The sequence below is a fragment of the Cytobacillus sp. Hz8 genome, from assembly GCF_042263505.1.
GTDB lineage: Bacteria > Bacillota > Bacilli > Bacillales > Cytobacillaceae > Bacillus_BE.
Genome location: NZ_JBHKFI010000006.1, coordinates 115,344 through 173,014, shown reverse-complemented (window position 1 = coordinate 173,014; position 57,671 = coordinate 115,344). Strand labels below are relative to the sequence as shown.

Sequence of the window (57,671 nt, the reverse complement as noted above, 5' to 3'; positions counted from 1 at the left end):
TACTTAAAGGATCATGCTCCCAAGCAATATGTTCATTTGCAGCAAAAAATGGGGATTAGCGATGAAGAGACTTTAGAATGGGAAAATGCCGCACGTGATATGTATTTGCCTTATAATGAAGAATATGGCATTAATCCTCAAGATGATTCATTTCTGCAAAAAGCAGTATGGGATTTTGAACATACGAGAGAGGATCAATACCCACTTTTGCTCCATTATCATCCGCTAACTTTGTACCGTTATCAAGTTTGCAAACAAGCGGATACCGTATTGGCTCATTTTCTTCTGGAGGATGAACAGAATTTAGAAGTGATGAAGCGATCATTTGATTATTATGAGAAAATCACCACTCATGATTCCTCCCTTTCTTCTTGCATTTTTAGCATCATGGCTTGTAAGTGTGGATATTATGAAAAGGCTTATCATTATTTTATTGAGACGGCAAGGTTAGATTTAGATAATACTCATGGAAACACGAAGGATGGCCTTCATATGGCAAATATGGGCGGAGCATGGATGGCAATTGTATTCGGTTTTGCAGGACTTCGAATAAAAGAAACAGGAATATCGTTTCAACCTTCTATCCCTGAAAAATGGGAGACTTACTCATTTCCAATTCAGTTCGATGATTCTCTTGTTCAGGTAACCATTAAAAAGGATCGCATCTCATTTAATCTTGAAGAAGGGGATTTTTTAGCGATTAAAGTGTATGAAGCAGACTATCTTCTAAGGAAAAATCAAACGACTGAAATTTTGCTGAGAAAATAAAAGATAAAAAGGATAAACCTTAAGCTTAGGTCTATCCTTTTTTGATGGGAAGATGGGAAGATGGAAGTATGCATTAATATAGCTGGAATACGTGGTGTTTTTTGTAAAAAGAACTTTATTGTTTTTATATATTAGAAAAAATGAATAAGATATATATTATTGTGAAATAATTACTTTTTTGGTGAAATAGTACTTCTTGAAATATGGAAATAATGTCCAAATATGGTTATTGGGGGGAACTAATGTTTCTGTTACGGCTAGGTTGAAAAGGATTGGATATAAGTAGGAGGGGAAGCTGATTATGTCTCTAATAATTTTTTTAGCAAAATCAGTGATTCGACAATATAGGTTCCCTTATTTAACATCAAACAATTAGCTCGTTTTCCTTGTGAAACATCTGTTAATTCTGACCTTGCGGGAAATCCTTTTTTTGTTAAATTTTCCAAAACACCCGTTGCCCAAATGGTTGGAACATGTGCAGCTTGGCAGATGGAGATAATTTCATCCTGTACGAATGCGAGATTTTCAAAACCAACTTCCACAGCTAAATCTCCTCTTGCAATCATAATACCAAAAGCTTCAAATGTTAATCCTTCTAATAGAATTCTTCCAAGTTGATGAACCGCATCTTTTGTTTCAATTTTGGCCACCACTGCAATATGGGGACAAGAGTGTCTTTTTAGTTCTGATTTTAGTTGAATTAAGTCAAGTGGGGAATGGACAAAAGAAATTCCCAATAGATCTGCATGCTTGGTTACAAAGGCGAGATCGCTAATATCTTTTTCCGTCAGAGCCGGAAGATTTAAGCTAAGGAGGGAATCCGGCAAATTTATCCCTTTTCCTTCTTTAACCTTTGCTGCTTTGGAGAAGGGGGTGAGTATTTTAACTTCAATATAATCTTGAGTGATATTTTCTACTCTTCCATATATTTTCCCATCATCGATGAAAATGCGATCATGAATTCGAACATTGGTAAAAGCCTTTGCTAATGTGACTGGGACCCCTGCTGGTGCATCTTCGGTTGCAGGGTGGCCTAAATGGTCCTCAGATAAATAAAGACGCAATAAATCATCCTTTATCAAAGTGAAAAAATTCGATTTGTGTGAATTAGGAAAAGTGCTGTCATTCCCCATTTTTCCAATACGTATTTTTGGCCCTGCTAGGTCCATATAAATTTTACATTTCCGTCCAATATATAATTCCTTTTTCATTAACACTTGCTCTGAATGACGAACGATTTCAATCATTTTTTTCCATATCTTTTCATTCCCATGGGCACAGTTGATTCTTGCAATATCCATTCCTTGGAGTAAAAGTGCATCGATGATCTGCCTTTTTTCAAGCATTTGTTCATCAAGGGTAACCATGATCGTAGGCCTTAGACAATCATCTTTACTTCTGAATAACGTTTCTGCGTTCTTGCATAGTTGGATTTTCGCTTCTAGGGGTGAGGGGATAGAAAGTAGTTTTGGATCAAGAATATTCACACCAAGATAGGTTAATATTTGTCTCAATGTGAAAAGAATATGGGCATTTGCTGCGTTTAAGTTAGAAAATCCGATCTCATGGAGTTGGTTTCCTAATTTATCGGTCATCTTTTTCCTCAAAGTTAGGAATGCGAGTAGATTATGCCTGCTCAATGTTTTCAAATCGAACGGGTACTCTTTAATTAAATGCTCGCATTTCATGACTGTTTGCTGATAGCCGTTCAAAAGATTGTACATGAGATCCTGTTGAGAAAACGAGGGGGTCAACATTCTTCAAAACACATCCTTCAACCATTTCTTCCATAAAATTTATTCAATTGAGAGCATTATGTGACTGATAAAGAGATCGAGTTGAAAAAAGAATACAACCATTATTTGGCTGTATTCAATCATTCATTCTTTCCCTTGCTTCCATATAAAAGATTTGGATGAATTTCTTAATATTGACACGAGCATGATCAAAGTTGTTTTTGACCGGATTTTGAAGCTCAAGCATTTTTAAACGGACTTGAGTGTAATCAAAATACTTCGCTGCGTATTCTTCAAATTTTGGATTCGTATAATCTGTTAATCCAAGTGAAGCAACATGCTCAAGTGCTTGATGAATCGCTCTACGAACCCGTTGTTCAGAAGATTTGCCCTCCCTTTTAAGATCTTCACAATGGCTATGGCGTTTGGAAACCCTTTCAAATAATTCTTTTAGAGGAGGGAAGTCCTTGTATCCCTTATATTCATCTTCATATAGAATATTAAGAATTTCAAGCAAATCTTTGTGACCGCTTTCAGCATGAATTCCAAATTCTAATAGTAGCTCCTTTCCACATGAAATGATATCCTTTTTTAGTTGTGGTTGCTTAGATACAGCGGCACCTTGCTGCTGATCTAAAAAATGAAGTGATTTATGTATTTCAGAAATGGACTTTTCCAGTAAAATTTTTTCGGTCACCTTTTTAATCACACTTTGAACCTCAATGCGATTGAGTGGCTTAGTTATATAGTATTCCACCCCTATAGAGTATGCCTCTCCAATCATATTTTTCGTTTCGACCTGTGAAATCATAATGATTTTTCCTTTATATGCAGGGCGGATTTCCTGAATCGTTTCCAACCCATCCCTTTCTGGCATAAGTAGGTCAATAAGAAGAATATCGGTCTGCAAATGGGTAAGAGTATCACCATCTACATCTGCCCCATCACCTGCTTCTCCGACTATCTGCCCAAGTTCATCATTCTCAATAATGTCTGTGAGCATTGCTCGAATCGATTGGTCATCATCAACAAGATAAAGATTCATTGTACATTATCCTTTCTCTACTAAACTATTAATTGGAAGATGAATTTGAAATTTCGTTTCATGTTGTAACAACGCCTGATCATCTAAGTGGATGGTCCCTTTTAAATCCTGAATTAGATTTTTGATATAGCTTAGACCAATTCCGTTAGAGGCATTTCCTTCAGAATCAAATTTTGTTGTAAACCCAGGTTCAAAAATGTATTCTTTTGCCCTAGGTGAGATTCCTGGACCATTATCGGTTACCTCAATTTCAATTAGTTCATTTCTTGTGTTTACATGGATATGAATCCAACCATGTTCTTTTATTGCTTCTACTGCATTGGCATATAAATTATTCAAAATGGATAACAGGATAAACGTATGGTAAGGTCTATGGCTGCCATTGATGTCTGTCTTGAAATGAATGGATTTTCCAAGTGAAGTTGAATAACTCTCATTGGCAGAAATGACTACCTGAATGATTTCTTCAATATCCATATAATCTAAAATATGGTCCTTGACAGTTAGTTTCGCTAATCCAGCGTGAATACGCTGATGGTCTTTTTTAATTTCATGAACTTGTCCCGCGATTTTTAAGGCAGTGGCGGCAAAGTCCTTAAGGGATTCTTTCTTTTTTAAATCGCGATATAGTTTGTAGCATACTTGCGTAAGTTCTTCTGTGTTTTTCATGGATTTCTTTAATTGAATCATCTCCACAAATAGATGAGAAATATGAACAAGCATTTGCTGATTCTGCAAGCGCTGTTTCTCCTCAGCTGTTTTCATCTCTCTTAGAATCATAATATTAAAGAATCCCAAGACAAAAAAGCTTCGAATAATCGCAATAACAGCAATAACAAAGTAAGTATAAACCGTTATGGGATCATTGGAGAAAAAATGCCTAAAGAGAATTTCAGCCGTGCTTGCTGAAATTTCCATTATAGTCCCCATAAAGCCTAATAATAGCGGTTTCTGATAGAGTTCATTCACTTTTAATAAATAAAAAAGTAGGGAAAAGGTGAGGTAATAGAAAAAGGCAGGAAAATGCATGATGAAAATTTCGTAAAGATCCGTATGGTGATTAAAAAGAAACTCCAAGCACATACGAAAAGCAACAACAGAGGTTCCAACAAGAAATCCGGCAGCACGTACATTGATTTTTCTAGACCATAAGAGAAAAAAGAAAAATACAGGTGTTCCAAGACTAACCCGTAAATCACCTTCCAATGGAAAAAACTTAAATTCTCCACCAATAGGGACAAAAATCATTATGGCTAAATAAATGAGTATTCGTTCTTTCATCATCGATGACTTCCTTTATCAACAGCGGATTAGAGGGTTGGCAAAGAGGAAGATGCCCTTTCTATAATCTTATTGTATAGCAAAATTTTAAAAAATAGATTTAGTATATTTGACAAAAATTTGTATAGGACATATAAAATTCAAATTCTTTTTTAGACTACATTTGTATTTTTTTGTAGATTTCTGTAGGGTGAGATTTACACTAAGTTTGGAATAAAAAACATCAAGAAAGCTTTCCAAAAAAAAGATCCTCCTCACAGGAAAGAGAGTATATTAACTCCTGTGAAAAGTTTCACAAAAAATATTTGAAGAAGGTGAAACCAAAAAAGGTATGAGGGTTTAATTTTTCGTTCTTTTCATTTCTACTATTTTAGAATGATGAATGATTGGAGGGAACCACAATGATGTTTTGGATTGAATTTATTATTCTACTACTGTGTATTTTCATTGGTGCAAGAATGGGTGGAGTAGGGTTAGGAGTCATGGGTGGGGTAGGTTTAGCTATTCTAGTTTTTGGATTTCATCTCCAGCCTACGTCAGCACCAATTGATGTTATGCTCATGATTTTGGCAGTTGTGACAGCAGCAGGAGCTCTGCAAGCATCTGGAGGAATGGATTACCTAGTCTATTTAGCAGAAAAAGCATTAAGAAAAAATCCAAAGCATATTACTTTTATTGCTCCGATAGTTACATACCTGTTTACTTTTTGTGCAGGAACAGGGCATGTTGCTTATTCTGTATTACCAGTTATTGCAGAGGTTTCTCGTGAATCTGGTGTTAGACCTGAACGGCCAATGTCTATTGCCGTTATCGCTTCGCAGCAAGCGATTACAGCAAGTCCAATTTCAGCCGCAACTGTTGCTTTACTAGCGTTCTTAACAGATTTTGATATTAGCTTACTTAACATACTTGAAATCTGTATTCCTTCAACCTTTATTGCTTGTATGATCGCAGCTTTTGTATCAAGCAAAACGGGAAAAGAGTTGAATCAGGATCCAGAATATTTAAAACGCCTCGAAGAAGGTTTAGCACCAATTAAAAAGGATAAGGTTGATTTTATTCCAACCAAAAATGCTAAGCTTTCCGTTATTTTATTTCTTATAGCAGCCCTTTTAGTTGTTGTCCTTGGTTCATTTGAAAAATTACGTCCAGGCTGGGATGTTGAAGGTGTATTCACAAGAATGACAATGCCAACTGCAATCGAAATTGTGATGTTGACATTCGCTGCGCTTATGATTATCTTCTGTAAACCAAATATTGAAAAAATAGTTTCAGGCAGTGTATTTAAAGCAGGTGCTACAGCCGTTGTTGCTATTTTCGGTATCGCATGGATGGGCGACACTTTCTTTAATGGAAATGCTAAATTAATCGATAATTCTATTTCTGATTTAGTTACAGCTGCTCCTTGGTTATTTGCGGTGGCTTTATTCGCATTATCAATTCTTTTATATAGCCAAGCTGCAACCGTTAATACTTTAATGCCATTAGGGATTGCCTTAAGTATTAATCCAGCCCTTCTTATTGCCATGTTCCCTGCGGTTAATGGATATTTCTTCATTCCAAACTATCCAACCGTTGTTGCTGCAATCAACTTTGATAGAACAGGTACAACAAGAATAGGAAAATATATTTTAAATCATAGCTTTATGATTCCAGGATTAATTGCAACAATTGGTGCAGTAGCCATTGGTATTTTGTTAAGTTCCATTATTCTTTAATGATTAGATCATAAATAGGGAGTGGACAGATATGAACAACTCAATCCGTATTGAAAAAGATTTTTTAGGTGAAAAGGAAGTTCCTGTTGATGCATATTATGGAGTGCAAACAATGCGAGCAATTGAAAACTTTCCAATTACCGGCTATCGCATTGACTCTAAGCTTATCAAGGCAATGGCGACTGTTAAAAAATCAGCCGCGATGGCAAACTGTGCAATCGGTCAATTAGATAAAAAAATTGCTGATGCCATTGAAAAAGCTTGTGATGAAGTTATTGAAGGTAAGCTTCATGAAGAGTTTATTGTAGATCCAATCCAAGGTGGAGCTGGTACTTCAATTAATATGAATACAAATGAGGTCATCGCAAACCGGGCCCTAGAAATCATTGGAGAAAAGAAGGGAAATTACAAAGTAATTAGTCCAAATTCTCATGTCAATATGGCACAATCCACGAATGACTCGTTCCCAACGGCTGTTCATCTCTCTGTTCTTGTTGGATTAGAAGAATTATTGAACACGATGGAAGAGTTGCATTCTGAATTTATGTGGAAATCCCATGAGTTCGATGATATTTTAAAAATGGGGCGGACACATTTGCAGGATGCCGTTCCAATTCGACTTGGACAAGAATTTGAAGCCTATGCTCGTGTGTTAAAGAGAGATATTAATCGGATCGAACAAACTCGTGAGCATCTATTTGAAGTTAATATGGGTGCGACGGCTGTTGGAACCGGGCTCAATGCAGACCCTGAATATATCGAAAAGGCTGATTTTTTCCTTGCCAAATTCAGTGGTTATCCAATTAAAGGATCAAGAGATTTAGTGGATGGTACGCAGAACACAGATTGCTATGTTGAAGTTTCCTCCGCTTTAAAGGTATGCATGCTGAATATGTCTAAGGTTGCCAATGATTTACGTCTAATGACTTCTGGACCGCGATGTGGTCTTGGAGAAATCAATCTTCCACCTCGTCAACCTGGATCTTCCATCATGCCAGGAAAAGTAAACCCAGTAATGGCGGAAGTCGTTAACCAAAGTGCTTTCCAAGTGGTTGGGAATGACTTAACGATTAGCATGGCCTCTGAAGCTGGTCAATTTGAATTAAATGTTATGGAACCAGTGCTTGTCTTCAATCTATTACAATCGATTCATATCATGAATAATGTATTTACTGTATTCCGTAAGTACTGCTTAAGCGGTATTACCGCAAATAAAGAAAGAATGCAAGCTTATGTAGATAATAGTGTTGGAGTTATTACAGCGATTAATCCTCATGTTGGTTATGAAACAGCCGCCTCCATTGCGAGGGAAGCGATCTTAACCAATAAACCTGTTCGTGAAATCGTGCTCGAAAGAGGAGTTTTAACGGAACAAGAATTAGACGCTATTTTAAATCCATTTGAAATGACTCATCCAGGTATCTCAGGTAAAGAATTACTTAAGGATAAAAAGAAAGATGGATCAAAGGAATTGGCTTCTGTATAAGAAGGAAGGTTCATTTGGAAGCTTTTTTCATAATTAGTCAATATCTTACGTGGTTGAAAGGATAAATTTAGCCAAGCGCAATGACAATCAATATGTTAAAAGCAATGAGGCATTGAAAACTAAACTAGTTTTCAATGCCTTTTTTCTAAATAAGATTTATTACAAAATCTTATAAAAAAATCAGATGAATGATGCAAGAATATTATAAATATGTAAGCAATTGTAAGAATAATTCGATTTGTTCAAAAATTATTCGAAAAAAATTAGTTTTTTCCGAATTTTTTCTACAAATTTATACATTGAAAGCGTTATTATATAAAAGAGGAAAAATTCAAACAATTGCGGGTGGTAAAAGTATGAAAACATATGTTGAAGATCGGATGATGACAAAAAGGAAATCGACAGATGATTTCTTGTCTCTGATTAAAGATGGGGAGGACATCATCATTCCATTAACCAATGGGGAACCAAAAATTCTTCTAGATGTACTTGAAGAAAATGCTTTTCGTTTCAAAGGGGTAAGGATTCACCAAATGTTAACCTTGAGAGATCGTGCATATATTCATGGTCAATATCGGGGATCCTTAGAGCATGTTTCTTATTTCTTGAGTGGGGCTACAAGAAAAGCTTTTTTACAAGGTCAATGCGAACTTGTTCCAAACCATTTTCATGAGGTGCCTAAGATCATGTTAGCAACGACGAAAGCATCACGTGTTGTTGCATGTGCTTCTCCGATGGATGAACATGGGTACTTTTCATTAGGAACACAAGCAGATTATGCAGCAAGCTTTATCGGCAAGGTACCTTTTTTCCTTGAAGTAAATAAGCAGATGCCAAGGACATTTGGTGCAAATCAAATTCATGTGAGTCAAGTTGAAGGATTTATTGAAACCGATTATCCATTAACAGAATCAGGTTCAGCAACAGTGACCGATGTTGATCGGAAAATCGCTGGATTTATTGCGGAACGAATTGATAACGGTTCCACACTTCAAGCTGGAATAGGTGCTATTCCAAATGCGGTTATAAGTCAGTTAGAAAATCATCAGCACCTTGGTGTTCATTCCGAGTTAATCTCTGATGGAATCGTTGATTTAGTGGAAATGGGCGTCATCGATGGGATGCTGAAGAATACCTATAAGGGAAAAATCGTTACAACCTTTGCTTTTGGCTCCCAACGGTTATATGATTTCATTAATAACAATGTTGGAGTTGAATTTTTACCAGTGGATATCGTAAATGATCCAAGGGAAATTGCCAAGGAAGACAAAATGATTTCTATCAATGCAACAACTGAAGTTGATTTCTTTGGTCAATGTGCTTCAGAAACAATTGGCGGAAAATATTATAGCTCTAGTGGGGGGCAATCAGATTTTGCAAGAGGAGCACTTTTTTCCAAGGAAGGAAAAGGGTTCATTTGTCTGCACTCAACAACCCGAGATGAAAGATTATCCAAAATTCAACCAAATCTTTCACCAGGTTCGGTTGTTACCACTTCGAAAAATGATGCAGATATGATCGTGACAGAATACGGTGTTGCCGAGCTTAGAGGAAAATGTATCGCAGATCGTGCAAAAGCTTTAATTGCAATTGCTCATCCAAAATTTAGGGAAGAATTATTATTTGAGGCTAAAAAGCAAGGTTTTATTATTTAATTAACAATAATAACGTTATGTAAACTTAATAAACTGAAATAAAGGAGTACGTAGGGGGTACTCCTTTATTTTCGAAAATTAATGCTGTTTATTAGGAAGCTGCCGCTCGGGATGGCCTTTTCCGTGTTTATTGTTTTTTTCTACTTTTTTCTTTTGATCGTGAAGTTTCTCTACAAACTCATGGGTATTCTCCATGAACGTGCCTCCTTGTTAAAATGCTTCGTTGTTATCTTTTCCATTATTTTCGAAAAAAATGCTTCCTTAAGTTTCAAAAGCTGGTAATTAAGAATTGTTAAATTTCTGCTTAAAATGACTAAGTGCAAGAAGGGGATAAATGTATTGATAACTGTGATAATGGATATAAAACCCGCCACCCATTCCTTGACCTACTGGATATGTTTCATCCCAATCCTTGCGATTCCAGTGTTCAAGGATATAGGCAATGCCTTTTTCAATTTCAGGTGTGTTTTCTTCGGAAGCAGCGATAAGGGCATCAAGGGCCCAAGCCGTTTGTGTAAGATGGCTTTTGCCTAAAGGAATATAAGTATTCTGGATATCACTTCGGCAGGATTCTCCCCAGCCGCCATCTTCATTTTGAACCGACTTTAACCATTGTACGGCTTTTTGCAGGGCAGGATGGTTAGAAACTCCAACTGCTTTCAATCCGGTTATAGCTGCCCAGGTTCCATAAAGGTAACAGATGCCCCAGCGGCCATACCAAGAGCCATCCTTTTCTTGATTGTTTAGGAGCCATTGTATTCCTCTTTTCATAGCAGCCGGCAGCTTCGAGATTTTTGTATAGTTTCCAAAAAATTCGAGTGTTCTCCCTGTTAAATCTGCACTGCTTGCATCGTTTAATAAGAATTTTCCTCCTTGAATTGGAATGAAGTTAGATAATTGTTTATCCACATTTTTCTCAAAGGAAGGCCAGCCTCCGTCTTTATTTTGCATCGAATATAACCATCTAATCGCTCGATTCCAACTAGACTGAATCTCTGGATTATTCTTTCTTATGGTTGAAATGGCTCTTAAAGAGGCAGTTGTATCATCGACATCAGGATTGAAGGTATTAATATCAGAAAAGCCCCAGCCACCAGGTTGTACATCAGGATTATGCAGCCTCCAGTCACCATATTTGGTATGCTGCCTTGATAATAAATAGTCGTTTGCTTTTTGTAACATGAGGTCTGTCTCTTTGACTCTTGCCTGTTGAAGAGCATAGCTAATCAAGGACGTATTCCAGACATCCGCGGTTGTGTATTGCACATGGGAATGACCATGAATATCCGCCCTCATAGCCTTTAAACCATTGACTGCTCGCATGATAACCGGGTCATTTTTGGGGTACCCCAGAGAAAGAAGGGCAAAAATCATTAAAAAGGTAGAGCTATAATAACTGTAAAATGTTCCATCTGCTTCAAGATGGTTTAGCATATATTGTTTCGTCCGTTTAATCGCCATCCTGTGAAGTACATGTGGCAGTCCTATTAACCCTTTTAACCCATTTTCAATGATTTGAAAGAATTCTTTTGCACTCCGTTCATGTCTCCAGCTAAAAAAGTCATCCCCCCTTGTGACAAATAAGTCGGAAAGATCGGGACTTCTCTCTGTTTTGATTTGATATTTGTTAGAGGTAAGAATCATGATTGGGGCGAGATTAGCCCTTCCATATACGGAAAAATCATAAAAATTAATGGGAAATGAGAGGGGAAGGAGAATAGTTTCAACAGGTATTGGGAAAAAAGGCGGCCACTTGTATTGACCAGTTAGAGCAAGCATAATTTTTGTAAATAAATGAGATTTTTCAATTCCTCCATGTTTAATAATAAATTGTTTAGCTTGTAGTAATCTTTCGTCTGTTTGCTGGATATACCCAGAATACAATAAAGCATAATACGCTTCAACAGTAGAGGTTATATTTCCCTCCCCTTCTTCGTCAGCAAAGAGCTTCCACGTACCATTATCTTTTTGACGGCTCCAAATTCTTTCGACTAATTCCTGTATAAACTCTTCATCATGAAATTCCAACGTCCTTAATAAAATGATCATGTAGGCATCTGTTGCGATTCCCGTTTCAAATGGATAATCCCAAGAACCATCTTCAGACTGGTCTTTCCGTAGTTTCGCTATTATTTGTTTCGTCACAAAATCCAGTAGATCCATTTTCCTCGCTCCCTCCTAATAAAGAATTCAGGTTACCTATTCATATTCTTTGAGGACGTGAACAGTTATGTTTTTCTTTAAAAAAAAATCCTCATTTCCAGAAAATTTAGTCACTATCCAGAAACAGTTGAAACAATCATCGCATCAATCTCCGCCACGATGGGACTCCCTGTCAAAGGCTGAGGAGAAACTACTTCAACAATTGCAAAAGGCTTGTCAACCATTCAATCAAAATAATGTGACAAGAACGAAAGCCTATCTGGATTTTTACCAACGCTTTCCTGAGATTCACTGGGCCTTTCTTGGACATATGGTATCCCGAAATGGCGGGTGGAATATGACGGATTTAAAAGGGGAGTTTTTATCCAGACTCATGAATGATGTCAATGCAAAAGATTTTTTTGCTTTTTTAGAACGTGGAAATTGGCTCATTTTTCAAGATGTTTTTCCGCAATTTTTGTTGTATGAAGAAAGTGTGAAGCGAAATCAGAATTTATTTTATTTAATCCCCTATTTAGGTGTATCCAAATTCATGGAGGTGATTTGGAATCATTTTTGGGAAACTAAAGATTGCTATATTTTGACAATGGCCTTAATTATTAATGAACAAAGTTATCTTGAGAAAAGAGTCATCCAAAATCCCAAATTTAAGGGACGAGTTTTAGAAACGATTCCATTTAAATTACAGGATTTGCTTACTTTTAACCAAATATTATTTCCATATCAAGAAAGTGAAGGGGTTCGACAAAATGCTAAGCTTCTCGGTTTATCACTTCACTATTTTAGTCATCTGCATGAGCGTATTATCCTGGGTAGAAGGTTATACCAGATCTTATATTCTGATAAAAAACAATTTTCTAAGGTGTATCTCTGGTCTGTTAATCACCCGCATACCGGCTCTCGAAAGGATTATTGGCCTGAGATTTTTCATGATATTAAAGAAAGGTCAGCTGGGTTGAATAGGACACTCCAATTGAAGGATTGTCAGTTGAAAAAAGGAGAGCCAAAAATCTATAGTCCACAGCTTATGCATTCCTGGAAAAATATCGTTCAACCAAATGCGGAAGAAGGAGATTGGTTTACAGATGTTTCGGTAGTTGAGTACTTAAAGAAAGGAGAGGAGGAGGTTAATGGAGATATTCAAAGAGAATACTGCAAAACATTGGAAACCCTTGAACTCGCCACCTTTGCGAAAAATGCCTTATTCTAGAAAGATTTCATACATTGTAGCGATCCTATTTTCAGCCTTACTTGGAACGTATTTAGATTTATATTTTGTAGGGAAGGGATATTATGAATTTCCTAATCGACTTTTTCCTGATATTTTCTCGATTCAAATTATCTTTCCATTGATTATACTGCCAATATTAGTTGGGTTCATTTTATTTATTTTAGAAAAAATGAAAAGGGTCATGCGATATAGTTTTCTTTTGTTCTTAAGTGGAATCATATCAGTTGTTGAGAGAATATCGGAAATTCTAGGATTATTTCAGCACGGACAAGAATGGAAGCATAGCAATTCCTTTTTAGGTTATTTCTTGTTTTTTGTGATAGTATGGAAGCTATATCAATGGATAAATGCTCGGTTGTAAGTTATTAATAAAAGTGAAAAGGCCCATTTAATAGACATAGAATTTTCATGTGAATGAACCAACAAGGTTTGTCTTATAGTAAATAAAACTGATACAATTAAATGGATCTCTTTTTTCTTTATACATAATTTTTATACCTTATTTTTTAGGAGTGTGAATTCATCTAGTGCGTTTTACAAAAGCAATCCCAAATATGTTTACGCTTGGGAATTTATATTGTGGCTTCTTATCCATTGGTTTTGCTGCAAACGGAGAGTATAACAATGCCGCTATTTTAGTCCTGATTGGTATGATGCTTGATAGCATGGATGGAAGATTAGCGAGAATGCTGAATGCTGACACGGCTTTAGGAAAAGAGTTGGATTCACTTGCTGACATCGTCACCTTTGGCATAGCCCCATCTTTTTTAGTTTATTTTACCTATTTTGATCAATTTGGCCTTTTAGGCATTATGGTGGCTGGTCTATTTCCTCTATTTGGTGCCTACCGTTTAGCAAGATTTAATATCGGTTCAACGAAATCATCCCTGCATTATTTTGTTGGTGTACCCATTACAGCTGCAGGGGGAATCTTGTCTGTATTGACATTGTTTGGAAATATTATTCCCAATATCATTACAACTGTTGTGTTTACAGCTCTTTGCTTTCTCATGGTTAGTAGATTGAAAATTCCAAGCTTTAAAGAAATTCCTCTTCCAAAGTACGGTACGATTGTCACGATTTTTCTTGGCTGTCTGTTATATATCATTTTCAGAGAATCGTATAAAGATTTTCCTTATTTAATTTATATTGCTGCACCGGTCTATATTGCCTATCTTGCTTACCGGTTTGTTAAGAGGAAAAATAGTAAAGAGGATGAGTAAAAAACAAGGTATTCGTGCTTAACGAATACCTTGTTTTTTGTGAATATTTTCCCGTCTATATTGGAATTGTTTCCATTGAAATAAAATAAAACAACCGATACAGAAGCCAAGAATCGCAATAAAGGCAGCTAAAGCTACGATAATCGTAAAAATATACCCCATCCAATTCCAACCAACTAAATATCCGATGAATCCAAGAGCCAGGCAACTGACGGCAATGAGTTGATTGAATTGCTGCTGTTCGTGGTCTTCCGGGATATAATGGGAAGGATCCTTTTTCAAAAACCATTTTGCTACCCGCATTACAGGATTAAAACCAAATAAAAGACCAAATAGACCGGAAAGTAATGGAATCAAAAGAAACCACTCCATTTTTGTGACCCAAGTTAAGAGGACGCTTAGAACAATCACCCATTGATTTGTTCGAACAAGTGGTCTTGGGATACTTTTAGGCACATTTTTCATTTTCTAATCCCTACTTTTCTTATTGGTATTATGAAGTTTTTAATCATTTTACCTTTTTTTGACGGAATTGTGAAGAGGTTTGCACTAAATTCATATTGTAAATTTTCTGAGGCAGGAGTGAAGAAAAGAAAAAAGTCTGCAAAAAGCAGACTCTAAATTGTTAAATATGAGTAAGAATCCATTCGAGGATATCTGAATATACTTCCTCCTTATTGATTTCATTTAACATTTCATGGCGACCTTCGGGATAAAACTTGTAAGAAATATCTTCAAGATTCATCGCTTGTAAGTGGTGAATGTTTTGTAAAACACCTTTTGTTTGCTTCCCAACGGGATCTTCTGTTCCCGAGAAAAAATAAATGGGTAAATCTTTTGGAATTTTGTCATCATCGTTATAAATCGAAAGCAATCCTTTTAAAAAATCTGCGAAAAACCCTGCCGTAAACACTGCTCCACATAGTGGATCCTGAATATATTTATTGACTTCTTTTTCATTTCGGGATAACCAATCAAAGGATGATCTAACCGGCATGAATGATTTATTATAGCTGCCAAAGGTAAGGTCATTCATACGGGTGCTTGATTTTCGTCTTCCGTGTTTTTTGGCCTCTCGGGAAGCAATTATGTAACCAACTTTTCCAATAAAACCAGGATGTCCACCTGTACCTGATAAAATTACTCCTTGTAGGCAATCTCCAAAAAGTTGAATATACCTTCTTGAAAGAAAGGACCCCATACTATGTCCGAATAAGAAAATCGGAGTATTGGGAAACTCCTTTTGAATGACCTCAGTTAATCGCTCCATATCTTCTACAATCGTTTCATAACCATTATTATCTGTGAAATAACCGATATCTTCTTCTCTTGTTGCTGTATGACCATGTCCCCGATGATCATTTCCATAGACAAAAAGTTCATGACTAACTAGAAATGAGGCAAAATCCTCGTATCGTCCAATATGTTCAGCCATTCCATGAGTGATTTGCACAATGGCTTTAGGTTTGGAAGTTGAAGTCCATTTCCTTGCATAAAGAGATTGCCCATCCTTACCGTTGAAATAAAATGAAGAAGAGGTTACCATCAAGATCATCCTTTCTTCTGACAAATTTTTAAGGCATTCATGAATATAAAAAAGGATACTAGCTGATTTTATTATAAATGATTCAAAGTAGGGGTAACAGATAAAGAAGCAATCTTTCGGGATTTTCAAAAATATTGTAAAAAATAATACGTATAACATGACATGTGGTTTTGAATACTATATAATATAGTTATTAGATGATAAATTAATAAATGATGAAATAGCGGGGATGATGTAGATGAAAATTATTTGTTTTGGGGATAGCTTAACTAGGGGAGTATCATTTGTTAAAGGAAGACTAAAAATTATTAAAGAAAACTACCCTAATTTTTTGCAGGAATTGTTTTCATCTAGTCCTGAAGAAACTCGCATAATCAATAAGGGTGTATTTAATGATAATTCCGATTCTCTAGTTCAAAGACTAGAAAAGGATGTTATCAAACAGCATCCAGATTATACCATAATCGAGATTGGGGGAAACGATTGTAATTTCATCTGGAAGAATGTTGCCGAAATGCCAGAAGAAAAACATCTTCCGATAGTTCCGCTTGAACGGTATATTGAAAATGTAAAAACAATCATCTCAAGACTTAAAGAAGAAGGGATTACTCCAGTAATATTAACACTTCCTCCACTTGATCCGGTCCGATATTATCAGTACTTAGTGAATTTATACGGAAAATCCATTAGTCATTGCATTAGTACCGTTGGTGGAATTGAGCATTGGCATGGTTTATACAATCGCGCATTAAATTCCTTTGTTGATGGGATGGATGCATTCAAAATAGATGTAAGAACAGCATTAAAAAAGGCAGGAGATTTATCCCAATTGATTAGCGATGATGGCATTCATTTAACCTCGAAGGGATATCAAGAATTAAGTCAATCGATTTTTAGAGAGCTCACAAAAATCCAAGGAAAAAATGAATGGCAATATTTTATGCAGGGTCGAACTCAGGAGAATTTAATTTGAAGGGGAATAAATGTGATTTTATTCGTAGAGAGAATTGAATTGGTTATGGAAATAGATTTGGTTTAAAATTGGGCTAAATCACATCTATTGGTTTGAGTTCACACATTATTTTGTATTCACAAATAACAGTTACTATTAAATTCGATAAAATAGTCCATCCTGTTTCTCGACTTGAACATAAATTAAGCAAAACAACGCTTGTTCAGCGTTGTTTTTTATTTTCCAGCAGCTTTTCGTAATGCATTCTTCACGTCAATTAACCCATGTCCAAAATTATCGTCTGTCCCTTTATCGCCAATATCAACTGCTGAGGTTTCAATGATATTCATGACCTGTTGGTTGCGTAACTTAGGATTAACAGAAAGGATAAGTCCTGCTAATCCAGCAACATGTGGTGAGGCCATAGAGGTACCGGATAGAGATGCATAGCGATTTTTGAAATAGGTGCTCGGAATTGATACACCAGGAGCAGTCACATCGATGTAATCCCCAAAATTCGAAAAATCAGCTAAATTCCCATCATCTGTGACAGCAGAAACACTTAGCACTTCTGGAAAAGCGGAGGGATAGCTAGGTTGGGATGTATGATCATTTCCTGCCGCTGAAACAAGGACAACATTTTTATCATACGCATACTGGACGGCCTCTTGTAATACAGCAGAAGGTTGATAATTGCCGAGACTCAAGTTAATGACATTGGCCCCGTGATCTGTTGCCCAAACGATCCCTTTCGCTATATCAAAAGAAGTCCCATAGCCCTTTTTGTTCATTACTTTAACAGGCATGATTTTATTATACCAAGTCACCCCAGCAGTTCCTTTTTGATTATTGGTTTCAGAGGCGATAATTCCCGCGACATGAGTCCCGTGTCCATTGTCATCAGCTGGATTATGATTCTTTTTTATAACATTATATCCTTTTAGTAGCCGCTTTTTTAAATCTGGATGATTCAAATCTACTCCTGTATCCACGATAGCAATCTTAATGCTCTTATTTCCGCGAGAAACATTCCATCCTGACTCCGTTTCAATAATGGGTAAATTCCACTGATACCTTTCTTGATAGAGAAGATCGTTTGGAAGTCCTAGTTTATTTTGTAAATATAAATAATGCGGCTCTGCAAATGAAACGCCTTCTAAAGCTTGAAAATAATGCAGCATTTCCTTGGTGGATAAAGAACGAGAACGAAAAATATAGGTTTGATTTAAGACATTAAGAAGTTCGCCGTTAATATCCTTGATATATTTTTGAATTTGCTGTTTGGATTGCCGCTGGTGAAATTTTACAATGGCTTCATGGTCCATATAATGACTTTTATCTTGTACATTATGATGAATAATCTCCACTTCAGGGTTTGTATTAAGGTTTTGCTTAATTTCTTCACCTTGCTCAATGGAATTGATGTGAAGAAGGTGAGGCTGATGATTTTGTCTAAGTTTTTGAATATGAACGGATGACTTAGCGGATTTTTCCATTTTCCTTTGTGAAATAGAGGAGGATTGGTAATTTTGGTAAAAATAAATAGCACCAATGGAAAAAATTACAGCGAGAACAAGTAATAGGGTTGAACTTCGATTCATTGGATCCACCTCTTTATGAAAATAATGATTAATTTTAGGATGAAACAAACAATCGTGAAAAAAACGAGGGAATGATTGGGGAATACAAATAAATAAAAAAATCAAATTTAGTACGAACCTTTTTATTATTTTTTCCATATATCAATAATGAGGTGATAATGAATGGTGAAAATCTTTATAGATCCTGGACACGGTGGAACGGATCCTGGAGCAGCAGGAAATGGCCTACAGGAAAAGAATGTTACCTTACAGATTGCACTGAAAATCCGCAATTTTCTCGTTAATGAATTCGAGTTTGTTTCAATTAAGATGAGTAGAACGAAAGACGCAACAGTTAGTTTAAATGAAAGAACAAATACAGCCAATTCCTGGGGAGCCGATTTCTTTCTTTCTATTCATATTAATTCAGGGAGTGCTGAAGGTTTTGAGTCCTTTGTCTATCCAAGTGTAGGTGCAAAGACTATTCAGATTCAGTCAAGCATTCATAATGAGGTGGTAGCAGAAACCTCTTGGATTAATCGGGGGAAAAAGAAAGCAGACTTTCATGTTCTCAGGGAAACTAAAATGGATGCTGTACTTACGGAAAATGGGTTTATTACCACAAAAGCTGATGCTGATAAATTAAAGAGCAATGCTTTCCTCGATAAAATCGCACGAGGTCATGTGGAGGGACTTGCTAAAGCATTTAATTTAAGTAAAAAGGAAGAAGCAACTAAGCCAATAAATAATTCACTTTATCGGGTTATTGTTGGAAGCAATAAAGAAAAAGCTAAAGCAGATAAAATTGCTAAAAATGCCGAAAGTAAAGGCTTTGACACATATATATTTAAAAAAGGAAGCGTTTATGTTGTACAAATTGGCACTTTCAAAGAAAAAGCCAATGCAAATGATCTTGTTAAAAAAGCAGAAAAAGCTGGCCTTGATGCTTCCATCACTCAATAGAAAGAGCGACACAATCAGTGTCGCTCTTTCTATGAGGATAATTCTTGTTTTTCTGTTAGGCTGAAGTCATCTTTCTTTTTTCCATGGGATAGATAACTATGAAAAACCATCCCCATGATCACGAATAATATTCCAACCAGCGCGATAGTAGCAGGCAAATCTGAATGTAATAAAACGATTTCCCCAGCTAGGGCAAACAATATTTCAATTGATTGCGTCGCTTCAACAGCAGCCAATTTCTTCATATTGTCTTTAACCAAATCAGTTGCTTGGAAAAAGAGTACCGTCGCTATAACCCCTGATGAAATGGTAACTAGCAGGGATTGAAATGTTTGGCCACTACTTGGACCGCCAACCGTTACAAGTCCAAGTATGGCTAAGACAATCCAAAAAGGGAGACTTGCCATGGTCATGCCAAGAACGCGCTGGTAAACATCGATTCTTCCTTCACAGATCTCCATCATTTTTCGATTTCCAAGAGGATATGCAAAAGTTGAAATGAATACTGGTGATGTTCCAATAAAGGCTTCCTTTAAGGAGAGACTGCCGAAATGCTCCCATTGCATGAGAATGACTCCGATTAAGATGATCGACGACATGCCAAGACCTTTCAGAGGAATCTTTGCCTTTTTTTTAAGCGGACCGTTCTTCGTCTGAATCGTTTCATAAAATAACGGAACAAGCAAGGAGCCTGAGATGATCGTGATCTGCCAAGTCCCTGCAATAAGCCAACCAGGGCCATACGCTGCTGCAAATGTGATCGGAGCATAAAAGAGTCCAAATCCAATCGTACTCCACAATATCCATTTCCAAGGGTGTCTCTTCATCTCAAAGATTAATGCTTGAAAATTCTTTCGCCATAAAACAATGGCAAGCAGAAATGGCACCATAAAAAAATACCTGAGAGAGGAGCTCCAAATCCAACTCCCTCCAGACAATTCCATCGCCCGATTAAGAACAAATGTAAACGCAAAGAAAAAAGAAGATAAAATTCCTAAAGCAATTGGTTTCATGTAACACCACCAAAAGAAGTTTGTAATTTTCTGATAATGATATCATAACATAGCTGGAGAGGAATGAAAATTCTGTTTATTGAATTGAATGTTCAAAAATTCTATGAAGAAGAAAGAAAAACGAGAATCAAAATCAGGAGAAAGAGCCCGTTTTATCGGAAGAAGAAAAACGAAAATCAAACCTAGGAGAGAACTCTTGTATCTAACAAAATCCGTTAAAATTGCAAAACCTTAACAAACAAATTTCTCCAAAGTACATTGACCCCAAAATCACTCAGTCTTCATATCCTCACCACTTTTTTTCAAGGATTCATTTTCCTGAATAATTTCTCTAATTTCACCAGTATCTCCTTTAGCATTAATAATTCTGACCAAATCCATCATATTTTCCGCATTATAATCAAAATCCTCATTATCTTTTTTCATTCTCTTATAACTCCTTTAGCAAACTTTTTTATTTATTAATAATGTGTCTTAAATCTAAAAATCTATGCAAAATGAAAGAAGCTCAGGATTTCCCAAGCTTCTTGGTTTAATGAATATCTTTTTTCTTGAATCTTCCTCCGCGGACTTCCGATATATCTGCTACTGCGAGGAAGGCGGAATCATCATTTTCGGTCACAATATCCTTTAATTTGGCTTCTTCTAAGCGGTTGATAACACAAAAGATAACTTTCTTATCATCGCCAGAGAAGGCTCCTTCACCTTGCATATAAGTCACGCCGCGTCCGAGCCGATTCAGGATGGCATCGCCAATTTCCTTGTATTGGTCACTAATAATCCAAACCGATTTTGATTCATCAAGGCCGGCAACTGTTATATCAATCGCTTTATAGGCAATAAAATAGGCAATAAGGGAATACATAGCTCTGTCCCAAGAAAAGACGAAACCAGCACTACCAAGAATGAATAAATTAAAAAACATAATGATTTCGCCAACAGAAAATGGGAGCTTTTTATTGGCAAGTATGGCAAGGACCTCGGTACCGTCTAAGCAGCCACCATAACGAATCACGATGCCGACACCAACGCCCAAAACAATTCCACCAAATACGGTTGCAAGTAGAATATCTTGGGTAAATGCAGGAACAGGATGTAATAATGCGGTTGTTATGGAAAGAATGATGATTCCGTAGAGAGTAGAAAGGGCAAATGTTTTTCCTATTTGTTTATAACCGAGAAAGAAAAACGGAACATTTATAATGAAAATAAATAGTCCTAATGGTAGGCTTGTGAGAAAGGATAGCATAATGGATATCCCAGTGATTCCACCGTCAATGACGTTATTTGGAACTAAGAAAATTTCTAAGCCTATCCCCATCATGATGGCTCCAAGTGAAATTAATAGGCCCCTCTGAATAATTTTTCGAAGCGGTGCTCGTTTGTGCTGCGGCCGATTGATTGCCAGCGCTACTTGTTCTGAAATACCTAATTGCTTGACTTCTGACATTATCATTTCTCCCCAATTTTTTCTTTATAACAATATTATATCTAAAAAATGATGAATATGTTAGGCATTTACCTTTTTCTAGGCAAAAACTCCCTTGCTAAAAAATAAGCAAGGGAGTTTTTATTAATTTGAACCAGAAGTTTCTGGATTCACATTTTCGCTTTTGTTTTCTTGATCTCTTCTAATTTTTCCACTTCCCACTAATAGTGCAATCAAAATTCCGGCTGCAATAAAGATTAAGCCAGTTAGGAAAACGGTGCTAAATGAGTCGGACCAGACCTTTTGAATGGTTTCGATTAGAGGGATTTTCAGTTCATCCGGCATTTTTAGTAAATCAGGATTGACTAATAATCCAAATAAGGAATCGGTCTTATCAGATAGCGCATCTAATGCTTTTGCAAGGTATGGATTCTTCTCTGTGTCACTGGCGTTGATGATTTTTGATTCGAGTGTTGAATTCATGACCGTATTTAAAATCGTAATCCCGACGGTTCCTCCAATCGAACGGAAAAAGGTTGAGGTTGACGTTACTGCTCCAAGCTGTGACTTTGGAAATTCATTTTGAATGGCAATCATCAGAGTTGGCATAACAAGTCCCATCCCAAATCCAAGAACAACCATGTAGGCATATGCAATGATTTCGCTGGAATCTGGTCCCATTGTACTCATTAAATAGAATCCAGCCGCGGCGATGAGCATCCCTGCAGTTAGAACACTGCGAAAGCTAAATTTCAATAAAAGCCTTCCTCCTAAAACACTTGCAGCAATCATGGCAATCATCATAGGAGTCATAGTCGAACCAGCTTGAGTTGGAGTAACCCCTAGAACCCCCTGCATGAACATTGGAACAAACATAATGGCTCCAAACATACCTAAGCCTAAAAGAAAACCTAGTGTATTCGTTGTAGCAAAAACGCGATTTTTAAAAAAGGATAAATCCAAAATCGGTTCTTCTGCACGTCTTTCAATTAAGATAAAGAGAATCGTAAATAGGATGGCACCACCGAAAATAAGGAATGTAGTGGTGGAGGCCCACTCAAACTTGTCTCCACCAAAGGTTAAACCAAGTAGCAATAAGACGATGGCAGGAATTAAGGTTAAAATTCCTAAATAGTCTATGCTTATCTTGGACTTTTTCGCGGTGGATTCGTGCTTTAATCCAAAGAAAATTAAGAGGGCAGAAAGCAAACCTGTTGGAACATTAATAAGAAAAATCCAATGCCAACTGATATGATCAACGATTAGGCCACCTAAAAAAGGGCCAATTACGGAACTTAATCCAAAGAGGGCACCAAAGACCCCTTGCCATTTCGCTCTTTGCTCTGCTGTGAAAATATCACCAATGATGGTTTGCGATAAGGGCATAATCATACCTCCTCCAATTCCTTGAAGTCCGCGATACCACACTAGTTGTTCCATGGAAGTAGCAGAAGCACAAAACCCAGAACCAATGATAAAAATAATGGTTCCTAGTAAATATAAACCGCGTCTTCCGTATAAGTCAGAAAGTTTCCCCACTATAGGAACGATGGTCGTGGAGGTAATCATATAGGCGGTAGTCACCCATGCAAAAATTTTAAAGCCATTGAGCTCTGCAATGATTGTCGGCATCGCTGTACCGACAATGGTTTGCTCTAGTGCACTAAAGAACATCCCAATGATTAATCCTATTAGAACTAAATTTTTGTTAATCCCTTGTTGCTGAATTTCCATACATTTCTCCTTACATCATTTTTTTAGAAAATCATGTGGATTAGTCTCTACATAAAAAATGCTATTCCTCTTTCTTCTTAAGATAAGGAATAGTATTTGTTAGTTTAAAATTTTTTATTGCAAATAAAAATGACTAATCAGACACCTGATTATAATGAATCAGGTATTGATTAGTCAACTCTTTTTTGTAGGTAGGTTAAAACTATTTTTTATCAATCATTTCAGAAATTTGCGAAATGATTTCGTTCAAATCCTGACCCTTGATTAACTGTTTGTTGATTTCCGCATAAGGCTTCTTTTCGCATAGCTTACAATGATTTAAGCATTCGAATTCTTTAAATTTCACTTGGCGTTTACTTAAGATTTTTTGAAATTGTTTCGTTGTGTCATCATCCAAAAAGCATTCGAGATTTTTTTGGCAAAATCGGACTTCAAGGATTTTCTCTTTTACGAAAAGTTTTGTTAGTAGTGATTTCATCTTATTCTTCCTTTTATAAAGTGAAACTTCCATTCATCCCCCACTGATGGTTAGTCACGCAGAGCCTGATTGATTTTTCTAAGGGCTGAAGCCCAAAGAAAAATCTTATTTCACTTATCACGCTCAAGGGACGCCACATCCTGTGGCTTCGCCTGACTAGGACCTTTACGGACAGTTGATCTCCCACTTATCTTCTTCGAATTCTCAGAATCTTGAAGTGGGAGTCAAAATGTCCGATAAGAGTGGGATAAACTTATCTTTTTAAATTTTACCTAAATGAAAGGAAGAAAGTAAAGAAGGATGCTTTTATTTCACAACTTGTTCGAATTTTTTGTATTTTAAGGAAATTGAGAAGAGAACTTTGAAGAAAAAATTTTTATCCATGCATAAGCTACTTTTTTGTCTTCAATCATTTCGTATTGTAAAATAGTTAGATAAACAAGGTTTGTATAGGGAAAATGGAAATTTACTCTTAGGGGGAAGAACTTTGAAATTATTAGGCATATCAGGTGCACTCATAGGGGCAAAAACAGCGATAATTGTGGATGAGGTTTTGAAAAAAGCAAAGGAAAAATATTCAGATATAGAGACTGAGTTATTAGATTTACGAGATTATCAAATTGAATTTGTCGATGGTCGTCCACTTTCTTCTTATAATATGGATACGCAAAGCGCTATCGCCAAAATATTAAATGCAGATGCGTTTGTGATCGGAACCCCAGTGTATCAATCATCTATTACTGGGGCATTAAAAAACTTATTTGACCATCTCCCAACAACTGTATTTGAGTCAAAGGTGGTTGGGTTAGTATCTACAGCAGGATCTAATCGCCATTTTCTTGTAGCTGAAACACAATTAAAGCCGATTATTTCTTTCTTTAAGGCAATGATTGCGAGTAAAAATGTCTTTGTGACGAATGCTGATTTTAATCGGGAAAATGTCATTGCAGAAGAGGAAATTCATAAACGATTAGCGGAATTGGCTGATGAATTGGTCTTTATGCATCAGAAGCTTCATGAATAGTCACTAAAGTTACTCAAGCCTGATTTCATTCTATAAAAAGAAATAGGTTCTAACAATTGCTTATTCCCGCATAAATTATTTTTGGATAAAAAAAGTGAATGTTAATCCAAAATTGTTTAAAAGGGGAGAACTAGATGCCAGCAGGAATTCACAAAATGGATTTGAATGTACCAATTGAGAAGGTATGGGAATTTGTGAGTGTGATGGACAGATGGGCCACACTTGTCCCTGGTTATATCGAACACCAAATATTAGATGATTACGAATCCACATGGACATTTAAAAGTGACATAGGGATTGTAAAGAAAAAGATTAGCTTAAAAGTGAAAATCACGAAAATGGATGTTCCAACCAAAGTCCATTTTGACCTAATCGGTGTTAATGAAAATTTTACTGGAAACGGGTATTTTAAAGCAGAAGTGGTAGAAGGAGAAAAAACAAGAATGACCGGCTGTCTAGATATTCAGGCACATGGAATGATGGCAAAGGTGGTAAATGGGGTTCTTAAAACACATGTACCGCAAATGACGATGGAACTGTCCAAAGCCGTTGGAGAAAAGCTACATGAAATCGCAGGGGTCAGAGCATAAGACGAAAGTGATAAGGTGAGGCATCAAGCATATCGAAGCTTGATGCCTATTATTGTTTTCTTACTGTGAATATGTGAAGATAGAGACAAGGTAAAAAAGTTTGTTTTACTTTAGGAGGGAAACTAATGGTAAACCGTTGTGGTTGGGTAACTCAGGATCAAATTTATATAGATTATCACGATTATGAATGGGGAGTACCTGTATATGATGATCGACTTCTATTTGAATTTCTTAATTTAGAAGGAGCGCAAGCTGGATTAAGCTGGTTGACCATTTTGAAGAAACGGGAAAATTATCGCAAGGCCTTCGATCAATTTCAACCTGAAAAAATTGCTGGCTATGGGGAAGAAAAAATTGCAGAGCTCTTACAAAATGAAGGGATTGTGAGAAATCGTTTGAAAATAAATGCCGTTGTCATCAATGCAAATGCCTTTTTAAAAGTGAAAGAGGAATTCGGCACCTTCAGAGACTATATTTGGTCATTTGTCGGAGGTAAACCGATTCAAAACCATTTTCATATCCTTGGTGAGGTTCCTGCCACAACACCGATAAGTGATACAATGAGCAAGGATTTAAAGAAGCGCGGTTTTAAATTTGTCGGAAGCACGATTTGTTATGCATTTATGCAAGCAACAGGGATGGTAAATGATCATCTTGTGACTTGTATGTGCTACAAATGAGAAAAATCTCCGGTTGATCTATAGGCTTTAGTGCATAATGCAAATTTCTTTTGAAAAAAAAGTACATATGAGATAATAAGAAAGTTCATTTCATTATGGAGGATAAGATATAAATAATAAAGGAATACTGGATGCGGTCGTTTGCCTTGACTAGTGGAATTAAAGAATGTCGAAAGCATATGTCATAACTCAATGGCACAAATAATCAGCCTTTGGAGATACAAACTGACGTGATTCCAATTTCAAAGTCTATGAAGGATCAGCGCATCAATGATATTTCTGATTTCACATGATCACTTCTGATCTGGAATAGCTTGAGTAGCTTCATCAAAATATGGAATATGGCAAACACCCAGGTCAGTTTCATTTTGATTAACTTGATAATAAAAGAGAATGCATCCCTGCTTGAATGGAAGAGGGGGATGCTTTTTATTAAAAAATTTCTTTTTTTCAATGTGTAATAATTGTATGATAGATTTACAGTACAATAGCAGTACTAATACTTAGCTCAACGTTAGCTTAAATAAATTTAGGATTCACTTGATGGAGGATACCAATAATCATGAGCATTTATGAAATCATTCTGGACATCATTGGGAGGAAGGGTCCAGCGACGATTCCAACAATATTACAGGATATGAACCAGTCTACTTACCAAAAGGAAAAGCCAATCCAGCTCTCACAGGTAAAAGCAGCTATTAATCGAAAAAAGGATTTATTTGCTGTTGAGGACAATCTTGTGTCCATACTCCCTGAAAAAGAGCTTGTCTCTTTATCATTATCAATTAACCATTTCGATGTAACCTATATGATTACAATTGATTTTTGCCAAAAAACATTTCAGTTTTTTGAATGGTATTTTCAAAACCAACAACATGTAATGGATGACTCTATCAAAATCATCGGATCCTTTGATGCCTTTACGAAAGAGATTTATCGTTTGAAATTATGGAATTGGGAAAGTAACTATCAAAGTGCCGATGTCCATATTGGAGGAACAAGCTGGGAAATTAAACTTGTCACAAAAGCAAGTACATATGAAAGCAGAGGATATGAAAAATTTCCAAAAGAATGGCGCAAATTTTGCTCAGCTCTTTCCAACTTAATTGGCACACAAATTCAATAATTTCTGATCTTCTATGACAAATTTTGCTGGTGTGCATTTCACACACTTTTTTTGATTGTATTGGGGGATCAGTAAATATTAAAAGTAGATGGATAGGCTTTAGGTTATCTCCTAGGGCCTGTAATTTTGGCAACCGTTTAACTATCAAAGAATAATTGATTCTCCACTGAATGCGTATTTTTTACATCGAGATAGTGGATTATTGTTTAATGAATGAGTTTTTTCTTGAGTATATAAAACGTCGGGTCGCTTCCCCTAGGAAAGAATATTTTGGCCCTTGAACGCATAAAACGATCGATCACCCTCTTAATGAAGCACGACCAAAAAAGTTGCTGCATCTCCAAATTAACTAGGCTTCATTCATCGCTCTTATATCCAAGTAGTTCATCGCTTTAGTAAACGACATTTTTTTCATCGCTACCACTAAATACAGCCATTCCAATCAAGTTCTTATATAAAACCTGAGCATTGTTATCAAATGCAACTCTTTTTCTAGTAACTTTATCCCATTTTAGTTTATTTTGCCCAAATTAAAATAAAATTCAAATATAATTCTATTAGCATGTAAGTTAGATATTGCAATGTATTTGTTGAAAATTGTCGCATGAAACAAGTTACAAATTTCGCTAAAAAAGCAGGGGATTTGCCAGAATAGGGGGAATATTTTAAATATGTGTTTTGGGCTAATAAAGGGGAAGTAAGGGATGAAGTTTAGAACAAGGTTATATTGGGGGTTTGGAATCATCATTTTATTGATGACAATCCTGTTGTTAGGAGTATTTATTTTCTTAAATTCGCTTAACACGGATATGATCCAAACTGTCGAAAAGAGATATCAAACGATTAAGGATATTAACCATGTTAGAAAAGACATAATGGCTCTTGACAAGTGTCTGATGGATTATGTGATTGAAGAAGATTATAATGCTACTGAAGTGTTACTCCATATGCAAACTATTCGTGAGCTAACGAATAAGATTAATCTAGAAATCGATGAACTAATCAAAAATAATAAATCTGCAAAGATGGCAGGCACTTTAGCAGATTTGAATCATCAATTCATCAGTTACGAGATTTTGATCGAACAAATTACCAATACCTCCAATTTAAAAGTTAAGGACAAACAAGAGAGATTATTAAAAGATTCTGAGAAAGAATACGTTTTATTAATCCAAATTGCTGAAAGCTTTGTTAACCGTTTAGAGGGGGTAATTGATCAGTCGCTTTTGAAGGAAAAAGCCAAATTCACGCAAGCTGTATTTATTAGCTTCGGTTCAATCGTATTTGGCATTACGGTTGGCATCATTATTACGATGTGGATTACGAGAAGCATAGCCGGAAGACTTCGTATAGTGAAGGATGTGATGCAGCTAGTTGGAATCAGGTCGGAAACGTTGCCAAGAATTCAAATTGTTGCAAATGATGAGATCGGTGAAATTGCCGAGGCTTACAATAACATGGCAAAAGAATTAGAAACCTATGAAAAGATGGAAAAGGCCTATAAAAATGAGTTGGAGGCACAAAGCTGGCTAAAAACAAAAATCGCGGAGCTTGGAGAATTATCTCACCCATATACGGATCAAGAAAGTCTAGGTCAAGTATATCTTCAAGCAATTGCCAATATGGTGGAGGCACAATATGGGGTGCTTTATATCAAGGAAGAGGTAAACCATGTTGCTATTTATCGGAAATTATCCAGTTTTGCAGCGCTTGAACAAGGGAAATATCTTAACGGGAAATCATTAATCAAAGAGGGAGAAGGACTTATTGGCCAATGTGCACTCGATCAAAAAATAAAAAAAATCGATAATATTCCCGAGAATTATTTAGAAATACGTTCTGGTTTAGGAGCAACAAGTAGTGGAAGTTTAATGCTGTTTCCTATCGAAATTGAGGATGAAGTGATTGCTGTGTTGGAGCTTGCTAGCATTCATCCTTTTTCCAAATTGCATGAGCAGCTGTTAGAAAGGGCAGCCATTCAACTAGGAGCAATTCTAAATCGAATCCAAAGGCAAATGCTGGTTCAACAGCTGCTTGATGAAGCACAGATACTCAATGAGGAATTACAATGTCAATCTGAGGAGCTTCAAATGCAACAAGAAGAATTGCGAACAATGAATGAAGAATTAGAAGCTCAATACCGCACCTCTGAGGAAAAAACATTGGACCTTGAAAAGGCGAAGTCTGCTTTAGAAGAAAGAACACGTCAGGTTCTTTCCCATTCGCAATACAAAACGGAATTCATTGCCAATATTTCACATGAATTTCGAACACCACTAAATAGTTTACTCATCTTAGCTCAAATGCTGTTAGAAAATAAGGAAGGAAATCTAACAGAAAAGCAGATTGAATATGCACAAACCATTCATTCATCCGGAAAGGAATTACTAGAATTAATTAATGATATTCTTGATTTTTCAAAAATTGAATCAGGAAAGATTGAATGCTCAGAGGCGGAAATTAACTTTCAAGAATTACTGAATTTTGCCGAAAAGCAATTTAAACCAGTTGCAGAGCAAAAACAACTTGATTTTTCTGTGGAAATAGATGAGTTTCTTCCGAAAATTATTTATTCTGATGAACAGAAAGTTTATCAGATTATCAAAAATTTATTATCGAATGCTTTCAAATTTACCGAGAAAGGTCACGTCAAGGTGAAAGTTTTCACTACTTTTTTCGATTCTAGAAATAATCTTCATCACTTTGAGAAATTCCTTGTGTTTCAGGTGAGTGATACAGGGATAGGCATTCCACGAGAAAAACAGGGATTAATCTTTGAAGCATTTCGCCAAGCGGATGGTACGACAAGTCGTACCTACGGTGGAACTGGGCTTGGATTATCGATTAGTAAGGATTTAGCAGAGCTGCTTGATGGATTTATTAAAGTCCATAGTGTTGAAGGCAAGGGAAGTACTTTTTCCTTTTACCTTCCGATTAACAGGGGACTACCAATAATGGAAAACCAAAAGGAAGCAGCAGCTTCAAAGGATTATGAGAAAACGCAAAATGAAGTAATGAAAAAATTACCAATTTCAAATGAAAATCATGTGCATGTTCGATCCCTGGTCTATGGCTGTGTGAAAGAAGAGTCATTTGTTGGGAAAAAAATACTTGTTGTCGATGATGATATGCGTAATATTTTCGCCCTTACTTCTTTTTTGGAAGAAATGGGGATGTTAGTAATTTTTGCGGAAAATGGAATGGAAGCACTTGAATTATTAAAGGCACACCCAGATGTTAGTCTTGTATTAATGGATATTATGATGCCGGAAATGGATGGTTTAGAGGCATTGGCTAAGATTCGCTCCAACATTGAATACAAGAATTTACCCATTATTGCGATTACTGCAAAGGCTATGAAGAATGACCGTGAAAAGTGTATAGAAGCTGGAGCAACCGATTATATTGGAAAACCGATTCAATTAATCCAACTATATTCACTATTAAAAATGTGGCTAACTTCAACCGGAGATATCAAGGATGCTGACAAATAGAGGCATTCTCGTAAAATAAAAATAAATAATAGAGAAAAGGAGCAAATGACAATAAATACTATTGAAAAACGAAAATGTTCTAATCTTGAAGAATTAGAAATTGGACTGTTGTTAGAAGGAATCTACAGGTATTATGGTCATGATTTTCGCGATTATTCAATTTTTACAATACGTAGACGTGTTTTGAATAGACTGAAACTTGAAAAAATGGCTACTATAACCGCATTATTGGACCGAATTCTTCATGACCCAAAGATGATGGAGAAGGTATTTTATGACTTTTCTATCAATGTGACTGAAATGTTTCGGGATCCATCTTTTTTCAAGGCATTTCGTGAAAAAGTGATTCCAAATATAAAAAATTGCTCTAAAATTCGCATTTGGCATGCAGGATGCTCTACTGGGGAAGAGGTATATTCAATGGCCATCCTTTTGCACGAGGCAGGCTTACTTTCAAAATCAAGAATCTATGCAACCGATATTAATGAGAAAGTGCTAGAAACAGCGAAAGTCGGCATATTTCCGATAACGAAGTATAAAGTCTACTCACAAAACTATGTTCAAGCAGGGGGAAGCCTCGACTTCGATGATTATCTTTCTATTACAAAGGACTATGCGTATTTTAAACCTTTTCTATCAGAGAAAATGTTTTTTACTCAGCATAATCTAGTGACGGATCATTCATTTAATGAGTTTCATATTGTGATTTGTCGGAATGTCTTAATCTATTTTAACGCCAAGCTACAAAAACGGGTTAAGAATTTATTTTATGATAGCCTTGGTGATAACGGTTATCTGGTATTAGGAAAACGAGATGGAACTACAGCAATGCTACACTCCATTCAATTTTCCATGATTGATCAAAAGGAAAAAATATATCAAAAAGCAAAGGTTTGAGGATGAATTTATGGAGAATTCAATTGTTAATATATTATTAGTCGATGATCGTAAAGAGAATTTGTTAGCGCTCAAGGCTGTCCTTTCCTCAACTAATTATCGTCTTATCACAGCCAATTCAGGTGAGGAAGCATTAAAATGGATTTTAAAGGAAGAGTTTGCCGTCATTTTGATGGACGTGCAGATGCCGGGCTTGGATGGATTCGAAACAGCACATTTAATACGAGAAAGAGAAAAATCAAAAGATATTCCGATTATTTTTATTACCGCACTAAGTCAAAAACAAGAGCATATTCTTCAAGGATATTCTGTAGGGGCGATTGACTATATTATTAAGCCTTTTGATCCTGTTATCTTGAAATGTAAGGTCGATGGATTAGTGTCGTTGTATTTAAAACAAAAAGAGATTCAGATTCAAAAGGAATTGATCGATGAGCGCTCAAAAGAACTTGAGGAAGCATTTTTACAATTAAAAAGAAATGAGGTCTTATCTCGAGCACTAGGTGAAACCTCCATCGATACTTTTGTTATTTTAAATGCACAGGGAAATATTTTGTTGGTAAATCCAGCAATTAGGGAGATGTTTGGTTACTCCATTAAGGAAGTGATTGGTACGCATATATATCGCTTGTTACCCGAGTTATCCAAACAATCTTTTTCTTACCTGACAAAGGGAGAATTACTCGAAACATCTGCTTTAAGAAGTGACGGAACGAAATTTCCTGTTGATATTCTCCTTTCAATCGCCGAATTGGAAAATGCCGCTATTCTTGTTTGCTCGATTCGTGACGTAACCGAGAGAAGGAAGCAGTTAAATCGACTTGAGGAGCTTGTGAAGGAAAGGACTTTAGAGCTTTGCGAAAGCGAGGAAAAGTATCGCCAACTTGTTGAAGAATCGCCAGAAGGAATAATTGTTCGCAAAATTAAAAGTAATAAATGGTCATTTATCAATAAAACGGGATTAAACATACTAAAGACAAAAAATATCCAGCAGATGGTCCATAGATCTTTTTATGATTTGATTCATCCAGATGACCATGAGCTGATGGCAAGGAATATTGAAAAGGTTCGAGAAGGAAAAAAAATCGATGGCTTTGAATTAAAGTTTATTCGGATTGATGGAGAAGAAATTGATGTTGAAGTGAAGGTGATTCCTTTTATGTATGAAGGGGAACAATCCTTACACGTGATGTTTCGTGATATCACTGTATTTAAGCAAACAAGGGAATTTATGCATCAATCTGAAAAGCTTACAGTTGTCGGGGAGCTCGCCGCAGGCATCGCCCATGAAATTAGAAATCCACTGACAAGTTTACGTGGCTTCACCCAGCTTCTTCAATTTGATCTTGGGGCTAATCATGAGTATGTGAATATTATGATCAATGAAATTGATCGCATTAATACCATCGTGAGTGAATTATTACTGCTCGCCAAACCCAATAAATTTGAATTTAAACAGGTGTTATTGCAAAAGTTGTTAGATGATATGATAACGTTAATGAATGGTCAGGCAAATCTTCACGGTGTTGAAATTCAATTGTTAGTCGATTCGCCAATGAGAGGCTTTTATATTTATGGAATTGAAAATAAAATTAAGCAAGTGTTAATTAACATTGTAAAAAATGCGATTGAGGCCATGCCTGATGGAGGGCTATTGACCATAAAGGTTGGATTTGAACAGGATCAAGTGATGATTGATTTTATCGATCAGGGCTATGGCATTCCATCTGATGTGTTGGCAAAAATTGGTCAGCCTTTTTATACGACAAAAGAAAAAGGAACAGGACTTGGTCTTATGGTTTGCTATAGTATTATTGAGAGCCATCAGGGAATATTATCAATTGATAGTCAGGAAGGGAAAGGAACAGTCGTTCAAGTAAAATTGCCTTATTCAAGAGAAATACAAGCAGTTATAAAATAAAGTGAAACTTCCATCAGTGGGGGTTTTCGACGCACAGGACGTGCTAGTGCAGACGTTGCGACAGGACGTCGCGCTTTTAGTCTGCCATTCATCCCCCACTGATGGTTAGTCACGCAAACCCTGATTGATTTTTCTAAGGGCTGAAGCCCAAAGAAAAATCTTATTTCACTTATCACGCTCATAACGCCACGTCCTGTGGCTTCGCCTGACTAGGACCTCCTGTCCGTCGTCGGACCTTTACGGACAGTTGATCTCCCACTTATCTTCTTCGTATTCTCAGAATCTTGAAGTGGGAGTCTTACTGTCCGTTAAGAGTGGGATAAAAATGGGCTTGGATCCCTTGAAGGAGATCCAAGCCATTATTATGTTAAAACATTAAAATATCTTGCATCTGGATGAGCAAAAACTAGTGCACTTACGGATGCTTCTGGCTCCATCATACAGCCTTCTGTTAGATGAATGCCTATTTCTTCCGGTTGCAAAAGCTTAAATAGCTTCTTTTGGTCCTCAAGATTAGGGCAGGCTGGATAGCCGAAGGAGAAGCGCTGTCCATGATATTTAGCTGCAAAACGTTCCTTCATTGTCATATCGATTGCATCTGGAAAGCCCCAGCGGTCCCTCATTAACCGATGAATCAATTCGGCAAAGCCTTCCGCACATTCAAGAGCGGTTGCTTGCAAGGCATGGCTTTCAAGAAAGCGTCCTTGTGATTTTAAGTCAGCAGCTGCTTGCCGAACACCGGTTCCAGTAGTAACGGCAAAAAATCCAACATAATCCATGATTCCACTGGATTTTGGTTTTAAATAATCAGCTAAGCATAGACAGTTTCCAGATTCCTGTCGTGGAAAATTGAATTCTTCGATGATTTTTCCCACTCTTTCTGGATCGTAAATCAATACCTTATTTCTCTCAGATTGCGCTGGGAAGAATTGATAAACTGCCTGTGGAGTAATCCAGCCGAATTTTTTTGCTTGTTGAAGTAATTCATCGACTAGCTGATTCACCTTTGTAGCTTTTTCATCATGTTCTGTTAAAAGCTTATCAATTTTTCCTTTTACTCCAAGATGATGTCCAAGGAGCATTTGTTTATTGATATAAGGTTCAATATGAGATAAAGTGTAGTTCCGAAGCAAATGTCTTTCCATATCATTTGGGATAAAGACTGGTACATCGGTTCGCACGATCGCTTTTCTACGTACGGCAGTTGCAACACTGCCATTTGAAGTGAAATTCGTTTCAACCTTCGCTGCATGAACCTTTTCCTGTTTTATTTGCTTTAGCTTTTCTACTTCATGAGGGACTTGTAATTGGTTAGCTAATGTTAAGCCATCCATTGCATCCTTGGCATATAACACTAGTCCATTGTATTCTTTCGAAATTTTGGCCTCTGTAAATTTACGTGTAAGTGCAGCTCCTCCAACTAGAATTGGTATATCGATGCCAGCTTGTTTCATATCATGAGCAGTGAGAACCATTTGTTGAGCCGATTTCACTAAGAGACCAGAAAGTCCAACAATATCAGGTTTGATCTGATGGATGGCTTCTATTAACTGGGCTGGGTTAATTTTTATTCCTAAGTCAATCACCTCATAACCATTGTTTGTTAAAATGATATCAACTAGGTTTTTTCCAATGTCATGAACGTCTCCCTTAACGGTCGCAAGAATGATTTTTCCTTTAGTTGACGACGCATCGCTTTTTTCCATATAAGGCTCAAGAAAAGAGACAGATGCTTTCATGACTTCTGCACTTTGCAGAACCTCTGCGACAATTAATTGATTCCCATTAAAAAGCCGTCCAACCTCTTTCATCCCATCCATTAGAGGTCCATTGATAATATCCAATGGACGTGAGTAGGTGGTTAGTGCTGTTTTCAGATCAGGGATTAGACCTTCTTTTGTTCCTTCTACGATATAATAAGCAAGACGCTCAGCTAGTGTCATATTGGGAATTTGTGATATCGTTTCTTTTTTCTTATCCCGATAAAAATCAGTAAATTGGGCTAAGGCTTCATCTGTAGTATCAAATAGAAGTTTTTCGGCCATTTCCACTTCCTCTTTGGAGATAGAGGCAAATCGTTCTAATTTTTCCGTATTGACGATGGCGTAGTCTAATCCTGCTAAAGTGCAATGATAAAGGAACACGGAATTTAATATTTCTCTTCCAACAGGCGGAAGTCCAAAGGATACATTACTAATTCCGAGAATGGTTTGAACCTTAGGAAATTCATTTTTAATTAAGCGAATCCCATCAACGGTTGCCTTGGCAGAGCCAATATACTGCTCATCTCCAGTACCAACAGGGAAAACAAGAGGATCAAAGATGATATCCTCTGGTGAAATATGATATTTGTGAACAAGGAGTTCATAGGAGCGTTTGGCAATTTCTAATTTTTTTTCAGCGGTTACACCCATTCCTTTTTCATCAATAGTTCCAACGACAACAGCCGCACCATATTGATGCACTAATGCTGATACCTTCTCAAAGCGTGTTTCTCCATCTTCGAGATTAATGGAATTAATGATTGCTTTCCCTTGTGAATAGGTTAGTGCTTTTTCAATAACTTCTTCATCAGTTGAATCAATGACAAGAGGGGCCTTGATTTTTTTTACAACTTCTTGAATGAAGGTCTCCATATCCTCAATTTCATTGCGATCTGGATCTGCTAAGCAGATATCGATCACATGGGCTCCGCCTTTTACCTGGGCACGAGCAATTTCTGCAGCTTCCTCAAATTTCCCCTCGTTAATTAAGCGTTTGAATTTACGAGAGCCAATAACATTTGTTCTTTCCCCCACCATGATGGGGCGGAGGGTAGGGTCATCATAAATAAATGGTTCAATCCCTGAAACCATATGTGGATGAGTTTGTACAACTTGCCGAGGATGGAAGTGTTTCATTTTTTCCGCGATTAAATGGATATGCTCAGGTGTGGTTCCACAACAGCCGCCAACAATATTGAGCCAGCCTTCTGAGGCAAATCCAGACAGCTTTTCCGCTAGAGATTCAGGTGTTTCGTGGTAATTTCCATTTTCATCCGGAAGTCCAGCATTTGGATAACAACTTACTGCACTGGTGGCAAGACTTGAGAGTGAGCGGATATGATCCTGCATAAATTCTGGTCCTGTTGCACAGTTTAAACCAACCGCAAGCGGATTCATATGCTCCACAGAAATATAAAAGGCTTCGATGGATTGTCCGGCTAATGTCGTTCCCATTGGTTCAATCGTACCAGAGACGATGATAGGTAGCCTCTTTCCTGTTTTTTCGAAGGCATGTCCAACGCCGACAAAAGCTGCTTTGACATTAAGCAAGTCTTGACTAGTTTCGATTAAAAGGAGATCAACGCCTCCGTCAATCAGTCCTCGCGCTTGCTCTTCATAGGATGCAGATAATTTTTCGAAAGTTGTTCCGCCTGTAACACTTAAAGTTTTCGTTGTTGGACCCATAGAACCAGCCACATATCTTGGCCATTCCGGTGTGAAAAATTCATCAGCTACATTTTTAGCAAGACCTGCTGCGACCTTATTAATTTCATAAGCAATGTCCGCAAGATTATATTCTTCTAAAACTATACTGGTAGCTCCGAAGGTATTCGTCTCAATAATGTCACTTCCAGCAAGTAAATATTCACGATGGATATGCTCAATAACAGAAGGGGAGGTTAGATTGAGATTTTCATTACATCCCTCATATTCTTCTCCTCCAAAATCTTCCAATGTTAAATTTGCACGTTGTAGCATGGTACCCATAGCGCCGTCCATAATCAGAATTTTCTTCTTCAATTGTTCAGTTAATGGTGGTTTAAGCATTTTGAATCCTCCTTTGAAGCTCTTCACTGTAAGTCCGGGCATGGCTAGCAAGCTCTACAGTCATATGATATCTCATAAAAGGGGTAATAAGATATATTCCATTAAATAATTCTTCAGCTGCTTCCATTAAATACTTCGTCATCGCAATTCCTTCTTTTTCTGAAGCGATTGGGTCATCTTTCAAAGAAAACATGATATTACGAATGGATTGGTCAATTTTTATCCCAGGTACTTCATTATGAAGGAACTCTGCGTTATTGCTCCCAATTAATGGCATTAAACCAATATAGATTGGAGCATCGATATGCCTTGTTGCCTCATAGACCTCTCTTAATTTTTCTTCTGAATAAATTGGTTGAGTAATAAAATAATTGGCACCAAAGGATACTTTCTTTTCCAATCTTTGGACAGCTTTTTCGATGGAGCGTACATTCGGATTAAATGCAGCGGCTATTGAAAAAACCCCTTTTTGGCCTAAATCTTTCCCTGATAAAGAAAGTCCTTCATTGAACTGTTTTATCATTCCAATTAATTCGAAAGAAGAAACATCATAGACAGAGGAGGCCCCTGGTAAATCTCCTACTCTTGCAGGATCTCCTGTAATCGCGAGCACATCATGCAATCCAAGCGTATGAAGCCCCATTAAATGGGATTGCAATCCAATAATATTGCGGTCTCTACACGTAATATGAACAAGTGGGCGGAGACCAATCTGTTCTTTTACTAAATAGCCAAGGGCAGAGTTTGCTATTCGCGGAGAGGCAAGGGAATTATCCGCCAATGTTAGGCAATCAATTCCTTCATCTTTTAGCGCTCTCGCTCCCTGAAAAAAGCGATCGGTATTCAACTTTTTAGGCGGGTCCAGCTCCACGATGACAGAATGCCTTTTCTTTACAATTCCCTCTAACGGAGGAAGATCGCGTACAGGTGGCAATGATTCGACTACAATGGGAGTTGCTTTTGATTTTACTTGTTTTTCCGTCACTGGAGTGGCATTTTTTAATTCGCTTGCAAAAGCTTGGATATGTTCAGGTGTTGTTCCACAGCATCCGCCTAAGAGACGCACCCCTTGCTTACGAAAAGCTTGAGCTGATTTTCGAAAATACTCAGCGTTTCCTTTATAATGAAAGATTCCATCTGTATATGCTGGTAAGCTGGCATTTGGATAACAAGATAAATAAGCATGCTCCGGCAATTCGACTTCTTCTAATGCTTGAATCATTTGATGTGGGCCAAGTCGGCAGTTTAAACCAACAACATCGGCACCTAATTGTTCCAATCTATTTAATGCTTCATTGATGGGAGTGCGGTCCTGCAGGATTCCAATTTCTTGCATAGAAACCTGAGCAATGATCGGCAGTTTGGTTTCTTTTCGAGCTATTTTTAAAATGGTTTCGAGTTCATTTAAGTCATAGAAAGTTTCGAGTAAAACTCCATCAATTCCTTCTAAGAGCAAGCAATAGAGCTGCTCATGGAAGCTCCTTTTGATTTCTTCAATTGGAATGGAATTTGGCTTTATTCCACGATTTCCTCCAATGGTTCCTAAAATATAGGTGTTTTCCCCAACTGCTTTTTTCGCAATTCGCACAGCTGCGCTATTAATCTCTTTGACTTGATCCTCTAAACCATATCTTTGCAGCTTGATATAATTGGCTGCATAGGTGTTGGTCTGGATGACGTCAGCACCTGCTTGAATATACGTTCGATGAATTTTGATAATTTCCTCGGGATGAGATAGATTGAGTTCTTCAAAGCAACTGTCAGTTCCATAAGAATATAATAAGGTTCCCATCGCTCCATCAGCAATTAAGATTCTGTTTTTTAAATCTGTTAAAAAGCCCATTTTATTTTCCTCCTTGAAGCTGGACAGAGGAGATTTTGTTCAACGCACTTGCAAAGTCTTGAATAAGGTCATCTGGATTCTCTAAGCCAACAGATAGGCGAAGCAGGCTGTTGGAAATACCACGTGCTAGCCGTTCTTCTTCCGGCATTGCGGCATGCGACATTTTTGCCGGATAGGAAAGAATCGTCTCTACAGCACCCAAGCTTACTGCAAAAACGGGAATTGCGACATTTTTAACAAAAGATCTGAGAACGTCTTCGTTTTCAAATTCAAAGGAGAGAACTGCTCCTGCACTTTTTGCTTGCTCCTTTTGTAGGGCAAAATGAGGATGTGATTCTAAACCAGGATAGTGCACTTCTTTTACTAATGGATGTAAATTCAGATAGGCTGCTATTTTGCTAGCAGCAGAGCTTGATTGTTGCAAGCGGACAGCAAGCGTTTTAATTCCTCGTAAAACAAGCCAACAATCCTGAACCCCGAGAACAGCGCCAAATGAATTTTGTAAAGAACCGAGTCGGTTAGCTAGTTCTTCATCTTTAACGACAGCAAGCCCGGCAACGACATCGCTGTGGCCAGATAAAAACTTCGTAGCACTGTGCAGAACAATATCTGCCCCTAAATTCAATGGTTTTTGTAGAGCAGGTGTTAAAAAGGTATTGTCAACAAATGTATAGGCACCGTGCTGTTTTGCTAAATTACTAATGGCATTAATATCGGTCACCTTTAATAATGGGTTGGAAGGGGTTTCGACATACAGCACTTTTGTATTTGGTTGTATCGCTTTTTCAACCTCTTTTAAATCAGTCATATCAACAAAGGTATGACTAATTCCAAGACGATTTAAAACTTGGGTCACCATTCGGTACGTTCCGCCGTAAACGTCTTCAGTTATCACCACATGATCTCCTTGAGATAGGAGAAGAAAAGCGGTTGAGATGGCAGCCATTCCTGATGAAAAAGCAAAACCTTTTAAACCATCTTCTAATTCTGCAATGACATCCTCCAAAGCCTCACGGGTAGGATTTAAGCTTCTGCTATAATCATATTTTCCAAAATGGTCAATATCCGATTGATGAAAGGTAGTGGCGTGCTGAATCGGAACACTGACTGCGCCGTTTGTCGGATCGAATTTATGGCGATTATGCAATAGCTTTGTATCAAAACTGTAACAATCACTCTCAATCATAATGAAACCTCCTGATCTACTTTTGCAAAAGCATTTTCTAAATCATTAATCAAATCTTCTGAATCTTCAATTCCTACCGAAAAACGCAGTAAACAATTATCAACACCTGTTTCAAGCCGAATATTTTCGGGAATATCTGCATGTGTTTGCGTTGCTGGGTAGGTGATAAAGCTTTCCACCCCTCCTAAGCTTTCAGCAAAGGTGATAAGGGATAGGTTCTGTAAAAAAGAATCCACCCAGCCTTCTTCCTTAATACGAAAAGAAAGCATTCCTCCTTTTCCTGGGTAGAGGACATCTGTTACTGTAGGATGTGTTTGCAAATAATGGACGATTGCTTTTGCATTTTCCTCATGCTTAGCCATTCGTAAGGAGAGGGTTTTCATTCCTCGGATGAGGAGCCAAGAATCAAACGGGCTTAATACGGCACCAGCAGAATTATGATGAAGGGAAATGGATTCACAAAGTTTTCTTCCTTTTGCAACAATTAAGCCTGCAAGAACATCATTATGCCCACCTAAGTATTTCGTCGCACTATGAATGACAATATCGGCACCAAGTGCAATCGGTTTTTGTAGAATAGGGGTATAAAAAGTATTGTCAACGATTAACAAAATCCCATGTTCTTTAGCTAATTGTGAAACCTCTGTGATATCCGTTTGTTCCATAAGAGGATTTGTAGGTGTTTCAAGAAATATCGCTTTCGTATTTTGGTTGATGGTTTTTTCAATATTTTCTATCATGCTGGTATTTACATAGTGGGAATGAAGCCCCCATTTTGTAAAGCCTTGCTCTAATATCCGGTATGTGCCACCATATAAATCCTTAGAGACTATCCATTCATCACCTGTTTTGAATAGGGAGAGGACAGTCAAAATGGCAGCCATACCGGAGCTACAGGCAAATCCCTGATCTCCTTCTTCGAGATCAGCAATGGCTTTTTCCACAATTTCACGTGTGGGATTCCCTGTTCTTGTGTAGTCATAACCTGTTGAACGTCCAATTCCTTCATGCCGAAAAGCTGTTGAAAAATATACTGGTGGATTAACAGTGCCAGTTGCCTTATCACTTCGATTTCCAATTTGTGCAAGCTTTGTTTGAATTCCTACCATTTTGTATTCACTCCTAAATAAAGTTAAATTAGAAAAAAGGGAGACATAAGAGAAGTTAAAAATATGGGCCTAACTTCCAGAGTTTATTTTATAGAAAAGAAGTGGAACTATTGACATAGAATCGTAAATAAAAAAAGTCTTCTATAAGAAGAAGACTTTTACGAATTTCTGGTAGCCGTTCTTCTTATCTGTCAAGTTATCAAAAACTTGCTGGAATTAGCACCTTTTCAAAGTAATTTACATCATTACCCTGAAGGTTGCTGAGGCTTCATTGGGCCATACCCTCTACCTCTCTTGATAAGAAAATCATTTTATGAATTTATTACACTTTACACCACTGAAGTGTTAAATGTCAATGTCTTTTAGAATATTCTTTTTATTAGCAATTGCTTGGATAAACCTATCACGTATGAAAAAATATTTTCAAACCTCTTCAATTAGATTTAAAACAGGTACATCCCATTCGTCAAAAGGATTGGTTCTAGAATAAATCCTGGCCATCTTCGTTTTTTCATCTACATTCTGAATGATGACCATATTCCCCTCATACGAAACATGATGGATTTCTGCACTTTCTAATATTTCCTTTGCTCTTCCCACATTCACGATTTTCATTCCTCCTAGAATAGTATCCAATCATAATGTATCTTGGATTTCCTTTTTTTATTCACAAAAGAAAATAGTGGTATGCCTGTCGAATATTTTTCAAAAGATTCTAAAAATTGCCAAACAAAAATAAAATAAAATCGATATAATAGAAATAGGGAAACTTTATTGGAGGGAAAGGTATGCAAGAAATTATGAGTTGTCATCATCGCTTTTCGACATACGATAATAACTTTGCTTACACAACTGAGGACGGGATTGAAGTTTATGTAGTGGAAAGTGATTGGCAAAAATGCTCAACTTGTGGACATGTTGATTTTCCAATCTCCTCAATGGAAACAACGAAAATCAATCTTCAGGAAAAACGCAACTATCCTCATTCTCCAAAAGAAAATTATGTTCATATCATTGACCTATTCTAACGAAGCCGAATTTTCGGCTTATTTTTTTGCTCCTTATTTTTTATGAAACGAAAGAGAGCGAAATATTGATACATAGTAGTGCATAAATAAATTTTATTAATATAAGTTATTTAGTTAATGACTAAACTCATATTTTTCACTATTTAAATGAGTAAAATCTTTGTAGTCCTATTGACAACGTGTTAAAATGTCATTGGAAACGGTTTATCCTCTGAAAAATTTTACTATTCAATTTATTGGGTGGATTTTAGTTCCGTTTTTTGGGGGAAAAGGCTTAATTTACAATTTATTATCTAAGGATAAGATTTTTGGGGGTATTTTTCATGGAGAATCCTAAATCTAGTGAAGGTCCAGATTGGCAGGGGTTTCTAGGTCCAAACTTGGGGTATGTGATTGAGCAATATGAAAAGTATGTGGAAGATCCGGATTCTGTTGAAGTGGAAATGCGTTTGTATTTTGAACAGTGGGGTCCACCACAAGTACCACATGAACAAAAGGGGTTAGAGACGTCCGAAAAAGAAGGCTTTCAATCCACACTTCCTTCATTAGAAAAATTTTTAAATGCTGTTCAACTTGCCGATCGAATTCGTTCATATGGTCACTTGGCGGCCAATATTTATCCACTTAATGACCATAAGCGAGAAAATGAAATTATTGATATTTCTTCCTATGACTTAAGTAGAGAAGACTTAGAGAGAATTCCGGCAAGTATTGTTTGTAATGAGGCACCTTCTCATTTACAAAATGGTTATGAAGCCATTCAATATTTAAAAAGTGTATACACGGGTACCGTTGCCTTTGAATTTCACCATGTCCATAATGTAAAGGAAAAATTATGGCTAAGAAACAAGGTGGAAAGCGGAAGCTTAATTCCGGAGCTTTCGAACGAACAAAGAGAAGGTTTATATAAACGATTGGTAGAAGTAGACTCATTCGAAAAGTTTCTTCATAAGACATATGTCGGTCAAAAACGTTTTTCAATTGAAGGTTTAGACTCTTTAGTTCCGATTTTAGATGAAATTATTTCAGCATCGGTAACAGAAGGAACAAAAGCCATCAATATTGGCATGGCTCATCGAGGACGTTTAAATGTACTCGCACATGTACTTAGAAAGCCCTATGAGATGATATTTGCCGAGTTCCAGCATGCACCTAACAAGGAGCTAGTTCCTTCAGAAGGTTCTATTGGCATTAATTTTGGCTGGACAGGGGATGTGAAATATCATTTAGGACTTGATCGCCATATTAAAAAAGAAAATACAACTAATGCGCGGTTAACACTATCCAATAATCCAAGTCATCTTGAATTTGCTGGTGCAGTAGTTGAAGGCTTTACAAGAGCCGCTCAGGATCGCCGAACAGAAAAAGGATATGCAGTTGAAGACGTCGATTCTGCTTTAGCAATATTAATACATGGAGATGCCGCTTTCCCCGGACAAGGCATAGTTGCAGAAACCTTAAACTTAAGTCAGTTAAGAGGATTTCGTACTGGTGGAACAATCCATATTATTGCCAATAACAAAATTGGCTTTACAACTGAATATCATGATTCCCGCTCTACTCGATATTCAAGTGATTTAGCTAAAGGATATGAAATTCCAATCATTCATGTGAATACCGATGATCCTGAATCCTGTCTACTGGCTGCAAAATTTGCCTGGGAATACCGGGCAGAGTTCCATAAAGATATATTAATAGACTTAGTTGGTTATCGTCGTTTTGGACATAATGAAATGGATGAACCAATGACAACAAATCCAGTGATGTATAATCTAATCCATCAGCATCCATCCGTTAACGAATTATATGCCCAAAGATTGAAAATGGTTGGGGTCTTATCTGATCTGAAATCCAAGGAAATTGCTGAACAAGTACAAGGAAAATTAAAAGAAGCATATGAAAAGGTTCCTGCGAAGAAGAATGGGCTTTCAGAAATGAAACCGCCAGTTCCTGTTGAACAAGGTATACCAAAGGTTCAAACAGCGATTCCGATAGAGCAGCTTATCCAATTTAATCAGGAGCTTTTAGCTCGACCAGAGAATTTCCACATTTTTAATAAGCTAGACAAAATTTTGAAACGTCGAAATGATGCCCTTACAAAGGATGGGAAAATTGAATGGGGATTAGCAGAGTCATTAGCTTTTGCATCGATTATTTCAGATGGAACGCCAATAAGATTAACTGGTCAAGACTCTGAACGCGGGACCTTTGCCCAAAGGAATATTGTGTTACATGATCATCTAACAGGTGAAACTTTCTCACCACTTCATGCTTTAACAACAGCAAAGGCTTCCTTTGCCGTGTATAATAGCCCATTATCTGAAGGATCCGTATTAGGATTTGAATATGGCTATAATGTTTTCGCTCCTGAAACGCTTTGTTTGTGGGAGGCACAATATGGGGATTTCGCCAATGCAGCGCAAGTAATGTTTGATCAATTTATTTCTGCTGGACGTGCCAAATGGGGGCAAAAATCTGGTCTTGTCATGCTTCTGCCACATGGCTATGAAGGGCAAGGACCTGAGCATTCCAGTGGACGAGTAGAACGTTTCTTAACGTTAGCAGCTGAAAATAACTGGACTGTGGCGAATTTAACGTCAGCGGCACAATATTTCCATATTTTAAGAAGACAAGCAGCTATTCTTAATCGTGAAGAGGTACGACCATTAGTCCTGATGACACCAAAGAGTCTGTTGCGTAACCCGCTTGTAGCCTCTGATCCAAATGAGTTATCAGAAGACAGCTTCCATACAGTATTACCACAAAAAGATCTTGGAAAAAATCCGGAAAAGGTCGAACGAATTGTGTTTGGTTCTGGCAAGATCATGATTGATCTTGCCGAACATTTAGAGAAAAATAAACAAGAAAATGAAGACTGGCTTCATATTTTACGTGTAGAGCAAATCTACCCATTCCCATTTGATGTGATTGAAACAATGATCAAACAATATCCAAATGTGAAGGAATTTGTTTGGGTCCAGGAAGAACCAAAAAATATGGGAGCATGGAATTTTGTTGAGCCTCGGTTACAATATATTGCCGGCGAACACATAGAAGTTAATTATATAGGACGTCGCCGTCGATCCAGTCCAGCCGAGGGTGATCCAAACGTTCATAAAAGGGAACAGGCAAGAATTATTGAAGAAGTTTTTACAAGGGAAATAGGGGGAGAAAATTAAGATGGCTGAAATCACAGTTCCAGAATTAGCAGAGTCAATAAGTGAGGGGACGATTGCTAAATGGTTGAAAAATCCAGGGGATGTAATTGAAAAAGGGGATTATATTGTTGAATTAGAGACAGATAAAGTGAATGTTGAAATCATTTCTGAGTATAGCGGTACATTACAAGAGGTAAAATTCCAAGAAGGGGATACAGTAAAGGTAGGAGAAGCAATTGCCATCATTGGTGAGGGGGCACCTGCACAAGATGTATCACCTATACAGCAGACAGAAAAGGTGGAAGCGGTTGAACTGGAATCTGAAAAGGAACTTGAGAAAAAGGACCGTCCAATTGCTTCACCAGCTGCAAGGAAAATGGCACGAGAGAAAGGAATTGACCTCACCCAAGTTCCAACAGCTGATCCACTTGGCCGTATTCGCGCCCAAGATGTGACAGCCGCACAAAAAGGTGCAGGACAAAAAGGAGCAACGCCTGCTCCTAAATCAATACCAGCTGTAACACAGACAACTCCTACAGCTGGAGAAAATAAACCGGTAGAAAGAATTCGGATGACTCGTCGTCGTCAAACAATTGCAAATCGCTTATTAGAGGTAAAACAATCAACTGCCATGCTTACCACCTTCAATGAAGTGGATATGACGAATGTCATGAATTTACGTAAACGCCGGAAGGACCAATTCCTTGCAGAAAATGATGTGAAGCTAGGGTTCATGTCATTCTTTACAAAAGCAGTGGTCGCGTCACTTAAGAAGTCACCATTAATAAATGCAGAGATACAAGGAGACCAACTGCTGCTTAAGAAATATTATGATATCGGCATTGCGGTATCTACAGACGAAGGTTTGGTCGTTCCTGTAGTTCGTGATGCAGATCGGAAAAATTTTGCTGAAATTGAGAGAGATATCGCAGATTACGCCGTCAAAGCGAGAAATAATAAATTATCTCTCAGTGACTTACAAGGAGGAACCTTTACTATTACGAATGGAGGAGTTTTTGGTTCCCTGCTTTCAACACCTATTTTGAATGGGCCACAAGTAGGAATTTTGGGAATGCATAGTATTCAACTTCGTCCAGTGGCAATTGATGCAGAACGCATGGAAAATCGTCCAATGATGTATATAGCACTCTCCTACGACCATAGGATTGTAGATGGCAAGGAAGCCGTTACATTTTTAAAGAGAATTAAAGAGTTAATTGAAGATCCTGAATCTTTATTATTTGAAGCTTAAAATAATCAATTTCAGAGAAACAGAGTGGATGCGCACTCTGTTTTTTTTATTTTCAGAACATCCAATAGAGATTGGTATATCACCAGTTTTCATATAAAAAACATGTCCATGTACAATAAAAGTGTAAATACGCAATAAAGTTGGTTGCAGGAAACATTTTAAGGGAGTAGAATATATATATTGAAATCAGAAAATATAAAATTGACGAAAGGATGGAGGAGAAATGATGTTATCCCCAAATGCAGTACTATTATCAGATGGAAAAATCGGAGATGTTATCAAAATCAAAAGCCTCCATTTAACAGGCTTCATGAGAAGAAGATTAATGGATTTAGGCTTTTTACCTGGTGTAACTGTAAAGATTTTGCAGAAAAGCCCCTTAGGTGATCCGATTGCCTATCATGTCAACCATACGACTATTGCTTTAAGGAAAGAAGAAAGCAGCCAAATTATGGGGGAGCTCGTTAACCATGAATAATCGGCCATACGAAATCGCATTCGCAGGTAACCCCAATACAGGGAAAAGTACACTTTTTAATTTATTAACAGGATTGAGACAGCATACGGGGAATTGGGCAGGAAAGACGGTGGATTTACTTGAAGGTAACTTTTCCTATCGCCAAAAGGAATATAAAATTATTGATTTGCCGGGGACTTATTCCTTATTATCCGAATCGCCTGATGAAGAGGTGGCAAAGGAATATTTGTTATTTAAAAAACCAGATATCACCATTGTCGTATTAGATGCGACCTCCTTGCAGAGAAATTTAAATCTTGCCTTGCAGGTGCTTGAAATTATGGAAAATGTGATTATTTGTATCAATTTAATCGATGAAGCGAAAAAGAAGAAGATTCATATTGATGAACAAAGAATAATGAGAAAACTTGGGGTTCCGGTAATCAAAATTTCAGCAAGAACCAAAATAGGGATTCCGCAATTATTAGATACGCTTGACCAGATGGTTTCCGGAAAGATTAAGCCTGAACCGTTAAAAATTCAATATAGTCCGGTGCTGGAAGAGAAAATTTCAGAGCTAATTCCTCAAATTCAATCTTTAATAGGTGATCAGTATCCATTGAGATGGGTGGCGTTACGATTAATAGAGGGAGATCGAACCTTCTTTCAGGCATTAGAAAAAAGGAAGGACGTTTGCTTATGCAACTCTTAGAGCATTTTCAAGATTATGTGGATGAATCAACGAAGGATGAGATTGTCCAACAAATCTATTTGACTAGTAAAAATATTTGTGATGCTTCTATAAAGATTGAAGATGAAAATAGACTCGATCAAACTCAGAAGCTTGATGCAATTTTTACTTCAAAATGGCTAGGGCTGCCTATCATGTTAATCATGCTTGCTGTTGTTTTTTACATTACTATTGCAGGTGCGAATATTCCTTCATCGTGGTTAACTAATGGCTTCAATTATTTAGAAAAATATCTATCTGAAGGTTTGACAGCAATACATGCACCGAATTGGGTTAATGGAGTGCTAATCCTTGGATTATATCGAGGGATTGCCTGGGTTGTCAGTGTCATGCTGCCACCAATGGCTATCTTTTTCCCTATCTTTGGGTTGCTTGAAAATTATGGGTATTTGCCTCGGGTGGCTTTTAACTTGGATCGGATCTTTAAAAAGGTGGGAGCACATGGAAAGCAATCCTTAACCATGGCAATGGGTTTTGGTTGTAATGCGGCAGCTATCATCTCAACAAGAATTATCGAGTCACCACGTGAGAGAATGCTCGCGATTTTAACAAATAATTTTGTCCCTTGTAACGGAAGGTGGCCAACGTTAATATTAATTTCTACCTTGTTCATGGCAGCAGGTTTTACGACAGGAGCAAAACCGCTTGTAACAACCCTCATGCTTGTAGGTATGGTTCTGATTGGCATCATCACGACATTGCTTGTTAGTTTTCTCTTATCGAAGACGATGTTAAAAGGGGTTCCAACCCATTACACTTTAGAACTGCCGCCATTTCGTCGGCCTAAGTTCTGGGATACAATTGTTCGCGTCTCAATCGAGCGATCGGCATCTGTCTTAAAACGAGCGATTGTTATAGCCGCACCAGCAGGTGTTCTAATATGGGTGATTGCCAACATTTCAATTGGCGATATGAGCCTGTTAACGTATTTAGTTGATTTTCTTAATCCATTTGCAAAATCTTTAGGACTAGATGGGTATATACTGTTAGCTTTTATCCTTGGATTACCCGCAAATGAGATTGTGATTCCCATTCTTCTCATGGGTTACTTATCAACGGGAGCTTTAACGGAGCTTGATGATTTAACACAGATTAAACATATCTTTATTGACCATGGTTGGACTTGGCTAACAGCATTAAATATGATGCTTTTCTCCTTATTGCATTATCCATGTGGTACCACTTTATTCAATATTTATAAAGAAACAAAAAGTGTGAAATGGACACTGGTTGCGTTTCTCATACCTACAGCAATCGCTGTCGGAGTTACATTTACCGTTACACAGGTTGTACATTTATTTCAATAACGCTAAACTAAATAAACCACCGTTTGCCATTAAGGCAGCGGTGGCTTTTGTAAATGTTTTGTTTAATTATCATTTATGACGACGGGCTTTAGTCCACGCCTTTGTATCTCTTCCTTTAATAATTTTGCCCATTCATGATCCTTACCTGATTTTAATGCATCGCGATACGAGAAAACCAATTGTTCATTACTCAGAATCTTCATCTGCATACCTCCTGGAAAAGGATTGAAATATTAAACTTTCACTTATTGTAAAGGTTTTTTGTGGTTTTGAAAACCCATTTTTATAATTTTTCGAAAAAAAGACGAAATTTCCAATCCAGAAAAAAGTCAAATGCTGTTGCGCAATGTGTTATTTATTCATTATACTAAGAAATAGAAATTCTAGAAGGAGTGGCTTTCATGATTCATTTAACTTGGAATCAAAGGGAAACAAAGAAAAGAGTAAAATGCGTTCATACGAATGCTGAAAAATATATCGTTAATCATGCTTTGACGGTAGGAAATACATATGATGTAAAGAATGAAACCGATGAATTTTATTTTATCGTGGACAACAGCGGTAAAGTAGGTGGTTTCTATAAAGATTATTTTGAGGAAATTTAATCGCATATGACCCGAATGAAGAAGAGGTCTCTCAAAAAAGGGAGGACCTCTTTTCTAGTTTATTGTATTTGGAGGGAGTTTATAGAATGTTGTATTTTTTAGTTGGAATCGGAGGGATCATTGGGAGCCTTTTGCGCTATTTCGTTTCAAACCTAGCAAGTAACTGGGGGGGACAAGGATTTCCTTATGGAACCTTATTTGTGAATTTATCAGGGGCATTTATTCTTGGTTGGATCACCAAAAATTTATCTAATCATCCGAAATTACACCCATATTTTGTGACGACTGTTGGAACAGGAATTGTTGGCTCTTATACTACCTTTTCAACATTAAGCGTTGAGACGGTCACCTTTATTAATCATGGTGAGTTTTTTAAGGCACTTCTCTATGTAACCATTAGTTTAATTGGAGGCATGGCCTTTGCTTTATGGGGCTTTAACATCGGAAATAAAGAGAGACAAGGTGAAAAAGGATGATCATAAAAGTACTTCTTATCAGTTTGGGAGGATTTCTTGGTGCTATCTGCAGATTAATAGTTAGTAATTATGGGAAAAAATTCAGGCGACAAATCCCGATTGGTACATTAATCGTTAATTTAGTTGGAGCCTTTCTATTAGGATTCCTAATGGGAGCTTCTGTTAACGACTATACTTATGCACTTATGGGAACGGGCTTTATGGGGGCTTTTACGACTTTTTCTACATTGAAGGTTGATGGAGTTATGCTCTGGAATCAAAAGCAAATGAAACAGTTGATTTTATATTTTAGCGTTACCTATATTATTGGAATAGGATTAGCGTACGTTGGTTTTTTACTAGGAAAGAATTTTTAAGGAAATGAGAAATAAAAAAGGAAGGCTCTATTTTGCAGAGTCTTCCCATTTTATATTAAGCCTTTTTCGGGGTTGTTTCATTTTTAGGATTGTTTTGATAAAGCTTTTTCGCGATGAGGGTTTGAATGATTAAGAATGTACCCCCAACGGTCCAATACAATGGAAGAGCTGCTGGAGCATTTAAAGAAACCATTACAATCATGACTGGTGAAATTAAGCCCATATATTTCATTTGTTTTTGTTGGTCTGATGTCATATTGATTGTTGAAACCTTAAACTGAAGATAATAGATAATCCCAGCTAGAGCAGTAATCCAAAGATCTGGCCTTCCAAGACTGAACCACAAAAATTCATGGTTCGCAATTTCACTTGATCCGCGAATTGCATAATAGAATCCCATCAAGATAGGCATTTGGATAATAACAGGCAAACAACCCATTTGCAATGGATTGACATTATGTTTTTTATATAATGCCATCATTTCTTGTTGTAATTTTTGCTGCTCTTTTGTATCTTTGGTTTTCTTTAATTTCTTTTGAATATCATCCATTTCTGGTTTTAAGACTTCCATTTTTTCTTTCATATGCTGTTGGCTCTTAAATTGCTTTAACATAAGAGGCATGAGCACCAAGCGAATGATAAGTGTTAAAAGTATAATCGCAAAACCATAGCTGCCGCCAAAGAAATCAGCAAATCCATGAATTAAATGAGCAAATGGTTCTACGAAAGTTTTATGGAAGAAACCATTTGGATTTCCTACCGGCTTTTGGTAGCTTGATTGTGACACACAGGCTGATAGGAAAACAGCAGTTACAGCAAGTAGTAAACTTAAAAGAATATTTTTATACTTTTTCATTTTAAAATTTTTCCTCCTAATTGTATAATCGTTTTTCTAAGGTTGATAGAGGAAATGTGAGTCTTCCGGATCATCAGTAGAACCGTATTTTTTTCTGACATATCTGATGATAAAGTGTAAGATAGGATTGAGACTTCTAAAGCTTTTCACAATAAACGAAGTACTACTAATGTTTATGGCCAATTCCGATGATGTACTTAAGGATTCAACAAAAGAATAGCCAATTTTCCATCGCCAAAAATATTTTAAAGTAAGACCAAAAACGATTCCTACGTACAATGTGTAAATTGTTGAAAAATCAGTAAATTCCATTATACCATCAATCAAACTTTTCACCTCTATAAGTTAGGGCATGTAGATTATTATATATAATTATATGAAAGGAATCAATTTAATAGTTAATTATACGAGTGAAAGATGATAAGGATTCATGATTTCGAAAAAAAATACCGTCGAGTGTCGACGGCAAAAGATTGGGTGACATATATAGTAAATAATTAGGCAGACTGTTTTATATCAGAATCAAGATTAAATAAAAGCTTGGCGGATATTAGTCGCTTGCGGATTAAAATTCCGACCCAAGCGGCGAGTATAGCCTTAATGACTCCGACGATGAGAAATGGAGTGAGACCTCCTGTAATTGCTGCTGTCCAAGTTAGATCGGCCGCTACCTTGAGCCAAACCGTACCAAAGATAAGGGTCACAACCATTCCAATTAAATTGGCAATAACTGCATGGAAAACAGTATACTTCGTTTTCTCCAAATAGAATCCAATAAGGAAGGTGGATGGGATAAAACCAACCAGATAGCCTCCTGTTGTTCCAAATAAAACAGATAATCCACCGGAGAATTCAGCAAATACTGGAACACCAACTGCTCCAATAATCAAATATAAAATAGCCGATAAGGTTCCGTAACGAGAACCTAAAATGGTGGCAGCTAAGCCAATGGCTAATGTTTGTCCAGTGATTGGTACTAGTGGAAGCGGGATCGTAATTTGGGCTAATACACCAATAATGGCAGCAAAAAGGGCTGTAATAATCATGGATCGAAGCTTCCGATTCTCTTTCGTCATGTCTCTTTCCTCCTCGATATATGTAAACCATTTAATTAAATAAGTTGACAATAACTACTATAAAGTTTACAGAAATAAATGTCAATAGTATGATAATAAAAAGTCCTTTACAAAAAATTAAAGTAATTTCATGTCATATTATTCTTGATTTTGATATGATAAAATTTGTTGCATATTTATAGGAAGATTTCACAGTAAATCATGCATCTATGAGGGGCTAAAAAAGTATAGAGAAACCATACTCATGAATAAAATGAATAATGCTTTAGAGAATTTCAGGAGGTAAATAAAATGACCACGCAATATGAAGATGATAGTTTCACTCTACATACAGATTTGTACCAAATTAATATGGTAGAGACGTATTGGAGAGATGGAATTCATCATCGAAATGCAGTATTTGATGTTTATTTTCGCAGACTTCCTTTCGGAAACGGATATGCTGTCTTCGCAGGGCTAGAGAGAGTCATCCAATACTTGGAGAACTTCCGTTTCAGTGAAAGTGATTTAGAATACTTAAAAAATGAACTAGAATATGCACCAGAATTTATTGATTATTTAAGCACGATTCGTTTTACTGGGAACGTTCGCTCTATGGTGGAAGGTGAACTTGTTTTCGGAAATGAACCGTTATTAAGAATAGAAGCTCCATTGGCAGAGGCACAAATTATTGAGACAGCTATATTAAATATTGTGAATTATCAAACATTAATTGCAACGAAAGCATCTAGAATTAAGCAGGTAGTTGGCGATGAAACTGCCATGGAATTTGGTTCAAGACGAGCACATGAGTTAGATGCAGCCATTTGGGGAACACGTGCTGCCTATATTGGAGGGTTTGAATCATCATCCAATGTAAGAGCAGGAAAGCTCTTTGGAATCCCTGTGTCAGGTACCCATGCCCATGCCCTTGTGCAAGCCTATAAGGATGAATACATTGCCTTTAAAAAATACGCAGCCACACATAAGAACTGTGTCTTTCTTGTGGATACGTATGATACGTTAAAATCCGGAGTACCAACGGCCATTAAAGTTGCCAAGGAATTAGGCGATACAATCAATTTCATTGGCATTCGCTTAGACAGTGGAGACCTTGCTTACCTTTCCAAAAAGGCTAGAAAAATGCTTGATGAGGCTGGATTTCCTAATGCAATGATTGTTGCTTCCAATGATTTAGATGAATATACAATTATGAACCTAAAAACACAAGGGGCGAAAATCGATATGTGGGGTATTGGAACAAAGCTTATTACCGCATATGATCAAGCCGCATTAGGTGGTGTATATAAATTAGTTGCAATTGAGGATGAAAATGGGCAAATGACTGATACCATCAAAATCAGTGGAAATCCGGAAAAACTTACAACTCCTGGAATGAAGAGAGTTTATCGAATCATTAATAAGAATAATAATAAATCTGAAGGCGATTATATTACCTTAGATGATGAAAATCCGCAGACAGAAGAAAAATTGAAAATGTTCCATCCAATTCATACATACATCAGTAAATTCGTGACGGATTTTGAAGCAAAAGAGCTTCATCAGGATATTTTTATCAATGGAAAATTAGTCTATCAAGTCCCAACGATTCAAGAGATACAAGCCTATGCGGCTGAAAACCTTGAGGTCCTTTGGGATGAATATAAGCGTTCTTTAAATCCTGAGCAATATCCAGTTGATTTAAGTCAAAAATGCTGGGAAAACAAAATGGCAAACATTGAAAAGGTGAAGCAAAAATTTGGATTTTAAAGAAGAGATACAATTTAACTTTTTTAAAAAGGAGGAAAAATTTTGAACTTACAAGAAACCATTATCCAAGCCTTACATGTGAAACCAATGATTGATCCAAAACTAGAAATTCGTGAAAGAATCAATTTTTTAAAAGAATATGTCAAAAAAACGAATGCAAAAGGACTGGTACTTGGGATTAGCGGAGGCCAGGATTCAACGCTCGCAGGCCGTTTATCTCAGCTTGCTGTGGAAGAGTTAAGAGAAGCAGGCTTTTTGGCTAAATTCATTGCTGTGCGTCTTCCTTATGGGGTACAAAAGGATGAAGAAGATGCCCAAAGGTCTTTGACATTTATCCAAGCTGACGAAGAATATGTCTTTAATGTTAAAGAGGCAGTCGATGATTTACAAAAAGAATATGATTCGATTACGAAAGGAGAAGCCTTACGTGACTATCATAAAGGGAATGTCAAAGCAAGAATGAGAATGATTGCCCAATATGCTATTGGTGGGCAAGAAGGATTGCTTGTCGTTGGCACCGACCATGCAGCTGAGGCTGTTACCGGATTTTTCACAAAGTATGGTGATGGGGGAACAGATCTTTTACCATTATCCGGTTTATCAAAGCGCCAGGGAAAAGCACTGCTTAAGGAACTTGGAGCAGATGAAAAATTGTATCTGAAAGTCCCGACTGCAGACCTTTTAGACCATAATCCAGGTCAGGCAGACGAAACAGAACTAGGCATTAGCTATGATGAGCTTGATGATTATTTAGAAGGTAAACAAGTATCACGTGAAATTGCAGAGGCAATCGAAAAACGTTATCAAGCAACTGAACATAAGAGACAACTTCCGGCGTCGATGTTTGATGAGTGGTGGAAGAAATAGTTCTAAAAGGAACCTGAAAAAGCTTTGACTTTTTGGGTTCTTTTTTTGGAATGAATGCAATGAAGAAGTGATTGCGGGTTTACGTTTAGTTTCGCAGGTGAAATAATTGCGGAAAAGGGATATATTTTTCGCTAGTAAATTTGAAAATCACGAAGAAGCATTTCATTTCGTGAATAATGTTAGAAATTCGGGATAAAAAAGCATTATCGGGAATATGTTTTGAATTTGCGAATAAATTAGATTAATTTTTCCAAAGGTACCATAATAGTAGAAAATATACAAATTCTCGATAAAAATAGAGCGTATGTTCGTTGTTTTTGCTATACTTATGTAGTAATAGATTGGAGACTCAAGGGTGGTCAGCTCATCCCCAATGAAAGGGGGTGGTGCTGTGACGGTTTTTGAAGCATTAATGTTTTCCTGTGCTTTTACGAGCTTAATTTTAGCCGTATTGTCATTTAACCAAAAAAAATAACCCACCCTTGAGCTAACCGGCTATGAGGTGGATTATTCCGCTTATTGCTGATCCCCCTTGAAGGGAACCGACTATTACATCGACTGATTGGTGTTACCATCATCAATCGGTCTTTTTTACTATATGTTTAAAGATATTTATATTATACCCAATGTGTTCTGAAATGAGAATAGTTTGCTGTGAATTAGTGAGTCATTCTTATGTTTTTCTTTAGTCAGCAGGGGAAATGGCTTTATTAAAAAAGCTGCACAAGAGAAATGTGCAGCTTTTTGTATGAGTGGTTTATAAATATTTGGTTAATGTTTCATAAGCATGCTGAACCCGATCTTCACTTGGTGGTTCGATTCCCTTTAATGGATAGTCAAGTCCAAGTGTTTCCCATTTGTAAACCCCAAGTTTATGGTAAGGGAGGATTTCGACTTTTTCAACATTTTGCAATGTACCAATAAATTCCCCTAACTTTTCAAGATCTTCATCAATATCCGTAATAGTTGGCACTAATACGTGTCGAATCCAGATAGGCTTTTTAATATTGGATAAGAAACGAGCAAACTCCAAGATGTGATCATTGGCCATACCAGTTAGGGAAATATGTCTTTTTCGATTGATTTGTTTCAGGTCCAAAAGAATGAGATCCGTATATTCCATGAGTTCTTTCAGCTGCTCCTGAAAATGGGGAGCTTGGGAGTAACACCCGCCGGAAGAATCAATGGTCGTATGAATACCAAGCTTTTTGCATTCTTTAAACAATTCAATTAAAAAAGGAATTTGTAGCAATGGTTCGCCACCGCTAACAGTGATACCACCGCCCGATGATTCAATAAAAGGAAGGTAGGTTTTTAAATCATCGATGATTTCGGAAACACTCATTTCTTTACCTGTCCCAATTTCCCAAGTATCGGCATTATGGCAAAACTGACAGCGCAAAAGGCAGCCTTGTGTAAATACGACGTAACGGATGCCTGGTCCGTCAACTGTTCCAAAAGATTCGATAGAATGAATGTTTCCGTTCATGATGATTACCCCTTTCATATATAAGAGGGGAGTGCCTAAAGAAGGCAGACTCCCAAGATATTTGTTTTAATTACATTGATTCATGGAATGTACGGTTGATGACATCCATTTGTTGTTCTCTAGTCAATTTAATGAAGTTAACAGCATATCCAGATACACGAATGGTTAATTGTGGATATTCTTCTGGATGCTCCATAGCATCTAATAAAGTTTCTCTATTAAATACGTTAACATTTAGATGATGACCTTGTTTCTTAGTATAACCGTCTAAGATCGATACTAAGTTAGAAACGCGTGATTCATCTTCTTTACCGAGTGCTTTAGGTACCATTGAGAAGGTATTTGAAATTCCATCCATTGAATAGCTGTAAGGAATTTTTGCAACAGATGATAGGGAAGCTAGTGCTCCTTTTGTATCACGACCATGCATTGGGTTAGCTCCTGGTGCTAATGGTTCGCCAGCACGACGTCCATCAGGTGTGTTACCTGTTTTCTTACCATATACAACGTTAGAAGTAATCGTTAAGATTGACATTGTGTGCATAGAATCACGATATGTTT

Annotated in this window: 50 protein-coding genes and 1 riboswitch (2 of these 51 cut by a window edge); of the genes, 27 read left to right on the top strand and 23 right to left on the bottom strand. The window is 37.0% G+C overall.

Annotated elements, in window-relative coordinates:
* Window positions 1-768: the 3' portion of a glycoside hydrolase family 65 protein gene (locus tag ACE38V_RS10145; protein ID WP_375841138.1), read on the top strand. The gene continues 1,521 nt to the left of window position 1, outside the view; only the last 768 of its 2,289 coding nucleotides appear in the window; its start codon lies beyond the left edge, outside the window; its stop codon occupies window positions 766-768.
* A gap of 299 nt (window positions 769-1,067) precedes the next feature.
* Here ACE38V_RS10145 and ACE38V_RS10140 read toward each other — a convergent pair whose 3' ends face one another.
* The 3 genes from ACE38V_RS10140 to ACE38V_RS10130 form a co-directional block, all read right to left on the bottom strand.
* Window positions 1,068-2,363: a pyruvate kinase gene (locus tag ACE38V_RS10140; RefSeq protein WP_375841137.1), complete on the bottom strand. Its 1,296-nt coding sequence runs from the start codon at window positions 2,361-2,363 to the stop codon at window positions 1,068-1,070.
* A gap of 277 nt (window positions 2,364-2,640) precedes the next feature.
* The gene (locus tag ACE38V_RS10135; RefSeq protein WP_375841136.1) at window positions 2,641-3,549 is read right to left on the bottom strand and encodes a response regulator; all 909 of its coding nucleotides are present in this window, start codon (window positions 3,547-3,549) and stop codon (window positions 2,641-2,643) included.
* A gap of 6 nt (window positions 3,550-3,555) precedes the next feature.
* Window positions 3,556-4,830, bottom strand: a complete 1,275-nt coding sequence (locus ACE38V_RS10130) for a sensor histidine kinase (RefSeq protein ID WP_375841135.1) — start codon at window positions 4,828-4,830, stop codon at window positions 3,556-3,558.
* Between the two features lie 404 nt (window positions 4,831-5,234).
* Between ACE38V_RS10130 and ACE38V_RS10125 the strand changes: the two genes are divergently transcribed.
* The 3 genes from ACE38V_RS10125 to ACE38V_RS10115 all read left to right on the top strand — a co-directional run bounded on the left by ACE38V_RS10125 (window position 5,235) and on the right by ACE38V_RS10115 (window position 9,689).
* Complete coding sequence (locus ACE38V_RS10125) at window positions 5,235-6,548, top strand: anaerobic C4-dicarboxylate transporter family protein (RefSeq protein ID WP_375841176.1); 1,314 nt, start codon at window positions 5,235-5,237, stop codon at window positions 6,546-6,548.
* 31 nt (window positions 6,549-6,579) lie between these two features.
* Window positions 6,580-8,034 carry an aspartate ammonia-lyase gene (gene aspA / locus ACE38V_RS10120; protein WP_375841134.1) on the top strand — a complete coding sequence of 485 codons (1,455 nt, stop codon included), beginning with the start codon at window positions 6,580-6,582 and terminating at the stop codon, window positions 8,032-8,034.
* A 383-nt stretch (window positions 8,035-8,417) separates the two neighbouring features.
* Entirely contained in the window at window positions 8,418-9,689 is a 1,272-nt protein-coding gene (locus ACE38V_RS10115; RefSeq protein WP_375841175.1) for an acetyl-CoA hydrolase/transferase family protein, read from the top strand.
* A gap of 78 nt (window positions 9,690-9,767) precedes the next feature.
* Here the strand turns inward: ACE38V_RS10115 and ACE38V_RS10110 are convergent, their stop codons facing one another.
* Both ACE38V_RS10110 and shc read right to left on the bottom strand, forming a co-directional pair.
* Window positions 9,768-9,884 carry a DUF4023 family protein gene (locus ACE38V_RS10110; RefSeq protein ID WP_375841133.1) on the bottom strand — a complete coding sequence of 39 codons (117 nt, stop codon included), beginning with the start codon at window positions 9,882-9,884 and terminating at the stop codon, window positions 9,768-9,770.
* 87 nt (window positions 9,885-9,971) lie between these two features.
* The gene (gene shc / locus ACE38V_RS10105; RefSeq protein WP_375841132.1) at window positions 9,972-11,852 is read right to left on the bottom strand and encodes a squalene--hopene cyclase; all 1,881 of its coding nucleotides are present in this window, start codon (window positions 11,850-11,852) and stop codon (window positions 9,972-9,974) included.
* A 67-nt stretch (window positions 11,853-11,919) separates the two neighbouring features.
* Between shc and ACE38V_RS10100 the strand changes: the two genes are divergently transcribed.
* The 3 genes from ACE38V_RS10100 to pssA all read left to right on the top strand — a co-directional run bounded on the left by ACE38V_RS10100 (window position 11,920) and on the right by pssA (window position 14,306).
* Window positions 11,920-13,062, top strand: a complete 1,143-nt coding sequence (locus tag ACE38V_RS10100) for a DUF2515 family protein (protein ID WP_375841131.1) — start codon at window positions 11,920-11,922, stop codon at window positions 13,060-13,062.
* Entirely contained in the window at window positions 12,983-13,444 is a 462-nt protein-coding gene (locus ACE38V_RS10095) for a CBO0543 family protein (protein ID WP_375841130.1), read from the top strand. The genes ACE38V_RS10100 and ACE38V_RS10095 overlap by 80 nt, the downstream gene beginning before the upstream one ends.
* Before the next feature lie 166 nt (window positions 13,445-13,610).
* Complete coding sequence (gene pssA / locus ACE38V_RS10090) at window positions 13,611-14,306, top strand: CDP-diacylglycerol--serine O-phosphatidyltransferase (protein ID WP_375841129.1); 696 nt, start codon at window positions 13,611-13,613, stop codon at window positions 14,304-14,306.
* An 18-nt stretch (window positions 14,307-14,324) separates the two neighbouring features.
* Here the strand turns inward: pssA and ACE38V_RS10085 are convergent, their stop codons facing one another.
* Both ACE38V_RS10085 and ACE38V_RS10080 read right to left on the bottom strand, forming a co-directional pair.
* Window positions 14,325-14,771 carry a DUF4395 domain-containing protein gene (locus tag ACE38V_RS10085; RefSeq protein ID WP_375841128.1) on the bottom strand — a complete coding sequence of 149 codons (447 nt, stop codon included), beginning with the start codon at window positions 14,769-14,771 and terminating at the stop codon, window positions 14,325-14,327.
* 160 nt (window positions 14,772-14,931) lie between these two features.
* Window positions 14,932-15,852 (bottom strand): alpha/beta hydrolase, encoded by a 921-nt coding sequence (locus ACE38V_RS10080; protein ID WP_375841127.1) that lies wholly within the window; start codon window positions 15,850-15,852, stop codon window positions 14,932-14,934.
* Between the two features lie 238 nt (window positions 15,853-16,090).
* Here ACE38V_RS10080 and ACE38V_RS10075 point away from each other — a divergent pair, with 238 nt between their 5' ends.
* Window positions 16,091-16,825 carry an SGNH/GDSL hydrolase family protein gene (locus tag ACE38V_RS10075; RefSeq protein WP_375841126.1) on the top strand — a complete coding sequence of 245 codons (735 nt, stop codon included), beginning with the start codon at window positions 16,091-16,093 and terminating at the stop codon, window positions 16,823-16,825.
* Between the two features lie 215 nt (window positions 16,826-17,040).
* Here the strand turns inward: ACE38V_RS10075 and ACE38V_RS10070 are convergent, their stop codons facing one another.
* Window positions 17,041-18,405 carry a S8 family peptidase gene (locus ACE38V_RS10070; protein WP_375841125.1) on the bottom strand — a complete coding sequence of 455 codons (1,365 nt, stop codon included), beginning with the start codon at window positions 18,403-18,405 and terminating at the stop codon, window positions 17,041-17,043.
* A gap of 162 nt (window positions 18,406-18,567) precedes the next feature.
* Here ACE38V_RS10070 and ACE38V_RS10065 point away from each other — a divergent pair, with 162 nt between their 5' ends.
* The gene (locus ACE38V_RS10065) at window positions 18,568-19,347 is read left to right on the top strand and encodes an N-acetylmuramoyl-L-alanine amidase (protein WP_375841124.1); all 780 of its coding nucleotides are present in this window, start codon (window positions 18,568-18,570) and stop codon (window positions 19,345-19,347) included.
* Window positions 19,348-19,376: 29 nt separating this feature from the next.
* On the opposite strand, the gene ACE38V_RS10060 is transcribed toward ACE38V_RS10065, so the two are convergent.
* From ACE38V_RS10060 to ACE38V_RS10040, 5 genes are all read right to left on the bottom strand, one after another.
* Window positions 19,377-20,360, bottom strand: coding sequence for a DMT family transporter (locus ACE38V_RS10060; RefSeq protein ID WP_375841123.1), 984 nt, complete (start codon window positions 20,358-20,360; stop codon window positions 19,377-19,379).
* Window positions 20,361-20,630: 270 nt separating this feature from the next.
* A complete protein-coding gene (locus ACE38V_RS10055; RefSeq protein WP_375841122.1) occupies window positions 20,631-20,786 on the bottom strand; it encodes a hypothetical protein in 156 nt (51 codons plus the stop codon).
* A 106-nt stretch (window positions 20,787-20,892) separates the two neighbouring features.
* The gene (locus tag ACE38V_RS10050; protein WP_375841121.1) at window positions 20,893-21,810 is read right to left on the bottom strand and encodes a YitT family protein; all 918 of its coding nucleotides are present in this window, start codon (window positions 21,808-21,810) and stop codon (window positions 20,893-20,895) included.
* 123 nt (window positions 21,811-21,933) lie between these two features.
* Window positions 21,934-23,523 (bottom strand): MDR family MFS transporter, encoded by a 1,590-nt coding sequence (locus ACE38V_RS10045; RefSeq protein WP_375841120.1) that lies wholly within the window; start codon window positions 23,521-23,523, stop codon window positions 21,934-21,936.
* Between the two features lie 202 nt (window positions 23,524-23,725).
* A complete protein-coding gene (locus ACE38V_RS10040) occupies window positions 23,726-24,001 on the bottom strand; it encodes a DUF1450 domain-containing protein (RefSeq protein WP_375841119.1) in 276 nt (91 codons plus the stop codon).
* 487 nt (window positions 24,002-24,488) lie between these two features.
* Between ACE38V_RS10040 and ACE38V_RS10035 the strand changes: the two genes are divergently transcribed.
* The 7 genes from ACE38V_RS10035 (at window position 24,489) to ACE38V_RS10005 (ending at window position 33,733) form a co-directional block, all read left to right on the top strand.
* Window positions 24,489-25,025 (top strand): NADPH-dependent FMN reductase, encoded by a 537-nt coding sequence (locus ACE38V_RS10035; RefSeq protein WP_375841118.1) that lies wholly within the window; start codon window positions 24,489-24,491, stop codon window positions 25,023-25,025.
* Window positions 25,026-25,159: 134 nt separating this feature from the next.
* Entirely contained in the window at window positions 25,160-25,615 is a 456-nt protein-coding gene (locus ACE38V_RS10030) for an SRPBCC family protein (protein ID WP_375841117.1), read from the top strand.
* Between the two features lie 125 nt (window positions 25,616-25,740).
* Window positions 25,741-26,295: a DNA-3-methyladenine glycosylase I gene (locus tag ACE38V_RS10025; RefSeq protein ID WP_375841116.1), complete on the top strand. Its 555-nt coding sequence runs from the start codon at window positions 25,741-25,743 to the stop codon at window positions 26,293-26,295.
* A 562-nt stretch (window positions 26,296-26,857) separates the two neighbouring features.
* Entirely contained in the window at window positions 26,858-27,421 is a 564-nt protein-coding gene (locus ACE38V_RS10020; protein WP_375841115.1) for a hypothetical protein, read from the top strand.
* A 704-nt stretch (window positions 27,422-28,125) separates the two neighbouring features.
* Window positions 28,126-30,915: an ATP-binding protein gene (locus ACE38V_RS10015; RefSeq protein ID WP_375841114.1), complete on the top strand. Its 2,790-nt coding sequence runs from the start codon at window positions 28,126-28,128 to the stop codon at window positions 30,913-30,915.
* A gap of 45 nt (window positions 30,916-30,960) precedes the next feature.
* The gene (locus ACE38V_RS10010) at window positions 30,961-31,812 is read left to right on the top strand and encodes a CheR family methyltransferase (RefSeq protein WP_375841113.1); all 852 of its coding nucleotides are present in this window, start codon (window positions 30,961-30,963) and stop codon (window positions 31,810-31,812) included.
* 10 nt (window positions 31,813-31,822) lie between these two features.
* Entirely contained in the window at window positions 31,823-33,733 is a 1,911-nt protein-coding gene (locus ACE38V_RS10005) for a PAS domain S-box protein (protein ID WP_375841112.1), read from the top strand.
* A gap of 362 nt (window positions 33,734-34,095) precedes the next feature.
* Here the strand turns inward: ACE38V_RS10005 and metH are convergent, their stop codons facing one another.
* The 5 genes from metH to ACE38V_RS09980 form a co-directional block, all read right to left on the bottom strand.
* Window positions 34,096-37,545 (bottom strand): methionine synthase, encoded by a 3,450-nt coding sequence (gene metH, locus ACE38V_RS10000; protein WP_375841111.1) that lies wholly within the window; start codon window positions 37,543-37,545, stop codon window positions 34,096-34,098.
* Complete coding sequence (locus ACE38V_RS09995) at window positions 37,538-39,388, bottom strand: bifunctional homocysteine S-methyltransferase/methylenetetrahydrofolate reductase (protein ID WP_375841110.1); 1,851 nt, start codon at window positions 39,386-39,388, stop codon at window positions 37,538-37,540. The genes metH and ACE38V_RS09995 overlap by 8 nt, the downstream gene beginning before the upstream one ends.
* A 1-nt stretch (window position 39,389) precedes the next feature.
* Window positions 39,390-40,574, bottom strand: a complete 1,185-nt coding sequence (gene metC, locus ACE38V_RS09990) for a cystathionine beta-lyase (RefSeq protein WP_375841109.1) — start codon at window positions 40,572-40,574, stop codon at window positions 39,390-39,392.
* Entirely contained in the window at window positions 40,571-41,683 is a 1,113-nt protein-coding gene (locus ACE38V_RS09985) for a methionine biosynthesis PLP-dependent protein (RefSeq protein ID WP_375841108.1), read from the bottom strand. Before ACE38V_RS09985 ends, metC begins: the two co-directional genes overlap by 4 nt.
* A gap of 181 nt (window positions 41,684-41,864) precedes the next feature.
* A riboswitch (SAM riboswitch) is annotated at window positions 41,865-41,987 on the bottom strand.
* A 119-nt stretch (window positions 41,988-42,106) separates the two neighbouring features.
* The gene (locus tag ACE38V_RS09980) at window positions 42,107-42,298 is read right to left on the bottom strand and encodes an H-type small acid-soluble spore protein (protein WP_375841107.1); all 192 of its coding nucleotides are present in this window, start codon (window positions 42,296-42,298) and stop codon (window positions 42,107-42,109) included.
* A 173-nt stretch (window positions 42,299-42,471) separates the two neighbouring features.
* On the opposite strand from ACE38V_RS09980, the gene ACE38V_RS09975 reads away from it, so the two are divergent.
* The 6 genes from ACE38V_RS09975 to ACE38V_RS09950 all read left to right on the top strand — a co-directional run bounded on the left by ACE38V_RS09975 (window position 42,472) and on the right by ACE38V_RS09950 (window position 49,636).
* Window positions 42,472-42,711, top strand: a complete 240-nt coding sequence (locus ACE38V_RS09975) for a hypothetical protein (RefSeq protein WP_375841105.1) — start codon at window positions 42,472-42,474, stop codon at window positions 42,709-42,711.
* A gap of 323 nt (window positions 42,712-43,034) precedes the next feature.
* Window positions 43,035-45,890 (top strand): 2-oxoglutarate dehydrogenase E1 component, encoded by a 2,856-nt coding sequence (locus ACE38V_RS09970; RefSeq protein WP_375841103.1) that lies wholly within the window; start codon window positions 43,035-43,037, stop codon window positions 45,888-45,890.
* A 1-nt stretch (window position 45,891) separates the two neighbouring features.
* Window positions 45,892-47,121, top strand: coding sequence for a 2-oxoglutarate dehydrogenase complex dihydrolipoyllysine-residue succinyltransferase (odhB, locus tag ACE38V_RS09965; RefSeq protein ID WP_375841101.1), 1,230 nt, complete (start codon window positions 45,892-45,894; stop codon window positions 47,119-47,121).
* A gap of 226 nt (window positions 47,122-47,347) precedes the next feature.
* Window positions 47,348-47,599 carry a FeoA family protein gene (locus ACE38V_RS09960; RefSeq protein ID WP_375841099.1) on the top strand — a complete coding sequence of 84 codons (252 nt, stop codon included), beginning with the start codon at window positions 47,348-47,350 and terminating at the stop codon, window positions 47,597-47,599.
* Complete coding sequence (locus tag ACE38V_RS09955; RefSeq protein ID WP_375841098.1) at window positions 47,592-48,290, top strand: FeoB small GTPase domain-containing protein; 699 nt, start codon at window positions 47,592-47,594, stop codon at window positions 48,288-48,290. The genes ACE38V_RS09960 and ACE38V_RS09955 overlap by 8 nt, the downstream gene beginning before the upstream one ends.
* A complete protein-coding gene (locus ACE38V_RS09950) occupies window positions 48,278-49,636 on the top strand; it encodes a nucleoside recognition domain-containing protein (protein WP_375841097.1) in 1,359 nt (452 codons plus the stop codon). Before ACE38V_RS09955 ends, ACE38V_RS09950 begins: the two co-directional genes overlap by 13 nt.
* Window positions 49,637-49,698: 62 nt before the next feature.
* Here ACE38V_RS09950 and sda read toward each other — a convergent pair whose 3' ends face one another.
* On the bottom strand, window positions 49,699-49,839 hold the full coding sequence (gene sda / locus ACE38V_RS09945; RefSeq protein WP_375841096.1) for a sporulation histidine kinase inhibitor Sda: 141 nt from the start codon (window positions 49,837-49,839) through the stop codon (window positions 49,699-49,701).
* Window positions 49,840-50,037: 198 nt separating this feature from the next.
* Here sda and ACE38V_RS09940 point away from each other — a divergent pair, with 198 nt between their 5' ends.
* From ACE38V_RS09940 to crcB (ACE38V_RS09930), 3 genes are all read left to right on the top strand, one after another.
* A complete protein-coding gene (locus tag ACE38V_RS09940) occupies window positions 50,038-50,241 on the top strand; it encodes a DUF6501 family protein (RefSeq protein WP_375841095.1) in 204 nt (67 codons plus the stop codon).
* 86 nt (window positions 50,242-50,327) lie between these two features.
* Window positions 50,328-50,717: a fluoride efflux transporter CrcB gene (gene crcB, locus ACE38V_RS09935; protein ID WP_375841094.1), complete on the top strand. Its 390-nt coding sequence runs from the start codon at window positions 50,328-50,330 to the stop codon at window positions 50,715-50,717.
* A complete protein-coding gene (crcB, locus tag ACE38V_RS09930; protein WP_375841174.1) occupies window positions 50,717-51,073 on the top strand; it encodes a fluoride efflux transporter CrcB in 357 nt (118 codons plus the stop codon). Before crcB (ACE38V_RS09935) ends, crcB (ACE38V_RS09930) begins: the two co-directional genes overlap by 1 nt.
* 55 nt (window positions 51,074-51,128) lie before the next feature.
* Here the strand turns inward: crcB (ACE38V_RS09930) and yidC are convergent, their stop codons facing one another.
* Window positions 51,129-51,929 carry a membrane protein insertase YidC gene (gene yidC / locus ACE38V_RS09925; protein ID WP_375841093.1) on the bottom strand — a complete coding sequence of 267 codons (801 nt, stop codon included), beginning with the start codon at window positions 51,927-51,929 and terminating at the stop codon, window positions 51,129-51,131.
* 497 nt (window positions 51,930-52,426) lie between these two features.
* Complete coding sequence (locus ACE38V_RS09920; protein ID WP_375841092.1) at window positions 52,427-53,005, bottom strand: biotin transporter BioY; 579 nt, start codon at window positions 53,003-53,005, stop codon at window positions 52,427-52,429.
* A 291-nt stretch (window positions 53,006-53,296) separates the two neighbouring features.
* On the opposite strand from ACE38V_RS09920, the gene ACE38V_RS09915 reads away from it, so the two are divergent.
* On the top strand, window positions 53,297-54,754 hold the full coding sequence (locus ACE38V_RS09915) for a nicotinate phosphoribosyltransferase (protein ID WP_375841091.1): 1,458 nt from the start codon (window positions 53,297-53,299) through the stop codon (window positions 54,752-54,754).
* 42 nt (window positions 54,755-54,796) lie between these two features.
* Window positions 54,797-55,621, top strand: a complete 825-nt coding sequence (gene nadE / locus ACE38V_RS09910; RefSeq protein WP_375841090.1) for an ammonia-dependent NAD(+) synthetase — start codon at window positions 54,797-54,799, stop codon at window positions 55,619-55,621.
* Window positions 55,622-56,378: 757 nt separating this feature from the next.
* Here the strand turns inward: nadE and pflA are convergent.
* Together pflA and pflB are read right to left on the bottom strand one after the other, a co-directional pair.
* Entirely contained in the window at window positions 56,379-57,110 is a 732-nt protein-coding gene (pflA, locus tag ACE38V_RS09905; protein WP_375841087.1) for a pyruvate formate-lyase-activating protein, read from the bottom strand.
* A 70-nt stretch (window positions 57,111-57,180) separates the two neighbouring features.
* A protein-coding gene (gene pflB, locus ACE38V_RS09900; RefSeq protein WP_375841085.1) for a formate C-acetyltransferase crosses the window boundary here: on the bottom strand, window positions 57,181-57,671 show its end. 1,735 nt of this gene lie beyond the right edge of the window; the window shows 491 of its 2,226 coding nt (coding positions 1,736-2,226); the start codon falls outside the window, past its right edge; it ends in the stop codon at window positions 57,181-57,183.

Coding starts and splice junctions, on each gene's coding strand:
- ACE38V_RS10010 (WP_375841113.1), top strand. CDS start 30,961: ATGACAATAAATACTATTGAAAAACGAAAATGTTCTAATCTTGAAGAA.
- ACE38V_RS09920 (WP_375841092.1), bottom strand. CDS start 53,005: ATGACGAAAGAGAATCGGAAGCTTCGATCCATGATTATTACAGCCCTT.
- ACE38V_RS10065 (WP_375841124.1), top strand. CDS start 18,568: ATGGTGAAAATCTTTATAGATCCTGGACACGGTGGAACGGATCCTGGA.
- ACE38V_RS10110 (WP_375841133.1), bottom strand. CDS start 9,884: ATGGAGAATACCCATGAGTTTGTAGAGAAACTTCACGATCAAAAGAAA.
- ACE38V_RS10095 (WP_375841130.1), top strand. CDS start 12,983: ATGGAGATATTCAAAGAGAATACTGCAAAACATTGGAAACCCTTGAAC.
- ACE38V_RS09980 (WP_375841107.1), bottom strand. CDS start 42,298: ATGAAAATCGTGAATGTGGGAAGAGCAAAGGAAATATTAGAAAGTGCA.
- ACE38V_RS10045 (WP_375841120.1), bottom strand. CDS start 23,523: ATGGAAATTCAGCAACAAGGGATTAACAAAAATTTAGTTCTAATAGGA.
- ACE38V_RS09970 (WP_375841103.1), top strand. CDS start 43,035: ATGGAGAATCCTAAATCTAGTGAAGGTCCAGATTGGCAGGGGTTTCTA.
- ACE38V_RS10070 (WP_375841125.1), bottom strand. CDS start 18,405: ATGAATCGAAGTTCAACCCTATTACTTGTTCTCGCTGTAATTTTTTCC.
- crcB (WP_375841094.1), top strand. CDS start 50,328: ATGTTGTATTTTTTAGTTGGAATCGGAGGGATCATTGGGAGCCTTTTG.
- ACE38V_RS10140 (WP_375841137.1), bottom strand. CDS start 2,363: ATGACCGATAAATTAGGAAACCAACTCCATGAGATCGGATTTTCTAAC.
- ACE38V_RS10115 (WP_375841175.1), top strand. CDS start 8,418: ATGACAAAAAGGAAATCGACAGATGATTTCTTGTCTCTGATTAAAGAT.
- shc (WP_375841132.1), bottom strand. CDS start 11,852: ATGGATCTACTGGATTTTGTGACGAAACAAATAATAGCGAAACTACGG.
- ACE38V_RS09955 (WP_375841098.1), top strand. CDS start 47,592: ATGAATAATCGGCCATACGAAATCGCATTCGCAGGTAACCCCAATACA.
- ACE38V_RS10130 (WP_375841135.1), bottom strand. CDS start 4,830: ATGAAAGAACGAATACTCATTTATTTAGCCATAATGATTTTTGTCCCT.
- ACE38V_RS10050 (WP_375841121.1), bottom strand. CDS start 21,810: ATGTCAGAAGTCAAGCAATTAGGTATTTCAGAACAAGTAGCGCTGGCA.
- ACE38V_RS10085 (WP_375841128.1), bottom strand. CDS start 14,771: ATGAAAAATGTGCCTAAAAGTATCCCAAGACCACTTGTTCGAACAAAT.
- ACE38V_RS09915 (WP_375841091.1), top strand. CDS start 53,297: ATGACCACGCAATATGAAGATGATAGTTTCACTCTACATACAGATTTG.
- ACE38V_RS10020 (WP_375841115.1), top strand. CDS start 26,858: ATGAGCATTTATGAAATCATTCTGGACATCATTGGGAGGAAGGGTCCA.
- ACE38V_RS09985 (WP_375841108.1), bottom strand. CDS start 41,683: ATGGTAGGAATTCAAACAAAGCTTGCACAAATTGGAAATCGAAGTGAT.
- yidC (WP_375841093.1), bottom strand. CDS start 51,929: ATGAAAAAGTATAAAAATATTCTTTTAAGTTTACTACTTGCTGTAACT.
- ACE38V_RS10100 (WP_375841131.1), top strand. CDS start 11,920: ATGTTTTTCTTTAAAAAAAAATCCTCATTTCCAGAAAATTTAGTCACT.
- ACE38V_RS10080 (WP_375841127.1), bottom strand. CDS start 15,852: ATGGTAACCTCTTCTTCATTTTATTTCAACGGTAAGGATGGGCAATCT.
- pflA (WP_375841087.1), bottom strand. CDS start 57,110: ATGAACGGAAACATTCATTCTATCGAATCTTTTGGAACAGTTGACGGA.
- ACE38V_RS09960 (WP_375841099.1), top strand. CDS start 47,348: ATGTTATCCCCAAATGCAGTACTATTATCAGATGGAAAAATCGGAGAT.
- ACE38V_RS09950 (WP_375841097.1), top strand. CDS start 48,278: ATGCAACTCTTAGAGCATTTTCAAGATTATGTGGATGAATCAACGAAG.
- ACE38V_RS10125 (WP_375841176.1), top strand. CDS start 5,235: ATGTTTTGGATTGAATTTATTATTCTACTACTGTGTATTTTCATTGGT.
- aspA (WP_375841134.1), top strand. CDS start 6,580: ATGAACAACTCAATCCGTATTGAAAAAGATTTTTTAGGTGAAAAGGAA.
- ACE38V_RS10040 (WP_375841119.1), bottom strand. CDS start 24,001: ATGAAATCACTACTAACAAAACTTTTCGTAAAAGAGAAAATCCTTGAA.
- ACE38V_RS10135 (WP_375841136.1), bottom strand. CDS start 3,549: ATGAATCTTTATCTTGTTGATGATGACCAATCGATTCGAGCAATGCTC.
- ACE38V_RS10075 (WP_375841126.1), top strand. CDS start 16,091: ATGAAAATTATTTGTTTTGGGGATAGCTTAACTAGGGGAGTATCATTT.
- ACE38V_RS09940 (WP_375841095.1), top strand. CDS start 50,038: ATGATTCATTTAACTTGGAATCAAAGGGAAACAAAGAAAAGAGTAAAA.
- ACE38V_RS10005 (WP_375841112.1), top strand. CDS start 31,823: ATGGAGAATTCAATTGTTAATATATTATTAGTCGATGATCGTAAAGAG.
- metH (WP_375841111.1), bottom strand. CDS start 37,545: ATGCTTAAACCACCATTAACTGAACAATTGAAGAAGAAAATTCTGATT.
- ACE38V_RS09975 (WP_375841105.1), top strand. CDS start 42,472: ATGCAAGAAATTATGAGTTGTCATCATCGCTTTTCGACATACGATAAT.
- ACE38V_RS10015 (WP_375841114.1), top strand. CDS start 28,126: ATGAAGTTTAGAACAAGGTTATATTGGGGGTTTGGAATCATCATTTTA.
- sda (WP_375841096.1), bottom strand. CDS start 49,839: ATGAAGATTCTGAGTAATGAACAATTGGTTTTCTCGTATCGCGATGCA.
- ACE38V_RS09995 (WP_375841110.1), bottom strand. CDS start 39,388: ATGGGCTTTTTAACAGATTTAAAAAACAGAATCTTAATTGCTGATGGA.
- ACE38V_RS10030 (WP_375841117.1), top strand. CDS start 25,160: ATGCCAGCAGGAATTCACAAAATGGATTTGAATGTACCAATTGAGAAG.
- ACE38V_RS10025 (WP_375841116.1), top strand. CDS start 25,741: ATGGTAAACCGTTGTGGTTGGGTAACTCAGGATCAAATTTATATAGAT.
- ACE38V_RS10060 (WP_375841123.1), bottom strand. CDS start 20,360: ATGAAACCAATTGCTTTAGGAATTTTATCTTCTTTTTTCTTTGCGTTT.
- odhB (WP_375841101.1), top strand. CDS start 45,892: ATGGCTGAAATCACAGTTCCAGAATTAGCAGAGTCAATAAGTGAGGGG.
- ACE38V_RS10055 (WP_375841122.1), bottom strand. CDS start 20,786: ATGAAAAAAGATAATGAGGATTTTGATTATAATGCGGAAAATATGATG.
- metC (WP_375841109.1), bottom strand. CDS start 40,574: ATGATTGAGAGTGATTGTTACAGTTTTGATACAAAGCTATTGCATAAT.